Genomic DNA, 57,671 nt, shown 5'->3' with positions numbered 1-57,671 from the left:
AACAACTTCGTAATACCACCCGGGACGATCGTAGGTTTCCCGATTGATTCCGTGCAGGCGCATGAGTTTGATTCTTTCGGCAAAATGAGAATGGTTGGTTGTTACCATCCCTCCTTCTCCGGTTGTGATTCCTTTGGTCGCATAAAAACTGAAAACGGTAAAATCGCCGAAAGTTCCGATCTTTCTTCCTTTATGAACGGCAGGGAAAGCGTGAGCCGCATCCTCTATCACATAAAGATGATATTCTTTAGCGATTTCTAATATACCTTCCATGTCGCAGATAACTCCCGCGAGATGTACAGGAAGAATGGCTCTTACTGTTTTACCGGTTTTTTTGTGAAATAGGGTTCCATTTTGATAAATACATTCTCTTTCTATGGTGGTGCGAAGGGTTGTGGGAGTCATCAAATTGAAAATCGGATCCACATCCGTAAGAATAGGTTCCGCATCGAAGTAGCAGATTACTTCAGCGGTTGCGGTGAACGTCACCGCAGGACAGATGGCGGCATCTTCACGACTCATTCCGATCGCTTCCAAAGCCAAGTGAAGCCCGGCGGTCGCTGAATTGAGAGCGAGAGCGTAATCGGCTCCGGTGTAACGCGCAAATTCTTCCTCGAATTCCTTTACTTTTGGCCCCGAAGTAATCCATCCGGAGCGGAGGACCGCGGAAACCTCTTCGATGGCCCTTTCGGAAATACAAGGAAGAGCAAATGGTAGAAAGGTTTTGCGTGCTGTAATCATATATCGGACATAACCTCCGGTGCTTTTTTAACTTCGGCAGATTAGCGGTTTTCCTGAGTTGGAAATAGATCCGTGAAAGTGAAAAATGTGGGAACTCCACAATCTCCAATTTGAAATGAAATCATGATTGCAAAGTCGTTAATAATAAAATGTGAACGCATTATATTCCGAGTAATGCTCTTTTTTAAAAAAGATTTTTAGACGAAATTGAAATTGGGAAACGCGTTCAGAATCGTTTACTATGAAATTCGCAGGAGATTCGCTCATCTCCCTATATCCAATTCACTTTCTTGAATCCTACACCTAAAACCCAATTTTGAATCAGAATTGAAATCTTTTCCCAGAAAATATATTTTGCCTTAGTGGCCTTAACTTTTGGGGAAATTCTAGACAGAATTCGGATCATCGACCGGGATGTTACCGAACTGAGTCGCCTAAAATCCAGGCTTCCCGCAGATCGACCTTATTCGTCTTCTTTACAAATTTCTTTCGATAAACAGATCAATGAACTCTTAAACGAAAGGGTCGGGCTCATGGAACTCGAAGTTCTGGATCCACCTTCTTGGATTCTAGGAGTTCCCACAATCGGGGTTCCACAGGAAACACCGGTTCCGATCAAAGGGCTTTTTCCATCCGGAGATTTATCCAAGGAAAAACCGGACGATCAAGACGTAATAAACTTCCTTCGGGAACTTCCCAAGACGGAAATCCATCTCCATCTTGAGGCTTGTGTCAACAAAGACACCATGAAACGGTTGATGGCAAAGAATGGAATCAGCGTAACGGACGAAGAGTTCGAAGCTAAATTCAACTTCAAAGATCTCAATGGATTTATTCAGGTATTTTTTTTCATCCAATCCCTTGTAAAAGAACCTGCCGATTTTTCATTTTTCGTGGAAAGTCTCTCAGAATATATGAGAGCCAACAACATCGTATATACGGAGGTATTTTTTGCTCCGTCTAAGTTCATCCAGAACGGGCTTGATTTTGAAGAGATGGTAAACTTTCTCATAAATCGCATCCGAGAGGAAAAAGAAAACGACGGGATCACCATACGATTGTTAGTCGACGTATCTCGTTCTTTCGGACCGGAAAACGCGATGAACAATTTGAACCGAGTTTTGAAACTCAGACATCCCGAGGTGATCGGAATCGGACTAGGTGGCGCGGAGCTTATGGGACCTGCGAGAGACTACCAAGCCGTTTTCCAAAAAGCAAGAGAAGCAGGTCTGAGAGTGGTAGCACATTCTGGAGAAGACGACGGCCCTTGGGCGATTTGGGAAGCAGTGGAACTGCTCAAAGCTGAAAGGATAGGGCACGGAACCTCTGCTATCCAAGATCCCGAACTGGTAAAATATCTGAGAGAGAATCATATCCCTATCGAAATTTGTGTGACGTCTAATGTCTTCACCGGAAAATACGTCCGAAAGGAACAGAATCACCCCGTTCGTTATTATTATGATCAGGGACTTCCTCTCAGCATCAACACGGACGATCCAGAAATATTCAATGTAAATCTTACATACGAATATTATAAACTATGGAGATTCTTGGATTTCTCTTTGGATGAAATTGTGGATCTAATCCGCCAGGGAGTTTTCGCCTCTTTTCATCCGAACAAAGAATCACTTTGGTCGGAAATGGAAAAAAAGATTTATCTCGTAAAAGCAAGATACGGTCTGAAACGATAAGATTTATCTTATTCCTTCTCGGATAAATTCGAATCCCATTCAAGTCACTTTCGCTCAGGCATTTATTGGAACAATTGTTTGTTCTAAAATCCAAGTATTTTTCACAAAAGGCATGAAACTACAAAGTACAACTTATCCCTACAAAAATAACTCCAACTCCCAGCGCTTTTAAGTGCACCTTTCCAATAAGTCTGCTCCAAATCAACTCCCACTTTCAGCAATAAAGTCCGTTCCAAAGCACAAAAAAACGTAATTTGTGGGAACTCCTACGTTTTTATTACTGGCTCACTGAATGATTATAACTGATTTCTTTTAAAGTCTTGGGACATTCTATTTAGAATCTTGTTTTTTTCCTGTTAGGCGAAGTGCTGTACTATATTATTTTAGAAAATTTGGATACTTTTCTTAAGCATGATACGATTCTTACTCATGCCTATATGATAGAATGAATTTGAAATAAATCTTCGTTCAAAAGCGGAATTTTTATATAGTTCTAGGTTATAACGAAGTTATATCGAAATCATCTATCTCTAAAATAAAAATAATTTATAATACCCGGAAACGACGTTCCAAGCTAAAACTGTAAGCTTTTAAAAACAAGTTCTGACTATATCGTTTCAAGTATTTTCTCGACAACAATAGAAATTCTGCTTATAAATGGATGTTTCTCTTCTAAATCCATTGGCCTTTTGAATCTTTTTTCCCTTTTGGCCCAATCAGACCGACCTACTTTTTAACACTAGTTAACTTTGAAAGCCCTTTTATTTCCAAAACCACTCGAATTTGCCAGTTTTGCGCCTTGTTTATAGATTAAAAGCCCCAAAAGAAGGAATTCGAATGAACCAAACATCCTATTCTTGTAATTATATAAAAATTAAGAAAGGTTTGAATTAATATTGTAATGTGACATAATTATATAATGATAAAAACTTTAGAAACCTCCTCAGAAAATCAAAAAATCAAATCAAGATTAAATGGATTCCAATTGCACATTTGGGATAGTACACAAAACAAAGAATTATTAAAACCGGTAAAAGAATTCAGTAAACAAATCTACAAAGATGCAGGCTACTCGGAATATGAAACCATTGACTTAGACAACTGGTCAACATGGTTTTTTGTAACCTTCGATGGACATCTTCAAGCCGCGACTAGAATTGTAGAAAAAACACAAGAAAACTTGATTCCTTTGGAGATCGTCAAAAGATTTCCATCCGGAGAACACTATAATCTCAAAGATATTAACGTAGCCGATTGGAACTCGGTTAGTTTTAAACAAACAATTATTGGATTTCAAGCTTTCAAAATTGCCGCAACTGAATTGGCCCAGTACTGCCTGATTCGAAAATTTAGCATAGTTTACGGTATGATTAATCCAGCATGGAAAGGATTACAGCGAGTGTATTTTGATAATGGAGCAATTCCCTCCGAAGAACATTCAGAAATGGTTTACTACCCCGGATGTTTTCTAAATGGTGAACTAGCTCTCTTTCAGTTGATAGAAATCAAAGAAAACGCTTTACAAAATATCGCGTCAAAATTGTAGTATTTCTGTTGTAAATAGACATGAATTTTTCGAATTATCTTTGTATTAGTGTTTCGCTATATATTTTCTTTTTGGGAATGTATATTTTTAGATTTCCGGATCGTAAAAAGATACAAAGATATTTTCTGATTCTATCTGGTTTTTTTTCGATTTGGATTTCGGCTTTTGTAATACGCCAATTTATAAGCTATGAGTATCGCCATTATGCCTTTGATTGGATGTTAATCCCTACGATTTTCTTTCCAATTCTTTTTGATCGGATTGTTTCTCTTATTTCTAACCCAGATCATAAATCACCGAAGTGGCAATTAGTAATTATTTCAATTTTTGTAATGTATTTTTTATGGGCATCAATTTCCTGCTCGTTTAGCATTCTGGACGACAAAGACGGATTTAAATATACTTCCACGATTCATTATCATATCTTTATCGGATACCAAATAGGATTTGTGGGATATAACATTCTAAAATTAATCAGATCCATCTTTTTATTTTCCGGGGAACAAAGAGTTCGGTTAACTTTGATGGTAATCGGAGTTTTTATTATTTTAATTTTTACGCTTATCTTTATATATATACTTCCTCTATTAGGAATTTTTTATGGGTTCTTATCTTCGATAGGTGCATTGATATTTTTCACATTTTGGGCAGTTGCTATTTTACAATACAATGCTTTTGAAATCAAAGCCGCCGTTCTTTCCGGTCAAAAGGTTTCTTTTTTCAATCGGGTAGTTTTAATTCCATTTCTAATTCTTTTTCGTTATTTAGATCCGAACGAATTTAGAGATAAATCCATTGCGTTCAAGACAGCTCTCACAACAGATATGCTTTATACTGATATGAATCTTTTATTTAATACGGATTTCGAATTAGATAGACGGGCTGAAGTATTAGCAAGAAAATATTACCGATATATTAAGTAATCTTTCTATTTTTTCCAATCTTGAAAACCTTATTTCTCTGAAAGCCGTGCTACAATTAAATTAACCGTGTCTCGATCTTTTTCTATTAAATTTATATATTTTTCGATAATTGACTTTGCGTTTGGAATCTTTTCAGCCCGACGGATTAAACGACTCCATTCTTCTATTTTAATTGTAAGATCCTCGCGAAATTTGACAACATTCGTTATCCTCGGTCCCACTCCATTAAGAACCCAATCTTTTTTATAATTAAAAACTACTTCAATAATAAAAGCGGTTTGTTCTGTTACCTCAATATCATCCGATTCAATTCTACTCAAAAGTGCCTGAGAAATAAAAATCGCAGAAGCAAATTGATTTTGCGTTATTTTTTCCCCGGTCCCTTCGGTTCTAATGAATTTGATCCTTTGCCCTGGTGTTTTTAGTTCCATCTAATTGCATTATTAAATAATATTTTTTTCTTGATTTTTATGCGTGGAGCATAAAATGCAGTCAATCGGTATGCAGAAGGAATATTCCAGTTCATTCATAGTATTGGATAGAATCGCTCGAATTACGCAATCCAAATTCCTTCAAGGAGCACTTCTATTTAATAACAAAACCCTACTCTTTCTTTTGAAGAAAGATTTTGGAAAATTATGGAGACATTTTAATTCACAAAATGAGATTCCTCGATAACTCTATGTTATTGCTACTTTCGTATTAAATCTTTGTGTTTGGACGAAAATCTCATTCGTACAAATATCTTTTCGCATCCAATCGGCTTAAGACTAAGCCGATATTTTATTTTGCGCACGGAGAAAGACACATATGACTCCAGTTATGTATTAGATACAGAGTTTAAAATTAAATTATAATCCGAGAAATTACTCCATTGAGAATTCGATTCATACAAAGACATTTTAAGTTAAGGCCAAGCAAGTTGCTAGTATTTATTCCATTTTTTTTTGTCGGACAAATTATCCTCGCTGGATGGGAGACACATTCGATGATTTCTTATAACAAAATAAAAAATAAGACACCTCTCAGTTTTAATGATATTGATTTCGAAGAATTGGAAAAAACTCTGAAAATTCAGATCGACGATTTCTCAAGAGAATCAATTCGTCGAAGCGATAATCTTAGACGAATTTTAGCTTTTAGAAAATTCGATAGTTTTCACAAGAATACAAACCTTATGCCACTGGAATTTTTCGAAGAAAAATGAATTAAACTTATTAATATAATATCAATTATAAAACACAACCCATACAGAACCACCAAAGATCAAGTACCTAAATTAATTTTATCACCACGACCCAATATATTAAAGGTTATAACGCCGCTGTTTGTGATTTTCAGAAGTATAATTGATGATCTTCGACTAAAATTTTTCCAGATCTGAAAAAAGAACTGAACACTTTCGAGCCGAGGATCCTTGGCAAAATTTTTCTAAAAAATAAAATCTATCTTTAATTTCTAAAGTTTCAGGAAGTCGAGGTGAAACACCGAGGAATAAAAACAAAAAGAAAGTTTGGTTTTACTCCCTTGGATCTCTAATATTGTGATATTGCCGGTTTTAATCGAGTTTTCCAAGGGCCTTCAACCAAATCTATTCCTAGAAATCTAATTTTTTACTTTCCGAACCATTCAATTGTCCGAACCTCAGTCCCATGCAACCAAGAATCAATATTATTACTCTCGGTGTAAAAGACTTCGAAAAGGCGGTTCGTTTTTACGAGGAAGGTCTCGGATTCCCCAAAATGAAATTTGAGGGAAATGTCGCCTTTTTTACGTTAAACGGAACTTGGTTTGCTTTGTACCCTCTGGAAGAACTCGCCGCAGATGTAGGCGTTTCCGCGGAAGGAAACGGTTTCAGGGGATTTACCCTCGCCTACAACGGACAATCCAAGGAAGAAGTGAACCAAGTAATTGTAAAAGCGGAACGGGCCGGAGCAAAAATCGTTAAACAACCTCAAGACGTTTTTTGGGGCGGTTATTCCGGTTACTTCGAAGATCCGGAGGGATATTATTGGGAAGTAGCCTGGAATCCCACTTTTTACCCTGGCCCTAAAGACTTCTGACCGGCCATATCTTTTTTGCAAAATATTTGTATGGTTCTTTGAGTATAAATTCCACCAATCGTCCAATGGATGACGGTGTCCCAAAAACTTCTTAGAATCAGAATCTCCGGCTTCCCTTCAGCGCATTGAATCTTCGGAGTCTCAAATGCATTGATTATACCGAATAAATATCCTCCTTGTTTGAAAGTTTGTTCTGGCTCGGGTTTCAAAGGAAGAGAACTCGATGTATTATAAACTCTTAATGTAGTATTGTAACAAACCTCGGTAGTCAAAGTTACAAAAATAAAGAATATTATTTTAAATAGTTTCATGGCTCAACTCAATTATAACAAATCAGATTTAAGGTTCTCGGGGAATAAATCCCGAGTGTCAATTGCTCGTAGATAAAATCCAAAAACGTGGAATATTGACGCACCTCTTTGATTCCGTTCGGACAATAACCCGTCGCATCAATCTGATACTTTCTAGGAACTATTCCCCAGAAGTAAAAGGATTGGGAGACTTCGTATACCTTAGGCGGTTGCGCGTTGAGTCTGGCTCTTTCTTCCAAATCGTTTTTACATTGCCTTCGAAGAACAGGCGGTACACAAGACTTAAGTGGTTTTTGAGGAAAACTCATTTGTACGTTTTGACAGTTTGCGTATAAACTCAAAATCAAAAATATTATCGAGATCCTAATGATTAGCCGCCGCTTTGACATTGACATAACCCTTCCCAAATATTCCCACAAAAAGATTAAAATCAGTTTCATTCACATTGGTATTTTTATAAACAGTTAGATGGTATTGACCCTTTTCCAATAATGGAATTTCGATCTTACAGGAATACGTGTTCCCTAAGTTCGTATTCGTACATTCCCTCTTAGAATCAAAAAGAAATCCCTTTTTTAGAAGTCGAACCCTCAAGTCCGAATCCGTGGAATCGACTTGAAAAATTCCTAATACGTTTTCGGACTGATTGAGGGTAAATTCATAATTTTGAATACTCTTTTCGGGATATATTTTTCCGTGGACGAACGACTGAAGGCGGACGATTCCGTTTTGCTCGTTTTGAATAAAAACGAGCCGTTCGGAACCTCCATTTGCTTGACAGTAGATAACCACACAAGCTGTCATCGTCACAATGATTCTTAACGAATTTCGCATATTATCTGTTTTGTTGTCTGTAAACTTTAACCGGTCGATTACTTTGTCCGGTACTTACGTAGACGTATTTTAAACTTAATTTTGGTACGGTAATTCCCGAATAAATCTGGCGATTGGTAACGTCTCCCAAGCCGTCTCCTCCCACTTGCTCCCAGCCACTGGAAGAACTTCCCGGATTTTGAAGATTCGTTCTCCAAATTTGAATCCCGTTTTCGTTGTCAAAACCCACATAGAGATACGATCCATTGGCTACCACCATCGTCATACTATGATTGAAAACGTTTCCAAAATTCGTAAAACCAGTTCCGTCGTCTCCGACTACCGACCAATCTCCCGAATCACAAGTGGATTTGTTTCCGCTCAGAGTCGGATCGCATTTCCAAAGTTGAGGTCTTCGATTCGTATAACTTCCATCCGTACAACCTTTCACAGTTTGCAAACTTTTTCTGGGCCCGGAGCGGTCTTCCGAAGTTACACAGATCGTTCTTGTAGCATACATCCTTCCGTTAAATTCGGCGAACTGGGAGAACGCCTTATCCGCTGGAATCAAATCCCGATTCTTTACAAGTTCGAGAGAGTACCAGTTATTGTTAGGAGAGTTATGCCATTTCGGATTGGATCTGGGGGCTACATCTTCCCAACCGGAACAACGATTTTTTCCTTCACAAGGGGCGGGGTTAGCGCTTGTGGAACGTATAATACTTCCGTTATGTAAGGAATTCGGAAATCCCCCGTTTGCGGCATAAAGTTTTCCCTTAAAAACGAAAAGAAAATCGATTCCCACATAATAACCCCAATTGGTCGTCGAGTCGCCAAACTGATTCAGTTTGTTATCATTATTTTTAGCCGCAAGGGTTCGAACAGAACGAACCGTTGAACCTATGCCGTCATCTAAACTCTCTCCACCGAAATAAGGCATTCTATCGATTCTAAAACGACTTCCACGTTGTCCATCAGTCGCATCACAATCGTTTCCAATTACACATCGAGTTGAATCGGAAGCATTAAAGGTGATTTTACCGAAATCGGGCGCGTTTGAACGGTTATTTTTTTTAGCGAAACCAACATAAACCCGATTATCAAAAACAGCAATAGACGAAGCTCCTGCAGTCAATTCTCCGGTAATCGTTCCCATATCAACATACTTAAAACCAAGATTAGCGGCCATGTTCGAAGAGTAGTAGAGATAGTCTAAACCACCTAACGATTTCGAACCCGCTATGAACATATGAGGTCTTCCGCCTAACAATCCTGTCGCGAAAACTCCTCTTCCGTCCTCATTATCTGGACCACATCCAGCGACAATGTCCGCGCTGTTACGAGTGCAACCTGCATGACCTATCGTAACGTAATTAGAGGAAATTCCCGACAAAGCAGTGTTACCCGATTGTTCCCCGACCGTATCCTTTTTGAAGGAAAAGAAAATCGACTCCGGAGAAGTTCCGTCGTAATGAAAACGAACAGCTTGATTTCCTTTCATATTCGGGCCGAGATAAACTTGATAATTATAATTGGTAAGAGAACCGAAAGACGAACCATCTCCGAACGGATCCGAAATAACGGGACCATCCGCAAAATTTACGGGAGAACTTCCGCAACCTACAAAGCTCGCCCTATCTTTCGGAGAAGATTGTAAATTCTCTTGACCGGATGAGTCACTGATCGCTCCCCAAATATCGTTATCAAATCCGTCTCCGTCCAACCGATTTGCCGCGATCACCGTGTAGTGACCGCCAGATTGAAGAAAGGTATGCGTTAGACATACTTTGGAAGGATCCGCAGGTGCTCCGCCGCAAGCCTTACCATTTAAAACTTTCGCACTCGTAACATCTCCTAAAGAGGAAACGCCTACGAATTTATACCTCGATTTACACTGAGACGAATTCGAACATTCCGCTGACTTTGCGGTATCGTTTCCAGTATATAAAGGTTTGGAAAAAGAAACGATCACCCGGTTTACGGAATTACAAACCGCATTCGTTAGTCTTAATTGCTCTTTTCCCATAAAATCAACGTTATTCGGACAACCTAAGGATTTGGGAGCAAAAGAGCGATCGTGAATCCCCGGCTTGTTTACTATGAGCGTATATGCTTTGTTCGAATTTTGCGAACCAGAAAGCGTGATCGTAAACGTATCCTCAGCTCCACTGATATTTTTCAAGGAGAAATCTCCGGTTTGAGAATTTCTTTTGAAATCCGCGTTATCGAAACAGGTTCCGACAAAAGTAGAACTGTCTACGACCTTGTAATTGGACAGTTTCAACGCTTCCTTATTGTTTACAAATTCGGAATATACGATTCGAATCTTGGTAGGCGACAAGGACGTAACCGATTTAACGGTAGGAACCGCTTTATTATATCTATTTACCGTAAGAATCGTGCTTCCGGATATAGAACCGTAAGTCGCCGTGATTGTAAAATATCCCGACTCAGATCCTGCAACAACCAATCCTTTCGATTTAAGCGCGTTACTCACACTTGCATTGCGCGTATTCGAACTGAACCAAGTAACCGTAGAAGTCAAATCCCTTTTGGTTCCGTCCGAGTACATTCCCACTGCAAAGAACTTTGTCTTTGAAGTTGATTCTACGTTCGGCTTGGTGGGAGATACCACGATCGAAGAAAGAGTCGCCACACTGACGTTTAGATTGGTAGTTCCCGAAACGGAACGGTAAGTAGCAGTGATTTTACTTGTTCCGACTTGCAAAGCGGTCGCCTTTCCCTTGGTTCCGACCGCATTGGAAATGTTAACCAATGAATCATTGGAACTAAACCAAGAAACAGAATCGGAAATATCTTGCAAACTGCCATCCGAATAAACGCCGAGCGCAGTATATTGCTGGCTAAGTCCTTTAGCAATATCACTGTTTTCCGGACTGATTTGAATCGAAACCAATTCGGACGGAGTCACATTGAAATTTACCGAATTGCTTTTTATGGAACCGTAATACGCGTAAATTTCAGTGGAACCTACCGAATGTGCGACTGATAATCCCCGATTCTCGTTAGCGTTAATAGTATAAGCCACTAACGGTTTGGAGGAAAACCAAGTCACAAGATTCGTAACATCCCGTTCGGAACCGTCCGTAAAAGTTCCTTTTGCTTCAAACTGTTGAGTCAGCCCCAGGGCTTTCGATGTGGACTCTGGACTAACGGTAATACTTACCAATTCTGCATCCTTAACAGTCATCGAAATCGGAGAACTTTGAATGGAATTGTAAGTTGCTGTAATATTCGAACTTCCTAAAGTAGAAGCGAGCGCAAGACCTTTTTTATCGGCGGTGTTTTCAATCGCAACACGGGAAGAATTAGAGGAAATCCAAGTCACAACCCGAGTCAAATCCTGGGTAGATTTGTCCGAATAGATTCCCGTCGCTGTAAATTGTTCCGTAAGACCTTTAGCAACGGAGGAAAAAATCGGTGTCACTTCTATAGAGGTAAGAGTCGCAGGGGTGACATTTAAAGTAGAAGAGCCCGATAAGTTTTCGTATCTCGCAGTGATCTTTGAGCTTCCAGTGGCAATTGCGGTAGCCAAACCTCCCGAAAGTATATCGTTGCCGACCAATGCTTTATTCGAATCGGAAGAGGACCAAGAAACCATACTTGTAACATCTTCCGTGGAGTTATCCGTATATGTTGCCGTCGCTTTAAATTGGCACGTTAGTCCCTTTGCAATGGACGGATTGCTAGGCGTCACCGCAACCGAAACGATAGCTGGCGAAGTCACCATAACCAACTTGGAAGAGCTTAAAACCGAACCTAAAGTAGCGGTAATATTACTGTCTCCCCGCTTGAGCATATGCGCCAACCCTTTGCTTCCGGCAGCGTTCTCAATGCTTACAATTTCCGTATCCGAAGATTTCCAAGTGACTTGTTCCGTAATATCCTGCGTAGAATAATCCGTAAAAGTACCTGTGGCTTTAAACTTTCTCGTAAGTCCCTTGGCAACGACAGCAAAATAGGGAGAAATTTCGATAGAAACGAGTTCCGCTGCAGTCACGGATAATGCGACAGTAGGACTGCTAACATTTCCCAATGCCGCTTTAATATTCGTAGTTCCGATCTTTTCTCCACGAACTTCTCCTTTGTATGACGGGACATTATCAACCACGGCAACTGAAGGATCGGACGAAAACCAGGTAACGGAAGAAGTGATGTCGGAACTAGAATTGTCCGAGTAAATTCCTCTAGCGGAAAAGTTTTTCCTTAAACCCTTTGCGAGAGTGGTAGTATTCATCGGACTGATTTGAATCGAAGCGAGAACGGCAGGAGCAACCTTAATGGTAGTTTTCCCGGACGTCGTTCCTAATTTGGCCGTAATAGTCGCGCTTCCGACCGCAACAGCTTGTCCCATTCCTTCTCCACCTGATACGTTAGACACACTTAAAGCTTTCGAAGAAGAAGTCCAAGTGACCGAGGAAGTGAGATCCTGCTTGGAGTTATCCGTAAAAATACCGGTCGCTTTAAATTGCTGAGTCAAACCTTTCGGCATCGAAGGAAGAATCGGAGAAACCGAGATCGAAACCAATGCCGCCTGAGTAACCGTAAAGTCCGTAGAACCTTCGACTCCGCCAATGGAAGCAATAACTTTAACAACGCCTTGATTCAAAGCAGAACCCAAACCGTGACTACCACTCGCATTGGAAACAGTAAGAATGTTCGCATCCGAAGAACTCCAGGTAACCTGATTCGTGATATCCAAATTTGAGTTGTCCGAAAAAATACCAGTCGCGATAAAATTTTCCTTAAGACCTTTGGCCTTGGAAGAATTTACGGAGGAAACGGAAATGGAAACCAAAGACGCTGGCACAACGTTCAACGTCGTAGAACCGACCGAAGAACCGATGGAAGCTAAAACGGTAGTGGAACCAGTACTAACAGTATCCACCACACCCTTTGGCTGAATTGTGGCGATCGTATTATCCAAAACATCCCAAGTGACCAAAGAAGAAATATCCTTATTCGAGTTATCCGAATAAATTCCGGTCGCGGTCAATCGTTGTTTCTTTCCCAAGGGGAGATTCGAATTTACGGGAGTTACTTCAATCGAAGAAAGAGTCGCCGATCCGACGGTCATAGTTGCAGAACCACTTTTGGATCCAAAGGATGCATGAATATGAGCAGTTCCTAAATTAACGCCGGAAGCCAGACCGGAATCGTTCACACGAACTAAAGACGAATCGCTGGAAGACCAAATCGTCAATGGATCGTTGGAAAGATCCTGATGGGATCCGTCCGAAAAAATACCGATTGCAGAAAACTGACGATTCAAACCTTTCGGCAAGGAATCCCGATCTAAACTCGTAACTTGGATCGAATCTAAAGTCGCGGACGTTACTGCGATTCGGAGCTGAGAATGCAAACCATTGTATTCGGCTTGAAGCGTGGAAGCCCCTAACGAAATCCCTCGAGATCGATTCCCTTGGACCTCTACGACGGCTTGAGAATCGGAAACGATGGAAGTGGAATCCGTAATATCCATGTTCGTTCCATCATCAAAGATCGCGGTAACTTGAAGAGCCGTACTCATTCCTTTAGCAATTGAGGAATCTTGAGCACTAAGTTCGATTCGAGTGATAACCGGATCCGAAGCGATCCCAAGGAGGAAAAGGAAAGGGTTGCTACCGCCTCCCTTACCGGCAGACAAACCCATGGCCCCAACCACGAGAGGCCAAACCATACAACCTTGAAAAAACAAGGAAAGAAAGATAGAAATAGAAAAGATTTTCTTCATCGACTTGCCTTATACTATTTATTTTTTTTGAAGTATTCGTTTTCGTATTTCAGGCATTTTGCTTACTTTGAAAGTTTTAGCTTCTTTTGAAGGAGACTTGAAATTGATGAGAAAGAAAACGATTTTAAAGAAAAATATTTCCAATCTGGAAAAAACAAAATATATCAAATAAATCTAATACTTAAGTGATCTATCAAGAGCATCGATTTTCGAATTTCATTGTCTTAAGTATTAAATCAAACGATTGGAAACGAAATAATTTTTAAAATACGCATAACTTAAGAAGTTATGCGTTCTTCTTCAAAAATTTTTCACCGTCCAAATTCCCGCAAAAGCGAATCCTTTGAAAAAAAGTCGACCTCATAGAATTCTCTAAGATCAAAACGAAATATGTTTCGGAATCGAACCGATATACATTCGACAACGTTTATAAATTCGAGTCAGAGGGTATTACGTCCAAAATTTTTAAAGAATGAGGACCGACCAATTTCAAGACGATTCATAGTGATTAACATCAAAACAAAAGAAAAAATTTTGAAACTTTTTACTCAAAAGGGGCGCCTCTTAAACCGTTGAAGGTTGTCGAAAAAGCAAACTCTTCGAATCAATAGGCCGGAAGAATGTTCAAGAATAGACCTGAGTTATTTTTGGATTTTTATATCTCGCATAGACTTTCTAAAACAGTCCAAAAGTAAAATTAGAGTTAATTGTGATAACAGACACTGAAAGATTCAAAACATACGAAAAAGATTTTTCGTTTCTTTTTGGATTTATCTATTCAAGAATCCATACCGATCAGTAGGAACCGCTCCGTTTCATTACAAATTTACCAAAATGATTATGGCCGATTTATTTTGAATTTTGGGGCAAGTTTGGGATCAAAATAGGTCGATAAAAGGGAGGGACATTTACGTAATTTATGTAAGAATTTGTCCCAAAACCTAAGAATTTTAGGAATTCTTACGGGAGTGTTTCAACAACAAAGTCTATTCGAAAACCAATAAATTTGCCGAAGGAACATAATCTGTGAGAACTCCTTCGTTCTGTAAAAAATTCACGATGATATTTCCATAGAGGTTTTGGGACAAGTTCTAAATACAACCATCAAAAACGGAATAAAGTCGCTTATTCGGTAGTATAAGAATGGCGGGAAAAAGCTCAATACTGGTCTCCCCTCCTCATAGAATTCCCGCAAAAAGAATTGCAAACTCCCTGGCTTCTCAAAAATAGAAACCGGAATACCCAAAATCACTAAACAGCTGTTCAATTTAATCTTAAGAAAAGAATCGGCAGCGAGGTAATACAATGTCAAACGCCTATGTAATCGACGCGGTCAGAACCCCGAGAGGAAAAGGAAAAAAAAGAGGGACCCTGGCAAGCATTCACCCGCAGGAACTCTCTGCCGCAACCTTAAATGCGATCCAAGAAAGAAACGGAATCAAACCTGAAATTGTTGAAGAGGTCGTTATGGGATGCGTATCTCAAGTGGACGATCAAGCGGCTTGCATTGCACGTTATGCGGTCATGTCTGCACTCTGGCCGAACTCAGTCCCTGGTTATACCGTAAACCGTTTCTGCGGTTCCGGACTTCAAGCAGTCAACAACGCCGCTAATCACGTTCAATCCGGTTCCATGCAAATCGCCCTCGGCGGTGGAGTTGAATCAATGTCCCGTGTAAAAATGGGAGCCGATATGAACGGAAGAGACTTTAATATCGGAAATCCGAATATTCAAAAACACTATAATTTGGTGCCTCAAGGGATTTCTGCGGATTTGATCGCAACTAAGTTCGGAATTTCCCGTGAGGAAGCGGATCGTTTTGCGGAATCGTCTCAAATCAAAGCGGACAAAGCGATCAAAGAAGGTTACTTCAAAAAATCCATCATTCCAGTAAAAACCGAAGACGGCGCCATAGTCGATACGGATGAAAATCCGAGAATCGAATCCACTTTCGAATGGCTCTCCGATTTGGCTCCGGTTTTCAAAACGATCGGCGAGAAAGAATTGGATGCGATTGCGCTAAAATCCTACCCAGAAATTCAGAAGATCCATCACATACACACGTTAGGCAACTCTTCTGGAATAGTAGATGGTGCGGCTTCGGTTCTTCTTGCTTCGGACGAAGGGATCAAAAAATACGGACTCAAACCTCGAGCCAAAATCGTTGCAATGGCTTCCACAGGTGAAGACCCTACAATCATGTTAACAGGCCCGGTTTCCGCTTCTAAAAAAGCGTTAGCGATAGCTGGACTCAAGGCCGACGATATTGATCTTTGGGAAATCAACGAAGCGTTCGCTTCCGTGGTTCTTTACACTCAGAAATCTCTCAATATTCCTCTGGAAAAAATCAACGTCAACGGGGGTTCCATTTCTCTCGGGCATCCTCTTGGAGCAACTGGTGCGATTCTTCTCGGAACCGCATTAGACGAACTTGAAAGAAGGCAAAAGCGTTATGCGCTGATTACCCTTTGTATTGGAGGAGGAATGGGAATCGCGACAATCATAGAAAGAGTATAGATTTTTTCTTTTTCATCCGGGTCGACTTTCACTTTCGGCCCGAATCTTTCCCGTTCTTACTTTTTTTTATTCCCCACCTTTTTAGAGAAACAGAGCAATAGGTCCTTCGAAAATTAAATCGCCGATCTCACATTTATCAATAAAAATAGTCTTTAAAATTTCCTATGGCAATTTCATTAGAAACTTATTTCGCTCAGTTCGAACGAAAGTTTTTCGTTTTTAATTGTCATAGCGTGAGTTTGGTGCAATAAAACCGAAATCCGACTAAGATGCAAAAATTCCCGCAAAATCAGAAGCGCTTACCTTACAAGTTTGACTGTCGTCAGTCAATGTGAATTATTAAATCGTTTATTACGGAAACGTATAAATAAAATGCCAAAAATCAAAGTTACTACTTGGATGCACAAAGATAGTACCCAAAATTAAAGGTCGGTTTTGTAAAGATGTAAGAGTTTTCAAAAATTGCATTTAACCCAGAATTGTAGGTTTTTTGAATGAGATTCATTCTGATTTTTGAAATAAGCTTATCTATTGTTTTTCATACATTTGAGTAGTAGACTCAAAACAAATACTGGAGTCCTCATATTTTGTTTTTACGAAAAGATGAATACGTGAAAAAATTACCTAAGCTCGAACTTATGTTACCATATTTAGATTCTTCGAAAAATAATCTGAATCACACGACACAAGATATGTGGAAAATTCCATTACTTCTCCTTTTAAAATCAAAATATAAAATAGGATTTTTCAGAATCACTTAAAAGATTGGTAAAAAATTTTTCGTCACAACAAAAACTCATAAATCTCAGGCCAGCGCATAACAGTCGTTATAAAATGAGAGACATTTTTTACCCCGTTTTAAGAATTTTAGGAACTTTTCAGCCTTTTTAGGAAATCCTGTTTGACACTAATCCATGAACTTCTAAAGTTTCATCCTGTGTCCGGGATTCGGAAACCGAATACAAAAGCTTCCGGAAACACAATTAAATTCTAACTGAATCGTGAGTTAAGGAGTTATCAATGATTCGTAACATGAGTAAGGTGTTGTTTGCCCTAGCTGTGGTGTTTTCTTCGGCTGCGAGTCTTAGTGCAAAATCATATGCAATTGTAGGATTCGGGTTACAATTAGACCTGGGTCAATTAGGTGGAACAATTACTAAGGATGGTTTGGATGCTGCGACCTACTATGGTCCAGTTAGATCAACCAACACTTGTACAGTAAACGCAAATGATCCTACCTGTGTGCAAAACCCTTCTAAACCTGCGGGCGAAGGAAATTACGTAGGGGTCGGAACAAGAAGAGCAATTGCCGCTGAAAACCGACTGATTACCCTTGATAGAACAACAGGCGGTATTATCAATGCAAGATCTACCAAAGGTGCAATGGTCGGAGGAAACCTAATGGTGGGTTATGAATCCGATTTTGGGAAGTATTTCTTTTGGAGAGTTGCCGCAGAATATACACAGAAGATCACAGGTGGTATCACAAAAGCTGATATTGCAGGTTTCAATATTGTCGACATTACTTGGGGATTCAGTGCCATTGTAATTCCTGCTACCGTGGGTATCAAATTGAATGTTACCGAAGATGCCGCGGTTTATATGGGTGCCGGTTTGAACTACTTCAACGGTGGATGGTCCTTAAATGGAATGAACAATATCAAAGGTGGTCATGATATTTTAGCCGCTGCCGGAGTTACAAGCGTTGCAAACTTATTAGCCGATGGAACCGATCCAATTACTACTCGAGAACATATTCGATTCAGAGCCACTGGAATCGCTCCGAACTTTTTAATCGGAACTCAAGCAAGAGTAACTGATAAAGGTCACGTATTCTTAGAACTGGAAACGATAATGTCTGCTGCTTATTCAGTCGGTAAAACGCAATCCATAGGAGGAGCTTCTACTCTTGCTCCTTTTCCCACTTATCCGATCGTCGTCGGTGGACAAATTTATAGATTTGGCTATAAACACGAACTCTAAAAAATAGAATTTATAAGGATTCTATTTGCAAAAGGCTCTCTTCTTTGAGAGCCTTTTGTATTTCTCACATACTTCTTTTTCTTACTTAAACCACAACAATGTAGGAACTACTACAATTTTAAACGCACAAAAGCGGCAATACAACGTAATCTGTAGCCCTTCCGGCGGTTTTTTATTACGAACTTATTGAATCATTGTAACTGATTTCTTTTAAGGTTTTTAAGACAGGCTTTTAATTGATCGAAGCTGGTTTTCTACTAAGGCTTTGGACGGGATGATTCAGTTTTAAACTCGATGGTATTCTCAATTATACTCAGGTTTAAGACTAAAAGTAAACAAGAGAAAATTTATCAGCTCAAAAGTCTGTTAAGTTTACAACGAACGGAAATCCTCTTAAGCCCTTGGTATTTTAGGCATTTCTAATGGATGAGATTCCCCTTCGAGGGATTTCAGAAATTCTATCAGATCCTTTCTCTCTTCTTCCGTAATCGTCATAGGTTTTAAAAGCGGGTCTTCAATTGAATCCTTCGCCCCCCCATTTACGAAATGATCTACTACGTCTTCCAACTTCGTAAATCCTCCGTTATGCATAAATTCGCCTTTCCTACTCACATCTCTAAGACTCGGAGTTCTTACTTTTTGAGTGACTCCGCTAAGACCACTGGTATGTTTTTCAGAATCCGAAAAATTCGGCCCCTTATGACATTGAGAGCATTTGGCCTTGTTCATAAACACGTCTAAGCCCCGTTTCTGAGCGGGGGAAAGCGCAGACTCTTCCCCCATCACATAACGATCGAATCTAGAATTCTTGGATATGATCGTTCTTTCAAACGCGGAAATCGCTTTTACGATCCGATCCATCGTAATTCCAGGAGAACCGAATGCCTTTTCGAAAAGTTCCCTGTATTTCGAAATCTGATTGAGCCTCGCTACGACAGTCTTCTCGTCTTTGAGCATTACCGCCGTATAAATTCTTTCTTTTACAATTTCTTCCAAATCTTTCGCCTGGGGATCGATAAACACATCCTTATACAAACCTACATTTGTAAGAGAAGAGGCCGGGGAATGGTGAATTTTATTTCTAGGTAAAGAATTTTTTTCCGAGTTCTGTATTTCCACCGAATGACAAATCGCACAATTTGTATCCCCATTGAATGAAAGTCGTTTATCAAAGTAGAGCAGTTTTCCCAACTCCACTTTATCCTTGTTATAAGGGTTGTTATTGGGATGAATGATGTTCTTTATAACAAAACTTTCCAGTTCCGCTTTTTGAACCGGTTCTTTACAGTTATAAGAAACGAGCAGAAAAAAAATAAAGAACAAAACGGACACAATCCTATACATATATGGACCATCCTGGGTCAATGGTTCGAATGAGAGATCACACTGTCAATTCGAATTGAAAACAATTTTAATTACATATTCAGGCGCGAACTCCAAAAATAAACCTGGCGTTTTCTAACGAAAACGGAGATAAGCATCAAATTTACAAAAAAGGATAATTATACAATCACACAAACAAATAAAAAATACATTGAGTAAGCTTCAAAACTCTTGAAATTAGGAAAAAGATTTTTCAAAAACGAACCGTCAAATCTCGGCTTAGATTTTACTTGTTTTAAAGGTTCTATAATCAAATAAACTTTTGTAAAGGACCGTTTCGGTTTATATGTAAAAAGTTAAACAAGATAAAAAATCGATTCCTCTAAAATAAAAGGTTCATAGAAATCGCTTGAAAATTTTGCATGCGAATATTAAAAGCCTGTCTTAAAACCTCAGAATATAGGAACCTCGACGAGAACTTAACTGTAATAGCTATAAAATATGCTTGAAAGCTCGTAAACTACCAAAGGGGCATAACTAGTAAGAACTTCTATATTTTATTACGAACTTACTGAATCATTGTAACTAAGGTTTTGGGGCAAGCTCTTATAACTTTCGCTTCAAAAACCAAAAATCGTAATAAAAAAGGCGCCGACCAAATGCCGAACGCCTTTTAACTTACTCGCGGTTTTCGAAAGCTTTTTTCTAATCCCCGTAATTTTTCAAACGCGCCCCATCATGTAAGAACGCATTTTTGAAAATTCTAATATTCTTATTTAGCAGATGCCGCTTCACGAATCACGTAAGCCGCAATCTCATTTTTCTGGATCTGAGTGGTTCCTTCGAAAATACAAAGGATTTTCGCATCTCTCATCAGTTTTTCGACAGGATATTCTTTTGTATAACCGTATCCGCCGAAAATTTGAACCGCATCCAGAGCACATTTCATCGCGGTCTCGGAAGCGTGAGCTTTTGCAATTGCAGAATACTTGGGAAGTCTCGGATCATCTGCGTCGGCCATCCTCGCCGCAAGATACGTAACTTGACGGGAAGTTTCCAAACCGATGGACATATCCGCAAGCATGTGCTGAACAGCTTGAAAGCTGGAGATCTTGGATCCAAATTGCTCTCTTTGCCTTGCATATTTGGAAGCATAGTCGAGGGCCGCTTGAGCGACACCTACTCCCATCGCCGCAACATACGGGCGAGAAGCGTTTAGAGTTTGAAGCGCATAAATAAAGCCTAAGTTTTCTCTTCCGATCATGTTCGCTTCTTCCACGGCACAATCTTCAAAAATAATCTGACGAGTATCGGAAGCACGGATTCCGAGCTTGTCTTCTTTTTTACCGACGGTCAGACCCGGAGTATCTCTCTTCACATAGAAACAACTCACTCCCCTGGTCCCTCTTCCCTTATCGGTATAGGCAAATACGGTATAAGCACCGGCACTACCACCGCCAGTGATCCATTGTTTCGTCCCGTTGATGACCCACTTGTCGCCTTTTTTAACTGCAGTCGTACTCATACCTGGAACGTCGGATCCCGCACCAGGCTCGGAAAGACAGAAAGAAATTCCATACTCTCCGTCTATGACCGGTTGTAACCACTTCTTCTTTTGCTCGTGAGAAGCCCCTTTCAAGATAGGAAGAATTCCAAGACCTGTATAACCAAAACAAAGAGAAATTCCGAGGCATCCTCTGGAAAGTTCTTCGGTGACAAGACACTGTTCCACAGAACCAAGTCCCCAACCGCCGTATTCTTCGGGGATGGTCAAACCGTTGACTCCCAATTCTTTTCTCATACGATTAATGAGTTCTTCGGGATGTTTATTTTCTTCGTCCCAGTGACTTGCAACTTCATGTGTGATTTCTTTTTTCACGAAATTACGGATCTGGTCTCTGATTTCAAGCTGTTGTTCGGTAAATTCCTGGTACATCGGTTTTTCCCTTCTTACGAGAGTGTTCTGATTCCTACTTTTTTTTTCTCCGTGATTAGATCAAACCAAAATACAGGGGGAAAAATCGGCGCTACACCCGTTTTTTTCTTTTTTATTTATTTTATGTTTAAAGCTTTTTATCCAAAATCCACTCTCTTCAAAAATTGGCTTAAAATGTGCCATTCTTTTAAATTCTAAAGAACGAACGTTCTGTTTCAGTGTTTAGAGATTCGAATTCAAAAAACACTTCAGTGTTTTAAAATATTTCAAAACAAAATCAGATCACTTTCTCTCTTTTCATTGTTTCGATTTCTTCCAAAGTATATCCTAAAGATTGGTAAATCGACGTATTATGTTCCCCATGATTCGGAGGATCCAACCGATATGTAATTGGGGTTGCAGAAAATGGAAAAGGAGCTCCAAATTGAAAGTAATCGCCATATTCGGGATGTTTTTTATCTAGAATCATTCCCCTGTCCCTCAAGACCGGATCCTTACTGACTTCTTCCATCGTCTTAACGGGAGTCAGACAAGAATCCTCGTTTTCAAATAGAAAGTTTAAATCTTCAAACGTCTTAGATGCAAAATAAGCTGTAAGAATTTCTTTCCACTTGGAAAAGTTTTTCTCTTCTGCTGGTAATTCTTCCAAATATCTATCTAATCCCGACTGACGTAAAAAGGTCTTAAAAAACATATCCTCAAGTGCGCCTAACGCAACCCAGCGCCCTTCCTTGGTTTGATATACATTATAATTCGGTAATTTACCGGATAGAAGTTCGTTTCCCCCTTCCGGATTTTTTCCAGTAGCCGCGAATATTCCCCCATACAAAGATAAAAACGGTAGGGAAGAATCCATCATAGAAATAGCGATTTTCTGTCCTTTTCCCGTCTTTTCCCTCGCATACAAAGCAGCCAAGATCGAAGCAAGAGCCGTCATCGTTCCTCCCCCTATATCCGCAAGCTGATAACCAGGAATCTGGGGAGTTTTACCGGTTTGCGAAAGAACTCCCGAAAGTGAAAGATAGTTCACATCGTGTCCGGCAAAATCCCTATATTTTCCTTCCGCTCCGTATCCGTAGATGCCGCAGTAAATCAAACGCGGGAAACGCTCTTTCAGATCCTCGTAACCGAGTCCCATCTTGGCAAGTCCGTCTGGTCGAAAACCTTCCAAAAGTATATCAGCGTCTTCTAATAGTTTAAAAAATATTTCCCTCGACTTTTCCTTTTTCAAGTTGAGAGTGATCGCTTGCTTATTTCGATTGAGCATCAAAAATAAGGAAGGAGCTCCATTCGCTTTTTTAAACATAACCCGAGTGGCATCCATCGCTCTCGGATTTTCAACCTTAATGACGTCCGCTCCCATATCTCCCAAATACATGGAGCAAAGCGGACCCGGAAGTAATAAACTTAAATCGATTACCTTTACTCCGGAAAGTGGACCTTTGTTCATCGAATTAAAACCTCTTCAAAAAGAATCTTTTCCCATAGAGAAAAAAAGAATAAATTGAGATACCTTTTTTTATCTCCATTTTTGAGAATCTCAAGAGTTTATAGCCTAGAGTTTTTGAGTCTCAATTTTATTTTTTGAAAATTTCATTTTGGTTTTTGGAATTTTTTATCGGATTTTTGTTCGTCTTTTCATTTAGAAACGCATATTGTTATTCTAAGAAAAGGATCGCCGTATGTTTTATCGAGTTATAATTTTCATCCTGGTCGTTTCTTGTTCCCCCTCTTCCGTTTATAACCCGAGTATTTTTATGGGCCGGGCTTGGGTGGAAAACACGATTCTAGATTGCATCCTTAAAGAATGCCATCTTTGTAAACTTAAGGTTACAAACAACCCTGTGATAAGTCTATTTGCAGGAACGGGAATTAAAGAGAGTATCGACGGAACGACTCAAACCGCTTCTTTCAATACTCCTTTCGGTTTGGAATTAGATACCTTTGGAAATATTTTCGTGAGCGACCAAACGGCAAATCTGATTCGTAAGATAGATCGCTTTGGTAATGTGACCACTCTTTCTACAAGCTTAGTTTTCCAAAACCCTTCCGGAATCAAATTCGATCCGATCACCGGAGATAAATATGTTTCTTGCAAAGATAGTGCCCAAATACTCAAGATTGATCATCTGGACCAATTCTCCTTATATGCGGGGAGTTCTTCGGGTGTAGACGGATTCCAAAACGGGGATAGGTTGAATTCTTTATTCAAAAGTCCGTTCTTTATGGACTTGGATCGGGAAAGGAATTTGTATGTGGGAGAGCTGAGCAACCACGCAATCCGAAAAATAAACTTAAATTCCGGAACTGTGAGCACACTTTCAGGCGGAGTTTTGGGTTATTTAGACGGGGATTTGGCTTCGGCACAATTTAAATCTCCATTAGGGATTACTTATGATCAAAAAACCGATAGTTTATTAGTCGCAGATATTCAAAACCACAATATTCGTAAGATAGATCTTAAAGCTTCAACAGTTTCCACTCTTTTAGGGAACGGAATCGGAACAGACATTGATGGAAAAGGCTTAAACGCATCCTTTAACGGTCCCGCTTTTATTTCTCTCGACAATAGCGGCTATATGTTCGTGTCGGATGCAAACTCCAATAAAATCCGAATCGTCGATTCAGATCTCAACGTTTCCACGATTCCTCATACGTTTGCCGGAATCGGTGTGGTCAAGATAGATTGTCTCAATCAAAGACTTCTTACCGCGGATTTTATAGCAAATCAAATCTTTCAAATTAAGTTTGAATGAATCATGATCACGAGAAATCCTAGCCATCAACCTAAGGAACTCAAAAAATCAGATTAAGATTTTGTTTCGAACATATTTGCGGCACAAAGCCAAACACCCGCAAGAATAAGAACGATTCCCACCCACTGAGGCCAGGTTAATCTTTCTTTAAACACGATGGAAGATACGATCAATACGATAATAAAACCCGCACTCGTAAAAACCGGATATGCAAGAGAAAGCTTTAATCCCTTCCCTAAAACGAAACGATATCCCAAAAGTGCCAAACCGAAAGAAACCAATCCTCCGATAAAAATCGGATTGAAGACAACTTGCAGAATTGCTCGCAATCCCACCATTTTTTCAGAAACGTCATTTAAAGAACTAGCCTTAATGAGAATATTGGCAAGTGCATTAAACGCAAGAGCGACGGTAAAAACGATAAGAACTTGTATCTGCATAGGGGCCCCGGTTTCAGCTTTACAAAACCAGTCCACCGAAAGAGTTAGAAAGATCAAGGTCAAATCTTTCCATTATGTTCAGAAAAATATTTTCCTTTCAAAGACTCAATCTTTCTTATATCGATACAGGTTCGAATTCCAATTCAAAACAGACGATCGTTCTCTGTCATGCAAACGGATACAGCGCTTTTACCTACAAATTTTACATTGAAGCTCTTTCTAAAACGCACCGCGTAATCGCTCTCGATTTTGCGGGTCATGGAGAATCCGATTCCACTCTCGAATTTAAAGACTGGTATTTTTTTAGAGATCAAATTCTTAAGTTGATAGAAACGGAAAATCTACAAAATATCATTGGCATCGGCCATTCCCTGGGAGGAGCCAGCCTTTTACTTTCATCCTATCATTCTCCCGAAAAGTTCGATAAGGTGATCGCACACGATCCGGTCATATTAGATTTTTTGAAAGTAACCTACTCCCGACTTTTTCATAATCCTCTTGCCAAAGTCGCCATCAAAAGAAGAAGGGAATTTAAAAATCTAGAAACCGTATCCAAACTCTACAAAAGAACTCCTTCTTTTTTCAAGATGGATCCTGAAATTTACGACGACTACATCCGAAGTTGTTTTCGAATCGGAGAAAACGGAAAAGCCTTTTTACGTTGCCTGCCCGAAGTGGAAGCGAAAATTTTCGATTCGGTGAATTATCGAAGTTTGTTTCAATTTAGAAAAATCAAGACGGAAACCCATCTTACAATTCCTGATCCGCACGAAGTTTGTTCCCCAAAAAGCGCAAGAAGAATCAATTCGGGAAATAAAAAATCAACCTTAGAGATTTGGCCGGGAACCTCCCATTTTTTTCCGTTTGAAGAAAAAGAAAGAACCTTAAAAAGAATTCTAAGCGTTCTTTGAATGAGAAACGCGGAGGAAAACCTCTTTGTAAACAAACCTGAAAAAAGCGGTCTACGGACAAATCATCGTTTTCGATTCAAGACCAACCAAACTTTTTATTGGCCGCTGAAATAAATTTTATAGTTAATCCATGTTTTTCCCTTCGATAACCTCGTTACTTTTACGCGCGCTTAATAACTCCTTTGAATTTCATTTCCGATCCGATTCCGACTTTTTCATATGAATTTTATCGCTTCGATCCTATGGACCAAGTCGTTTTTGATGAGAATGATGACATCAACTTGAATTTCTCCGAAAAAAACAAAGTGCTTTTCTCAAAACCCGAAAGGAATTTGCAGGAGTTCCTACATTGGACGGTTTTGAGACAAGCTCAAAGATAAAATCAAAACGTGTGCATTACAAACGTTCCGATAATTTTTTGCCAATCCTCAAGTATCAAGCGTTCAAATTCGGCCTTCAATGTTCTGAATTTGTCCGTAAATTCTCGTAAGTTTTCCGCATAAGACTCAAAGGAGTTCGATTTCAAACTCATCCAATCGGTGCACGGAACTACATTCCTAAAATTGAATATTTGATATGAATAATGTATTACGAATTTACTCGCAGATTTCTTCCAGGGAAAGCGAAATCCTGAAAGTATTCCATCCTATCTTTCTTAAGGAGAATTGCGAAAATTATTTTTATGGAAGTCAGATGTTTCTTTAGGATCTCAGGTTCCCTTTCACACTTGCGGGATAACGCTTCAAATTATTCGAATCCTGAAAAAATTGCCATCACAATTCAAAAATTATGGACTGCTTCCCGTCTGTGCATGAAAAGTTTCCGGTCGGAAGATTTTTAAAAATGAAAAATCCTTATCAAAATTATCGTTTTACATTCTACTTACCCTTAATTAGTATTGGTTTATCATTAGCGATAATAAGAAATGGTTCGCAATTTTTTCAAATCCGGATTTCTTGCTCTTGTTCTTTTTGTGGGAACGGGATTTCATGTTCACGCAGAAAAAGAGACTCGAACCCTTTCTCAACCATCTTACTCCACATATCAGGATTCCAAACAGCTCCCCGCTTGTCCGATCTGTCAGTTCCAAAGAGAAACACATTCTATCTGGAATCCGGATTTCCTAACTCAGAATTCTTTTTCGATTTTTCAAAAAGAAAAATTAGTTCCTTCTAAAGTTCTTATCCCTCTTTCTAATTTCGTTCAAATCCAGCTCGGTCGAGCGCCTCCTTTTTCAATCCCTATCTCTTAAATCATTCTTTTTTGATTTTATTTGATTGAATGGGCTTTTTGTCCAGGAGGTTCAGCTTGAAAGAGCAAGTACATTTGTATTTTAGAATATTCATATTTTCAATTTTTATCTCTCCAGTTTCCATTTTCGCTTTAGACGTTGTATTAACCGGCGTCATTAAAAACAAAAACGGAAAACCGATTTCGAACGCGAAGGTCCTTATCCAAGAGTCCAGAAGAAGTGCGGTTACGGACGAAAAGGGCGAGTTCGTTTTAGACCATGTCCCTCCGGGAAAATACGTTCTGATCGCGAGCGCAAGAGGTTATCAATCCGAAACTCTTTCAGTTACGATCGGAGAAAAAGACCAAAAAGCCCAATTTATTCTCCTTGAAAGTTCTTTGGATAACTCCGCGATCAATGTCACCGCAAAATCTACAATTTCGGACTTTTTAACCTCTCCGCAACCGATTACGGTTTTGTCGGGCAGGCAACTCGATCGTCAAAGAGGAGAAACAGCAATGTCGGCGATCAACAACACTCCCGGAGTTTCCAATTTAACCACAGGAGCCGGAACTTCAAAACCGATCATCCGAGGTTTAACAGGGCAAAGAGTCCTCGTAATGACTGACGGAATCCGCCAGGAAGAACAACAATTCGGAGACGACCACACAGTAGAATTAGATTCTTTTAATATTCAAAAAATTGAAATAATTAGAGGCCCGGGAAGTTTACTCTACGGTTCGGACGCTCTCGCCGGAGTAGTCAACGTGATCCGAGACAAAGCTCCCCGTTCGGGAGAAGGCGTCCCCAAAATGGCAGGATTTTTCAATTCCAACAGCTATTCGAACAATAAGCAAGACGCGGAAAATTTTGCGGTATATGGCAACATGGATGGGTTCGGCTACCGTGCCAGTGCAAATACGAGGAAAGCGGGAAGAATTACGACTCCGAACGGAACGATGCCCAACACGGGTATGATTGAAAAAAATCAAAATGCATCGATCGGCTTAGACGGAAAATGGGGAAATTTTTATCTGGATTCTTCCCGAAGAGAACAAACTCAGGATCTATTGGACAATCCGAACGAAAATCCGGGTTCAACGGTTTATCAAAAACTTCTTCACGAGAAATCTCATTTTCATTCTTTCCTGATTTTTCCTGCAGGAAATCTAGAACTCGATTTGTCCTACCAAAGGAATAATCGAAGAGAAATCGAATCCAAAAATAAACTCCTTCCTATCAAAGACGTTCTTCAGAACGAGAACGTAAACATCTTCGACAAATCATTTCAGTTCTATCAAGCTACTTCAAAGGCGAAATACCAAGGTCTAAATCTTTTCTTAGATACGGCAATTGCAGACGTAAAGTTTCATCACAAACCTATATTCAGTCTTTTGCAAGGAACCGTAGGCGTTTCTGGTTCGGAACAAAGAAACAGAACAATCGGAACAGAACCTCTGATTCCTTCCTATGGAATTGTAAACATAGCCGGTTATTTTTTGGAAGAACTCAAACTCGGCTCCTTGACTCTGAGCGCGGGAGTCCGGGGCGATAAAAGGTCCGCAGACATCAAAAACAATATGACTTTGGGCATCGCGGAACAAACCAAAAATTATTATGCGACAACGAACTCGACGGGTCTCGTTTGGAGAATCGATAAATCTTTTTCCACGATTTTAAACTATGGACGCGGATTCAGGGCGCCTACTCCATTCGAACTTTTTTCCAACGGAGTTCACGAAGGTACAGGAAAATTCGAAATAGGAAAAGACACTCTTAAACCAGAATATTCGAACAACCTGGACTTTTCCATTAGATACGCTTCCTCTCGGATTCAAATGGAGGTCAGCGTATTTCAAAATCACATTCAAAACTTCATATATTCCTCAAGCATCGCGGAAATCGATCCCAACTCTGGTCTACCGAAGTACAGATACAAACAGGGAAACGCCGTTTTAAAAGGAGGAGAATTTTCGATCCAAGCCGAACTTACCAGCAGACTAATATTTTCCGGCGGAATCGATATTGTTTATGCAAGAAATCAGAACGATACCAATCCCCTTCCACGAACAACTCCGAATCGGGCACGCGCAGGTCTTCGATGGACGGAAAGTTCTATTCTGGGACTAAAGGATTTCTATTTTTCCATCAACGGAAGATTTTACGATTCTCAGTATAGAGTCGATCCTAAGGAGACCCCAACCAAAGGCTACAATCTTACGGACATCGGACTCGGTTTTGAGCTTCCCTACTTAGGAGATGGAACATCTCAACCCTCAGTGGACCTGAGCGTCCAAAACGTATTCAATGTTTCTTATGTGGATCATCTCAGCAGATACAAGGACTACGCTCTCAATCCGGGTTTAAATGTGGTTCTCAAAATCTCATTCCCGTTTACGGTCGTTCCATAGGAGGTCGCATGAAAAAGTATATTCTCATTTTATTAATAATTCCGATTCTGTTCTGCCAAAAGGACAAACAAGAACATGATAAGGACCAGTTTATTCGTTTACTTGCCGGTGCGTTTAACGAAACTCTTTCGGATTGTATCTATTGCACCGACACTCAGGCCTTTCATGGAAACTGTTCTTGTTTTACGAACATTCCGGTTTGGAGTTGCCAAGGTTATTCCGCAGGACGTCAAAAATCAAATTCGGTGAAAATATCCTGCGAGGATTTGACTTCGGAAGGAATTTGGTCCGAAGATCCGGAAAACAAGGGAGCTAAGTCTTGTTCTTACTTAGATCCGGTCTCAAAACTATCTATTAAAGAAATTGAAAACAATAATAGTGCTCGCGAGGTAAAGAGAAGCCATATAATTTTCAGATTTTCTTTCCCACCGGATAAGGATAGCCCTGAATCGATTGTGCCAACTGTTCGTTCTTTCAACGACCCATCTTCGAGGCTTTCCTTTATATTTACCGATCAATGGTTTCTCGCCTCTTCTTCGAATGTGAGGCCGGATATTTCTTCTTCTAATTAATTTTTCCGTATCTTTAAAGTCATATCCTTTATCAAGACAGAGATGTTTTGGTTTCTTTTTTCTTCTACCGGAAAAAATCAGGATTGAATTTAAAGTCTCTTTTACGTTATGCTTGTCATGAACATTGGCTCCACTCAATGTTATGGCCAATGGAATTCCATTTCCATCCGTAAGAATATGCCGTTTAACCCCTAATTTGGCGCGGTCTGTAGGGTTTTTGCCGGTTAAACTCCCCCTTTGGGAGCTTTAACAATTGCGGAATCCATCGAGGCCCAGTCCCATGCTATCTTATTCTTCACATCATAATATTTTAAAATAGATTTATAAACCTTTTTGAATACTCCCGCTCGCTCCCATTCTTGGAATCTTCTGTGACAAGTTTGACCAGATCCGAAGTTACTCGGAATTGCCCGCCACTGACAGCCTGTTTTCATTCGATAGATGATCCCCGCCATTACCACTCTTGTAGGTAATCGATTGCGACCTCCTTGGAGATTTGCCCTAACTTTTGGGATTAATGGTTCTATTTTTTCCCAAAGTGCATCGGGGATCTCTGAATAATATTTGTCCATTTCACAAGTAAATAATTACGATTCAAAAGTACAACCAGTTTTGAGACCGGCTCTTAACCTGTCCACCAAAAGCATATAGAGCCGCATTCACTCCGGACGGTATTTGATCAATGCAACTTTTCAAGAAGATCTTATATTCTGCATCTTTGGATTGTTTTCAAAAAACGACATTTGAAAAAACAATCCAAGACGTATGTCTACCAAAACTTTGGGCTCGATTGACAGATCCTTCTGGGAGATCTTTGATGTTCATATTCAAATGAAAACCGATTTACAATTTCAATTTTGATGAAGTTTAGAATTTCAAATTCTAAACAAAACCGAGCCGTCCAAATTTTATGCCATACGTAAATTTATAAGTCGTTTCCCCTCTCATTTAAAAACAAAAAGAAGACTCGACTTTTAAGACCAATCATAATTTTTAAATTTAATCATAGTGTTTGCTTTGAACACTCAACTTTGTCTTAAAAAATAAGGAGAACGGAATTTCCAATCCGATAACACATGTCCACGATTTTATTTTCGATTTCAAAACTTGCGACTCTTATCTTATTTCCTTTACCCTTAGTTCTTCTCTTACTTTTATTTGCTGGTGCAAAGCTCAAAAAATGGAAAGAAAAATTTTCCGTTTGGGTACCAGTTTTAATCCTTTGGCTTTTATCCACGAGTAATGTTTCTCAAAAATTGATTCAATCTTTGGAAATCTACTACCCACCACTCCCGCTCGAACAAGTTCCTCAGGCAGATGTCATACTTGTATTAGGCGGAATGGTCTCGACCTTAAGCATTCATAACGAACCGGTCGATCTCTTCAACAGCGCGGAAAGACTTACGGAAACGGTAAGACTTTATAGAGCCAAAAAGGCACCTAAAATTTTATTCTCCGGAGGTTCTGGAAATCTTTTGTATCAGACAGTTCCGGAATCCGAACCTGCAGGAAGGTTCTTAAGACAAATGGGCATACCCGATTCTTCCCTGATCTTAGAATCAAAAAGTAGAAACACTGTAGAAAACAAAAACTTCGCAGTCGAGCTACTAAAGGAACACGGCTGGACTTCGGTGATTTTAGTAACTTCTTCTTTTCACATGAAAAGATCCGTTGAGATTTTTCAAGAAAAAGGGATCACGATCATTCCTTTTCCTACAGACTTCCGTACTCAAAAATCTGTCTTGACCTTAGACAATTTTTTTCCTTCCACAGGATGCCTCGAAAATTCTACAATCTCGATCAAAGAATGGATCGGAATACTCGTTCATAAGATCCGAAATTCATAAACTCCAATTGGAACGGAAGAAAACGAAGATATTTCCACTTTTCTCTGTCCGTCCGTTCCGATTTTATGGTCTAAAACGAAAACAATCGGAATTTTTACGATGAACATCAAATTTACGGTCCTCGCAGGGATCATTCTTCTGTCCCTCGGCTCCATCGCTTACTTTTCCTCCAAGGAAACATCCTATACCCTTCTCGACGCTTCAGAACTCGCAGCATCCCCAGCCAAATACCAGGACGATCTTTTAAGAGTCAGAGGTTTTGTGAAATTAGGTTCCGTGGTTCGCGAAGGCAAAACCGCGAAGTTCATATTAGAATTCAACGAAAAACAAATTCCTGTTTTTTTTACGGGAGAAACTCTTCTTCCGGACGCTTTTAAAGAAGGTACTCGTGCCAGAGTAGACGGTTATATAAAAGACGGAGTGTTAGTCTCGGATCACGTAGAAGCAAAATGCGCTTCCAAATACGAAGCCGATTACTCGGAAGAAAACAAATAAAAGGATTACGTTTTTTTAATATGAATGATTTCGGCGCACTTTGTATCATCACTTCTTTCGCGATTCTTCTTTTTTCGATCGTTCAGACTTCTTACGGGATTTGGAAACAAGACAAACAAGCAATCGAATTAGGAAGATACACCCTAACGGCAAACACCGCGGTTATTCTTCTTGCCTTTACCGTTCTGCTCGTTCAACTCTTCAGAACCGATCTCTCAAACTATTACGTGGTGATGCATTCGAACGAACACCTTCCTTTATTTTACAGACTTACCGGAATCTGGTCCGGATCTTCAGGTTCTCTTCTCTTTTGGAATCTTTTACTTTCCGTTTTTACGTTCATCGTCCTTTGGCAAACTAGAGAACTGGTTCAGGATCGAATCCCAATCATGAATCTAACGTTAGCTGTCATTTCCGCCTTTTTTTCCTATCTCGCTGTATTCTATCCGGACGCACAACCATTTCGAGAATTTCAACCGGCCGCCGTCGCGGGAAGAGGCCTAAATCCGCTTCTGCAACACTGGGCGATGGTGATTCACCCTCCGATCCTTTATGCGGGTTATGTGAGTTTTGCAATTCCTTTTGCGATCGCCGCCTCCGCTTTGATCACGGGACATCTTTCCGAAAACTGGTTTCGTTTTGTAAGAAGATGGACGATCTTCTCTTGGTTTTTTTTAGGAACCGGAATTCTCCTCGGATCCAAATGGGCCTACGAGGAATTGGGTTGGGGAGGTTATTGGGCTTGGGATCCGGTGGAAAACGCGTCTTTGATGCCTTGGCTTTTATCGACCGCATTTCTTCATTCCATGATCATCCAGGAAAGAAGAGGAATGTTAAAATTTTGGAATATGCTTTTGATCATCCTCGCTTTCCATTTTTGCTTATTGGGAACCTGGATCACTCGAAGCGGTGTTCTCGAAGGTCCTCATAGTTTTTCAAAGTCCACAATCGGAACCCCCTTTATCGTTTTTATCGGAATAAGCTTTGTATTTTTTCTCGGGTTTTTGATTTATAGAAGAAACTTTCTCAAACCCGAACACAATCTTGAAGCGATGACTTCCAAAGAAGGAAGTTTTCTTTTTAACAACTTTCTTCTCGTAATTGCAACTCTTGCGATTCTCCTCGGAGTTTTTTCGCCTCTTCTTTACGGAAGAGAATTCAAAGCACCCTGGTTCAACTCCTGGGGAGTCCCTGCGGGAATCCTTTTAATGCTTTTGATGGGTTCGGCGCCTCTCCTGGCCTGGAGAAAAGGGGCGGATAAGATTTTCTTTTCCACTCTCATTAAACCGCTGTTAGTCGGATTTGCTGGAGCAGGTGTTTATATCCTTTTCTATAGGCAGAATTTTTCAATCAGCGATTACAGTCTTGGAGACGTTTTAGGAGAAGTGTATTCTGTGATCGCAGTCGGTCTCGGAATTTTTACGATCTCTGGAATCCTCCAAGAATATCACAGAGGTATCCTCGCTCGAAAGACTTCCTATCTCGGAGAAAATTATTTCTTTGCCGGTTTCAGAATGCTTTTGAAAAACAAAAGAAGATACGGCGGTTATCTTGTTCACTTGGCGATGGTGATCCTTTTTATCGGTTACGCAGGGAATGCGTTCAAACAAAACACTTCTATTAAATTTTTTTATTTTTTAAACGCTCCCGAAAATAACGAAATCGTCTATTCTAGCCAGGATACCGGAATTTTAGGAAACTATCAGATCTCTGCGGACACCCTCAAAATCAAACCCCTTGTAAACGGAGACGCAAAAAACGGATTGAACATACAGAACGTAATCGTTTCTCACGAGGCGACTTTTCAGGTTAAACGTCATCTGAAAGAATTTTCCACGATGGTGACTGAAAGAAGATTTTATCCTCAAATCTCGCACTTAAGCGGAGAATTCGAAACTCATATTCCGACAAGCGAGCCCTCGATCACTTCCACCCCGAAAGAGGATTTATACATTCAGTTGGGTGCCGTTGAACATTCCGATCTTTCAGATGAAAATCCAGACCTCCCTCTTCTTTTTATGAACTATTTATTTACGAACGAAAATCAACCGGTTCGCAAATTGGAGAACTTCAATCGATTTCCGAGACAAATCGTCGCCAATCTCGAAGTCTGGATAAATCCACTCGTGAAATTTATCTGGGCGGGATCATTACTCTTTTTCTTTTCGGGGCTTTTGATTCTTCTTCCAATCGGAGAATCCAGATCATGAAAAAAGAATTTTACAAAATTCTAATTCCCTTAACGTTTTTATTCGCTTACGTTCTTGGTTCGTCTTTGTCTGCCGATTCCACTTTCACGAATCTGACGGAACCAGATCAAATCCGTATTTTCCACGAGGTTACGTCCAAAATCAGATGTATTTGTATTCCCTCGATTACGATCAAAAGTTGTTCCTTTAACAATTGTACAGTTTCCGCAAAACTGAAACTTTTCATAGAAAACCGGATTCAAAAAGGAGAAAGTGCAGAAGTTATCGTGAACAAAATGGTTCACGGCTTTGGAGAGGAAGCTCTAAACGATCCCGTGATTCAAAAGTTCGTAGAATCGGGTAACACGGGTATGGCGAACTCGGTCGTTTTCGGATTTGGAAAAAATATTTTGGCAGATCCCGATTCTACGTGGATCAATCTCAGCCTCGCACTTGCGGGTCTTTTAGGGATTCTATTTATCTATCTTTATGTTAAACGTAAAAGTCCGGACATTTCTAAACGGACGTCCGATAAGACCATCAAACAAAACGAAGATTCTTTCCGTAGATATCTTTCCGAAATACAGGAAAAACAGAAATAATGGACCTTTTGCTCATTCCATTTTATATCATTCTCCTCGGGATCGTAGTTTCCCCATTTCTATATATTCGATTTGCAATTCACGCAAAAACTTCCGAAACGGAATCTGAAAAGTTGGAACTGCTCAACCGAAGGGAAATAATCTTGGAAAATCTAAGAGACATTAAAATCGAATTCGATACGGGAAAACTTACCGAAACCGAATTTCAAACCATCTCCTCAGGAATTGTAAAGGATCTGGAAGATTTCGACGAAAAGATTGCTCAAAATATTCCGAAACAACTTCAGACTCAAACTCCACCTTCCACCCTTCCAAAATACTGTCATGAATGCGGCTTTAAAATCGAAATTTATGGAGCGAAATTTTGTCCTTCGTGCGGAACCAAATTGATCGTATAACAAACGTTTGTCGAAAAGAATATTCAAAGTTACCAATATACTTATGTTTTTTTTCGATTCTCTTCCTACCTACTTGCGCAGGAAAAGACTTAAAGCTCCAAGGTGAACCGAATCGCCTTTCCGAATTGCCCTATTACGGAGCCGGATTTCAAGTTTCCGCGTCCAAAATCGAAAAAGAAGATTTCGAAGAAATTAGAAAGGATCTTAAAAACGAATTAGCGTCGAGAATTCCGAAGGATAGAATCGAAAAATGGAAAGAAGTAAGCTCGATCAACGATTCGGAAGGTATTTATATTCTATTTCAGATCATTCCAGAAACGAGAGTTCTTCCAGAGTTTTTGGAATTTCAATTTTCTTTAAACGACAAACCTTCAGAAAAAATCTGGAATTACTACATTCAGACGTTCACCGCCAGAGTTCGAAACTACCGTTTTTCAGCTCTTCCTTTTTATGGAACCTTCGGTTATCAAACTGTTCCTCCCGGAGTTTACCCTTCAGGAACGATCCTTTACGATTCGGATGTGATCACCACGACAGAACATATTTATCGTTTTTTGGTTCGTTTTCCCAAAAATGCACTGATTGCGAACTCTTCAAATAAGAATTTTTTCCAAGTAGTAACTCCGACAAAATCCATTCTGCGTTTTGAATATTATGCAAAATAATAAGACATCTTTTTCATCTCGTTTGTAATCCAACACAAAACTCGTATTGGAACAGAAGAATTACGCGATAAAAATAAAAATCTGTCTTAAAAACCTTAAAAGAAATAGTTACAATCATTCAGTAAGTTCGTAATAAAATATAGAAGCTACCACAAATTACGTCCCTTGGGTATGGTAGCTTATGAGCTTTCGAGCATATTTTATAACTGTTAAGTTCTCGTCGAGGCTCCTATATTCCAAAAAGTGTGGAAACCTACGAGAAGTTATCTCAAAAATAATTTATCTTTATTTAAAATTGTAGTAATTCCTACGTTGGACGGTTTTGAGATGGGTTCTTACTCAAACGAAGTGTAAAACGGATACAAAGAGTAGGAGATATAAATTCAAAAGCCCCAGCTAATACCGGGGCTTTTAAACTCATATTCCTTCCTTAGACAGACAGGAAACTAATCTTTATTTTAGAAAAACTTAAAATTCTAATTAATCTTTAAATCTTTCGATTAGCATAGAGCCTGCAATACCACCGTGAGCACAAGCTGTAATCACGACCTTGTTAGCGGAAGAATCTTCCTTTAGGTCCATGATCGCATTTGCAATCAAACGAATCCCAGTCGCGCCGAACGGGTGACCAATCGCAATAGAGCCGCCATTCGGGTTGATCTTCTTAGCGTCGAAAGATTTTTCCCAATCCCAACCGGTGTCCATTTTGATTTGTTCGAGAGCTCCCACGGCAGTTGCGGCAAATGCCTCGTGGATCTCTACGTAATCGATGTCTTGAATTTTAAGACCTACATCGGCTAACAACGCTTTGGTAGCCTCTGCTTGTCCGATTCCCATATTATTCGGATGAACGCCTTTCATGTGCCATCCGGATATAACGGCTTCAATTGTCAGGCCGAGTTCTTTCGCCTTTTCAACGGTTGTAACAATCACACCCGCAGCGCCGTCGGAACGAGGACTTGCATTAAAGATGGAAACCGTCGGGCCGTGGGATTTTTTAAGATCCTTCGCGTATTTTGTTTTGAACTCTTCGAATTTCATTCCGGGATTGTCGAACATAAGCATAGCACGTCCCATACGAGTTGGGTTTTCCACCAAACCTTCGCGTAGACCCACCGCTTCGTCGATAGCAAGTTCGTTTCCTTCATCGTCTTTCATCGGAATAATGTAAGGAGCGTATCTACCCGCTTTAGAAGCTTCTAATGCCCTTTTGAAAGATTCGAAAGCGATTTTGTCCTGGATTTCGCGGGAAAGAGCGTAGTTCTGAGCTACGATTTCCGCGGTTACTTGCATTCCGTACGAGGTTTCTCCATCTCCGAGTCCGTCTTCCAGAGTGTCCCTTAGCTCAACACCTTCAGGAAGGTTATCCGGAAGAAGTTTTTTGAGTTTATCGAGAGATCCCGCTTTCTTATTCAAACGAGCATTTTTAACGATAAAAGGCATGGAAGTTTGAGATTCTTCGCCGATTGCGAGGAATACTTCCCCTTCACCGAGTATAATTCTGCGGGCTGCTTCTGCAACTGCTTCCATTCCGGAAACACAATTATTCGCAACCGTGATACAAGCGATTTCGTCCCTCATTCCGACCAAGTTAGCGATCACTCTTGCAGAGTTAGGCGCATTACTAAATCCCTCTCCAACCACAACTCCGTCGATTTGAGACGGCTTCAGTTTGCTTTTAGCGAGAATGTCTTCGGCGACTATTTTCCCCAGATGATGTCCAGGGTATGGTCCCAGAGCTTTCGCGATCTGAGCAAAAGGAGTTCTTCTTGGCGTACAGAGTGCCAAAGGTTTTGCTAATTTCATTTTTTTTCTCCAAACTTCAAATTCTTAACAATCAATACTATATTCATTTTTTAGAATATTCAAAATTCTCCACATATTCACCTACAAGCCTTTGAAACTCCTCGGGAGCTTTTTTAGGGCGAACCTTGGTGAAAGAAACCACCAATTGTTCATCTTGAACCGCAAAGTATCTCAGATTTGTTTCCGCATCCGTAACTTCGTGTCTCATATAACTTCGGATTTTTTCAAAAGAATGAATCCACGTACTAACTTTGATTCTCCGCCCCGCCGGTACGGGATGAAAAAACTTAAAAACACCACCCATAAAAAACATCGTGGTGTCCATTTCCACAAAACGATTAAGTGTCAGCCCAGTCTCGGTGGAAAAAAACCATCTGGAATCCTCGATGATTCTCCAGAGGTAAGCTGGATTATATTCTCCGAATATATTTCTCTCACTATAGAGAGTAATCATTTCAGTATCCACCGTTTTACAAGTTCCTCTAAAATCGGGGATCTGCGGAAATTGATCGAATCCGCTCATCTCCGTTTTTTCCAAAGGAAGAAGATCAATTGAGCTTCCGCCTTTATCTGAAAACGTGAGCGTTTTAATCTCCGCTGCAGGAGTTCCCACATCCGATAAAACTTTTTGATCCCAAAAAATCTTACCGTCTCCCAATGGAAATGCTTTAGTTTCCGTTCTTAAATTAGTCCTTTCCATTTGCTGAGCGAGAAATCGAATCTGAGACTCTAAAGGATGGATCGCTATCCCTTGAGACAAAATTTCTCTTAGAGAAAATCCGCTCTCTTCCAAGATTCGAAATCTGCCTTCCAGACAGAAATTCTCATAAGTCCTGCTAGTCACATGCCTTTGAGTGTCGAGATCGGATATCCGAGTCACGAGTTGAATTTCATTCGCGATCATATCGGCCTCCGCGTATTAGGGAGATTCTAACCCTAGTTTAGACTGAGCTAAATTTAGATCAAACAAAAAACAGAACGAACGTTCTGTTTTTTGTTCTTATTTTTCAAATTCATTGACAGAAGTTCTTTCCAATTGAAGACTGAACCTTATAGAATCACGACATGAAAACTCAACCTCGCAAAAAGAAAGAATCAGGCACCGGTGTTCGAGAAAGGATTTTAGATACGGCCACTTCTCTCTTTTACAAACAAGGTTTTTCCAACACCGGAATGAGGCAGATCATTCAAGAGTCTAATTCCGTAGCGGCAAGCTTATACGATCATTATCCTTCCAAAAAAGAATTGGGACTTGCTTATCTATCACGTCAGGAAGAAAAAACTCTCAGCGACTTACAAGATTTGATGGATCGTTATCTCGATCTCGGTGAATTTTTAAGGGCCTGGGTAATTCTCAAAGAAAAACAAATCCGCCACGGAGAATTCGTGGGATGTCCTTTTGCAGGTTTTGCAAGTCAAGTAATGGATTCCGATCCCGAATACACCGAGTTCCTCAAAGACATCGTAGCCAAATGGATCCGGATGATCAGCGATTATCTTCAAAAAGCGATCGGTTCCGGCCAACTTAAAAGAAACATGGATATTCAATACGTCGCGAGAAGAATTTTGATGGCCTATCACGGTTCGGTTACAATGTGGAGAATGACCAGGGAACTTCGTTTTATCCGTGAAATGGATCATTCTCTCCGAGAGATTGTGGAAGAATACAGAATTTTTTGAGGTAGAAATCATCTCATAACGTAGAATACCGATTTTCAATCCGAGACGAAGAGCCTGCCTCAAAAATATCTTAGAATAATTCGAATCGGCGTTTTAAGTAAAGATAAAGTATTTTTGAGATAGCTTCTAAGAGCCCAAACTTTTTTATATCGAATTCATATTAGAGTTGTTGAAAAATTCCATAACTCAGTTTAGAACTTGTCCCAAAACCTTGGAATCGTAAGAACTCCGACAAGAGTGCACGAACAATAAAATCTGTTCGAAAGCCCGTAAATTATCAAAGAGTCATATCCGTGGGAACTCCTACGTTTTCGCTTTATTACGAACTTTTGGAACCGATTTCTTTTCTCAGCTTTTAGGACAAGTTCTTAACAAAACTATTTAATCGACCGTTTTCATAAAACAAAAACAGATGAAGAATTAATTTTTCAACAACTCTACTGATTCAGATCACTTCAGTTCCGATTTGAAACCCAATTCGTCGAGTAATTCGATTGTCCATCTATCCAAACAAAATAACAGTGTTCTGAATGAAAAAATATTTAATTTATCAAGATGAAGGTTCTCATAAATTTTGGAGCATCGAAGTTTCCGGAAGTACATTTACCGTAACCTTCGGAAAAATCGGATCCTCCGGTCAGAGTTCCACCAAAACGTTTTCTGACGAAAAAGAATGTTTACAAGAAGCGGAAAAGCTACTCCGTGAAAAGTTGAAAAAAGGGTATGTCGAAGCTGGGTTGACGGAACAAAATTCGGAGTCAATTCAAAAATTATTAAGTGATTCGTTCCATCAATTTTTGAAAGTAAAAGTTAAGGATTTCGAGGAATCGAAATACGCAAAAACCTTCCAAAAAATCAACTGGGAAAAGGAAGCGGAGAAAGTATTTCAATCCATTTGTTCTTATTGGAAGAAACTTAAGGAGAAAGACATAGAACCGATCGGAATTTTCGATATCCGATGGGACGACGCCGCAACACAGTATTCGATCGAATTTGACTACGATACGGAAAGTAACGATCCTAAAAATGCAATGGAAGAAGGGGCCGTAGATAACGAATCGGTGATCGACTTTTCGGATCTGATTCGTAAAAATCTTAAAGAAGAACCCGACGACATTTGGGAAACCATGGGAGAGGATTATATCGTAATGCAGAATATCCTTTGCAAAATGTCGAGGGAAATCATATTACAAACCTTGAAAGAGGATTCATTCTTACAAATCGAAAAACAAACTCCTTATTATCTGATGTTCGCTTATCACCACGACGACGAGGAATCGGAGGTAATCTTCGATAGCTCCGGTAAAATTAAGAATTCTCCCTATCAGGAACTTACAAAAAAAGGAATAGATTTAAGTAAACTATATAACTCTAAAGATAAATCCATGCTTATAGATGATCGAAATCTTGAAGAAATACCGGACGAGATCGGAGACTATCAAGACTTAGAACATTGTCCTGCTGGAACACGAAAATCGCAAAACTTCCGAATACGATAACGGCCCTGCAAAATCTCAAGGACTTATCCATCATTTCCAAAAAATTAACCGAATTTCCAATTGAGATATGTAAATTGAGTAATTTAAAATATCTTTATATTCGAACGGAAAAAATCAATAAACTTCCGGAAGACGTAGGGGCTCTTGTCAATCTGAATCATTTGAATCTTTGCGGAAACAAACTCAAAGATTTACCGAAAAGCCTCCAGAAGTTGACTTTATTGAAACGATTGAATTTGGGAGAAAATAAATTCGAAAAAATACCCACAGCTTTGTATGGTATAAATTCCATTGAAGAATTGGATCTTCGTCATAATCCTTTCAAAAGTTTGGACGGTATCGGAAAAATCACAGGATTGATAACTATCCATACTTACGCGGTCGGAATCAAAGAATTAACTCCTGAAATCGGTCAACTCAAGAATTGCAAGTATTTCCATTTGAGCGACGTGGATATTGAGGAAATTCCGAAGGAAATCGGAGATATGGATTCCATGTACACACTTGAAATCTCCAAAACGAAAATCCGGTTTTTGCCCGACACGATCGAAAAACTCAAAAATTGTAAATCGCTCGATATCCAAAAAAATCAAATCGAGTTTTTACCGGAAACGATCGGCACTATGGAAAACTTGGAGGAATTATCAGCGGGTAATAACAAATTGACCGACCTGCCTGAAAGTATCTATCAGCTCAAAAAACTGAAAGAAATCGGTTTGTGGGGAAACTCGTTTTCACCGGATCAAAAGACAAAGATCGTTTCTCGTCTCAAAGAAAACATTCCGGGGAGTAAGATCAATATCGACAAGTAAAAACGTAAATACGCTCGAGAGCACATGAGAACGTTCCTCGTGCGCCTCACGGAACCGTACATAAAACTCTCGCTCCCAACGGCTCTTGTCAAACCGATCGTGGCATGATTCCATTCTCCAGTGTATGAATAAGGGTGCTATCGCGAGCTACTCGACCATGTCAAAACAACGCCCTCGTATTTAAAAAATATGCTTTTGTTTTTGATCCGTTTTTCCAGTAACCTATTTCCGACCGAAAACGAATCTTTACTTATGAAAAACATGTTTTTATTCCCGGTTATGGCAGTATCTTTAATACTTTCAGATTGCTGTAAAATCAAGAACAATTCAAACCCGAAAGGAGGAAGTATGAGTTACGAAATCAATAAATCCGAAGACGAATGGAAAAAAGAACTTACTCCGGAACAATATAAAATTTTAAGACAAAAGGGAACCGAAATGGCATTTACCGGAGACCTTTATAAAAATCATGATAAAGGGACCTACGTTTGCGCCGCTTGTGGTGCCGTTTTATTTTCTTCCGACACCAAGTACGAATCCGGGTCCGGTTGGCCTTCTTTCTATCAACCCACAAAAGAAGGTGCTATCGACAAACAAAAAGATAGTAACTATGGGATGGTGAGGACTGAAGTTCTTTGCGCTAAATGTGGAGGACATTTAGGTCATGTATTTAACGATGGGCCGAGGCCTACCGGGCTACGCTATTGTATCAATTCCGCTTCTTTAAAGTTTCGGAAAGAATAAATTTCAAGAGATATTTTTGATTTTGTGGAAAAGTTTCTACTTTCTTTTTTTGATTTTCAAGCCGTGACAATCAGGAAAATCATGCTTAAATCCGGATTCAACCGGGAGCAACTCCATGAATGATCATCTCGCCTACGTATCTGACAATCGTTCCGTTCGAAATCCGATTCTACAATTTTTAGCGGAAAAATGGTACACGATTCTTTATATCTGGCATATGATGATCGGAATTTTTATCGAATTGGAAAATTCTCCAGAAGGTGATAAACGTCCTGTAGTCTTGGTTTCGGGATTTTTAGGTAGAACTCTTTCCTGGGAACCAATGTTAAAACATCTTTCCACAAACGGACATCCGGTTTATACAGTTCCTCTCGGATTTCAATTGGGAAACATTCGAAAAAAAAGCAAAATTTTAGAAACGTTTCTTATCGAAAAGGATATCAAAGATTGTTATATTGTAGGCCATTCAATGGGCGGTTTGATAGCTTCCGGTCTTACTTATAAAGGAAGAGATCGTGTTAAAAAAATTTTCATCGCAGGAACTCCCGTAAAAGGAACATATCTTTCATATTTCCTACCCATGTTTGTCTGCAGTTGGCAGATGATGCCGAATTCCAAGTTCATCCGAGAAGCCGGTGAAATATTCGGAAAGTTGCCTAATGTACAATCCGTTTTTACGAAAAAAGATCAAATTATTCTTCCCTCCGAAAATTCTCGTTTAGGTCATTTCGACGACGTGGAACTCCCGGAAGCAGGTCATTTGAATTTATTTATGGGCCCTCTTGGTATCGAATGTCTGTTCGATCTGATCACTGCGGAAGAAAAGAAAGACCCAAAACCAATTATTAGAAAATTAGAATCTACTAAACAACAACCCGAAAGACTGTCCACTTCCCCTAAATCTTCCATATCGACCTACAAAAAAAAGACTACCCCTAAAACACCTTCTTCCTCTTTAAGATCTACAAAATCAAAACAGGTCTCTAAGAAAAAAAGAACTTCAGCAAAGAAAAAGAAATAATCTATTTTTCAGAAAATAGTCTACCGATACAGGCAAATTGGGAAAGTTTTTCTCCCATTAAATTTAAAAAGTTGTAGTTTCCACATTGGAGTCCAATTCTCTAGATTGGAAATACTACGGGAACTCCTACATTTTAGCCTAACCTACTATTGAACTTGGACCAATCTCTAAATTGACAAATGAAGGAAATTTTCTTCGTAAAAACTTCATAGTGTGTTTTCTATCACCTGAAAGATACTTCGCAGGAAACGCTTCACTTAAATTAACGGCAATCCCTATCTTACAATTGTAGGAACTCACACAAGCTCCAATTGAACTGATTCAAAGTAAATTCGATATAAAAAAGTTTGGGTGAATGGCTCGTAAACTGAAACGCTTTTTACGAAAGCGTTTTAGTTGAATTTTTCAAATTAAAAACCTTAAAAGAAATCAGTTACAATCATTCAGTAAAGTTCGTAATAAAATATAGAAGTTCCCACAAATTACGTCCCTTTGGTAGTTTACAAACTTCCAAGCATATTTATAACTACTAAGTTTTCGTCGAGGCCAATGTTCCGAAGTTTTTAAGACAGGACAGGCTATAGTACTGCTTTCTATGAATCGGGTTCTTACCCCAAGAGAGCGACCCATGGGAAAGCTCTGCGACCTTCAGTTCAGAAGGCGGACTTACAAGTTGAGAGGAATTTTGAAATAGTAAGAATCCAAAACACATATTTTTTCAAGTGTTCCGACAAGAACGAGGCTTTTTACTTGCAAAAAGTATGATTTTCTGATAGTGAAAAATCACCGGAGTCTTCCCGCCACCCAAACGCGGGTGGGGCGCGCACGTTTCACAGAGGATTGTCGGAAGAGATCCAAGTAATTGTGAGAAATAGAGAGCGTTATACTTCGAGTTCAGGAGCGAGATGTCTTAACCCCTTCGAACGACTGACAGAGCGATCAATCTGCCACCGGCCTTCTTGACTCCGTCGATTCAAGAATATCATACTCGGAACTGCCTTATGTTCAAGAATCATACTAATCTATGGACGCAGCATAATGTTTCGACGGAATTTCCACTACAATCGCTTTCGCATTTGTTGTGCCGAACTCACGTTAATTCACAAATATTTAAAATGAATCTTTTACTTGAAAAGGTTCAACAAAGGACTGGAACTCATCGAAAGTCCGACGTACGCCGCTGCAACGGCGTCCCAAGAATCGTCATGTCCTTTTAGCAGATCGATATTGAGCAAGAGTTTCAAGGCTTGACGGATCTGTTTTTTGTCCGCAGTTCCGCTTCCGGTAGTTCCTTTTTTAATCTGAGAAACTGTAGGTTCCAAAATCTGAATATTCATTTCTGCTAAAGTAACTAAAAGAACTCCCCTTGACTCAAATACTCTCGATGCAGTCTTTTTATTTTTCGAAAAAAACATTTCCTCAACCGAAGCAACAGAAGGTTTGAACTCTCTCAAAATTTCCGTAAGCCCCTTCCGCAATACCAAAAGATTATTCGGACTCGGAGTTCCCGAAGGAACCTCCACGGTTCCATAGGCCAAAATGCGGATTTTAGAAGCGGTTTTTTCCAAAACCGCATAACCGGCCCTATGCGAACCCGGATCGATTCCGATAATTCTCAATCCTACTCCCAAACAGAGATGGAAATTTTTAAGAGGTTACTCAAATTCTTTTTCGAGTGAAGTTGCCAATTCGAAATTAGAAGTGACTGAGGTAACATCGTCGTGTCCATCAAGTTGTTCGATCAACTTCATCACTTTTTCTGCAATTTCTTTATCCGCGATTTCGGAATCAATCAAAGGAATATAACGAATTTCCGACTCTTCCGACTTAAGCCCTTTTTCGTTCAGTGCCTGAAGTACAGTCTCGTAATCTTCCGGGGTGGTGATGATTCGATAAACTTCTCCCTCGTTAATTACGTCTTCCGCACCCCCGCCCACCGCAAGATCCACGAGTTCGTCTTCCCCGATTTGAGAAGATTCTAAAACGATCACTCCTTTCTTTTCAAAAAGCCTACTTACGGAACCGGAAGTCGCAAGTGAACCTCCTAGTTTTGTAAGGATACTTTTAATCTCTGGAGTCGTTCTGGACTTTTTGTCGGTCACCGCAGAAACCATGATTGCAATTCCAGCCGGCCCGAAACATTCATAAAGACATTCTTCGTAAACGACTCCTTCCAGTTCTCCTGTCCCTTTTCTGATCGCCCTTTCTATATTATCCTTGGGCATGTTTACCGATTTGGCTTTTAATATTGCAAGTCTGAGTCTAGGATTTCCTTCCGGCTCTCCTCCTCCCATCTTTGCCGCCACCGTGATTTCCTTCGCGACTCTTGTAAAAATAGCCCCACGTTTGGAATCGATCGCGTCTTTCTTACGTTTGATCGTCGCCCATTTGGAATGTCCGGACATGATTTATTATCCCCTACGAATTGCTTTTGATAATCGAATCAAGCTTGAGTTGATTCTGGATGATACTTTCCAGAAATCAAAAAAAAGACATTCTGTCCATTCTTTTCAAAGGAAGAATGAACAAGCTGCTTCGAATTCCTTCATTCATGGATTTAAAGTAGAGAAGAATTTTAAAATCCTTTTCCATTGTAAAGGGAAAGGTTAGAATGGATTCGATGAACGCTTTTTCCAAATTTTCTCAAAAACAATTTCGCGTTTTTTTCTCATATAAAAACAATCCAGTAAAGTTATTGTCTTTCTTGCTTTTCATTCAGTTTTTTGCGGTCTGCGATTCGGGACAGAATCCGGAGAAGAAAGAAATTTTACTTCGGCTAATCTCAGAATTTCAAATCGATTTACAAAAGAATTTAGAATCCGCAATTCGAACTAAAGGAATCGTAGGCGCAATCAATGTCTGTCGAACAATTTCTCCTAAAAAGGAGGCCGATCTCAAGGCAGAATTTCCCGGAGTTCTTATAAAAAGAATTTCCGAAAAACCGAGAAACCCCAGTCATCGACCCGAGGTCTGGGAAACCGAAATTTTCAATCAATGGAAAGAATCTCAAAAGACCGGAATGGCTCCCTACACGATCGTTTTATCCAAAGACAAAGAAGTTCGGATTTTACAACCCATCATTCTTCAGAATGCGACCTGTTTACAATGCCACGGTGGTCCTCAAGATATAAACCCGGCGGTATCCAAAAAAATTGCCGAACTTTATCCTAACGACCAAGCAAAGGGTTACAAATTAGGAGAATTGAGAGGAGCCTTTTCTGCGACTTGGTAATATTTTATGAAATACTTATTCTTATATTTTCTTTCTTTGTTAATTCTTTCTATCGGACTAAAACGCCCAGTGCCAACAGATAGATAAAATCTTTTGAGTTTAAAGACCTTAATAACGATAGTTATAAAGAGATTTTTTTTGGAATGGTCTTATCTTTTTGTAAACGATGTGAGGAGTCTTTATTTGTTTATTCCATCTAACGGAAAAATGAGAAAAATAAAAGACTTTTTATTCCAGCTCCAATTCCAATCAAAGGAACAAAATACTTTTATTCTTATCACCAAGCGGGCCGCGCAAACTACGACTGGAAAAGCGTTATTCGCCATCGAAAACTACAGAGCCGTAGAAATTGGAACCATCAAAGGCATGGTAGCGAAATTCAAAACGGTAGTATCGACATTTATAAAATAAAAGCGAACCAAAAAGTGTTCATTCAATTATTGCCATTGGATATAATTGAAACCTATCAAGACAATAGTTTGGATTCATAAAAGAATATTGGGCAAAAAATTATAGAAATTTCAAATAGAATCAAAACAATTTTCCCGACATTACAAAGAAGTGACCTCAAAAGCCAACATAGGATACGTACGAATCGATATTTTAGTTGTACTGTAATAAAAAGAAAATTTTTTGAAAGCATGGATTGACCAACGAGCAATGGAAAATACGAGACCCCTTATGATCGAACCTAAGCGTCATGAAAACGGAAAAGATCATCTTCGTAGGCGTCCTGTTCCATCTTAAACGACATTCTTTGGATATTACGAACAAGTGCTCAATGGAAGGATTGCCGAATCGTTATCCGTCCTATTAAACTTGTCATCGCCGTTTTCAAGCGCCTTTTTGCTTCTTCAAAACTTTAGAAGGCTCTACGTAGTTCGTTATGAAATTACGATTTCAATTTCGATGGCTTTATTACTCTTGGATGCGCCATGATCCTTTTAAGGTAAAAAGGCCTCCATTGGTACTTTAAAAATTGAGAGAGGAAATGGAAATGAATGTAATATATCTATACGTAAATGATGAGGAATAAAAAGAATTCGACTGTCAGATAAAGAAGAATTATATAAACGGAATATTAAAATTTCACAAAACTCAAAGATCGGATACAATGTAAGAAACGGAGGTAGTGTGACATTCGGATTCAACGCAAAGATTGGATATGGCGCAATTGTAAAATCGATTATCTTTTCAGGGTCGAATCATATTGTCTCGTATTGGGGATAAGATCGTATTGATATAGGTTGTATACTTAAATCAATTGAAGAGTGGATAGAAAGCTATGAGTTAGTTTTAGATGAAAAAGGTTATACCGAGGAACAAATGGAGGAATATTGCCCAATACATCAAGTTGATCAAAGCGCTTTATATCCATAAAAAGCTCAGAGCTTTCTCAAAAGAAACGCCGGGAACTCAACACAAATAGAGATTAAATTTTCTTGAATATTCAAAAACAGGAAAGTTTTTTAGTCGGCCCCGTTATTGCCAAATCCCTTTTTCCAATAAACAAACCCAAAAAGAATAAAGCCTATTAAACAAAATGTTCCCTGAAAAAACTTCAAAAGAAAAAAATATCCCAAAGAAAACATTCCGAAAAACAACGAAACGGTTCCCAAAGCCCAAAGTACGATTTTTTCCCAAAAATCCTCAAGTCTCTTTTTACTACCCTGCCCTTTCCAAAATCCGAAAGGATCAGCCCTTTTTACAAACGCATCTAACGTTTCTTCCGGAACAGGAGGGGTCAATAAGGTAACGAGAATCGAAACCACGACGGAACCGATCGCCACCCAAAACAAAAGATATTCCGATCGAACCTCTGGAAAAAAAGGATATAAAATCATCGACAGAATCAAAGCCGTGATCATACCGGAAAGCTCCGTCCAAGCATTGGTTCTCCACCAAATCCATCGTAAAATCTGGGGCAATCCCATACCCGATGCAAACGCCAACAAAAATTTCCAGGCACTCGCAATGGATTGAATCTGAGTTGCCACGAGAATGGCTACGATCGCCATTAGAATAACCGCAATTCGACTCACTCTTACCAAAGTTTTATCGTCCGCACTCGGATGAAGAAATCTCAGATAAAAATCGTTTACTAAATAACTCGCACCCCAATTGATATGAGTGTCCGCCGTGGACATAAACGCCGCCATCAAACTCGCAAATACGATTCCCAAAACTCCGCTCGGCAAAATGAGTTTCATCAAAACGGGATATCCCATCTCACGATCCGCCGCAACGAGCTGACCTTCTGAAAAATATCTTGTCGGATCGTGCAAAGGAAATACGACTAATGTTACTAGCGCAGTCAAAACCCAAGGCCAGGTTCGAACGATAAAGTTCGCCACATTAAACCAAAGAGAACCCTTCTCCGCCTCTTTGAGATTTTTTGCGGTATGAATTCTCTGCGCCAAATATCCCGAACCGTCCGAATAATACTGAGCCCACCATTGCACAGATATAAATATCAGAAAAACGTTAAATGGAAGGGAGGCGCCTTGAAAATCCGGCCAAAAACTCAGGATAGATTCGTGTTTTTCCGGATAGATTTCTTTCATCCCCATAAGCAGACCGGAAATCCCCCCTTGGCTATAAACGGCGTACACCGCAAAAAGAATTGCTCCACCCATTCCTAAAGCAAACTGAACGAGATCGGTCAGAATCACACCTTGGATTCCTCCCATACTGCTATAGACGATCACGATCAAAAACAGAATCAAAACGGTGATCGTATTATTCAAAGAATCAAATATTAGAAAAGAAGGCCAAAGATTTTGAACGATCGCAAATCCGTCCACGCCGAGTATGTCTTTCCAATCCAAAAAAGGACCGGTAATCTTGGACATCGCTTTGAACACCCATCCAAGTACAATCGAATTTACTAATATACTTAAATAGAACGCTTTGACCATTCTCAGGACCGTCGCGGATTTTCCACCGTAACGGAGTTCGACAAACTCGACATCGGTAAGGACTTCCATCCTTCTCCATTTCCCCGCAAAAAAAACGGTCATCGCCATATAACCGATCGCCCAACTCCACCAAAACCAGTTAGCCGAAATTCCGTCCGCCGCTACAAAACCAGTGATCACAAGAGGAGTATCCGCTGCAAACGTAGTCGCAACCATCGAAGTTCCGAGCCACCACCAAGGAAGTTTGCGATCCGCAACAAAGTAAGAAACGAGGCTTTTGCCCGCTTTGGGAGAAAGCAGAATTCCCGCAGCAAACGCAAATAATAAATATGACAAAATGAAAAACCAATCGAGAATACTGAACATACTTTCTTCTTTAAAGGATTCGTTCGAAAACGAAATTCTACGGTATTGATAAAACTTTCGTCAGTTTTAAAACCTTTCCTGAGAACAAAACTCTCTTTCCAAAATCGAAGAATCAAAATCGAATTCTCTTGATCCCTCGTCTTGAAAGAAAAATATGACTGTTAAGGTTATGGCAAACATCATCGTTCAAAAATACGGTGGAACTTCCGTGGGAACCCCGGAAAGAATCCAGAACGTTGCAAGAAGAATCAAATCCTATCATGACAAGGGACAACAAATCGCCGTCGTGGTTTCCGCTATGGGACATACAACGGACGATCTCGTAGAACTCGCCGCAAAAATTTCCACGAATCCCCCCAAACGGGAAATGGACATGCTCCTCTCCACTGGTGAGCAGATCTCCACAGCACTACTCGCTATGGCACTTTGGGAAATCGGAGTTCCTGCAACTTCTTTTACCGGTTCTCAAATCAAACTTTTAACCGACGGAAATTTTTCTAATGCGAAGATCAAAATGATCGATCGATCTCGAATCGATGTAGCTTTGAACGAAGGCAAGGTAGCCATCATCGCGGGTTTCCAAGGAATCGACGAGGAAGAAAACATCACCACTCTGGGAAGAGGCGGTTCCGATACATCCGCGGTAGCGGTAGCGGCAGTTCTAGGTGCAAAAGAATGCGAAATTTACACAGATGTTGACGGAGTTTATACGGCCGATCCTAGAATCGTTCCAAACGCAAAAAAACATACACAAATCACTTATGAAGAGATGCTTGAACTTGCAAGTTTAGGTGCGGGAGTCCTTCATTCTAGAAGCGTAGAATTAGGAATGAACTACGATGTAGTCATACACGTCCGCTCCAGTTTCAACGAAAACCAAGGAACGCTTGTGATGAGCGAGGATAAAATTATGGAAAAATTAAAAGTCAGCGGAGTCACCGCAAAAAGTGATCAAGCAAGAATCACCATCGCGGAAGTTCCCGACAAACCCGGTTTAGCGGCGAGACTTTTTGGAGAATTGAATTCCAAGCATATTCTCGTAGATATGATCGTGCAATCCTCGCCGCATAACGGAATCAATACGATCTCATTTACGATCCCCAAAAAGGACGTTCTTCAAGCAAAACCGATTCTTCAGGGATTTTCAAAGACACATAACGCAAAGGAACCCGAAATCAACGAAAGTATTGCGATCGTTTCCGCGGTCGGAGTGGGGATGAAATCTCACGTTGGAGTTGCAGCCGGAATGTTTCAGGCGCTCGCGGACAATGGAATCAACATAGAAATGATTTCCACCTCCGAGATCAAAATCTCTTGTGTAATCCCCGAAGATCAGGCAAAGATTGCGATCAACAAAATTCATGACGTATTTGGACTCTCGGCATAAAGTCTTCGATTTCCAGCACCATCGAAAGACAAAATTTCTAAGCTCGTAGAGAGATCTGGATATTCCGCCAAATCACCCGCCGAGTTAAGAAAATCGGTATTCTTTGATGCGGGAACCTCAGAGACATTTTTGATTTCGAAGATGCAACAACTTTCACAGATTCTATATTTTAGAAAAATCTAAATCGATATTCAACACCCACAAAGATCTCACTGGGAAATCGAATTCAATCTTCTTTCGTAGAATAGAAGACGGCAAGCAATTGAAAAAATACAAAAATCCAGTGCATCGCTGTAGTTCCGTAGCCCATCAGCAGACTGTTTACAGCGATAAAAATCCCCCACATAAGAATATTCGCAGTTCCTAATAAAACGTGAATCGCAACGGCGACGATATGCCAGGATCGTCTCGGTTCCGCACGAAAAAGAAGAACCCCAAGTATAAAAGCGAGCCCGTGCGCCTCAAAAAAGCCAATTCCTACGAATTCCTGTCCCTCGAAAATAAAACGCGCCGGACCTTTTCCAAAAAAGATCCCCAAAATATCCAAAGCAAAAAACGCGACCGTAGACGCAATAATCAACGCGATACCATTGATCTGCAAAAGTAATTTACGTGCCGAAAGCGACATGGTTTAAAAATCTCATATTATATTTTTAGAAGGGAACTCAATGATAACGATTTTAAAATCAAACGTCTGTACGGAATAATCATTCTAAGACCATAATCCAATGAAAAGTTGATTTTGAACTCGTCCCTATACCTCCGATAGAGTTTAACAGTGAAAAGGTGATTTCAAGAATTCCCCCATCTGTGGGAACTACTACATTATGTTATTGGCAACTTGACAATCATAATCGTGGATCCTTCTTCAGGCTTTGGGAAAAGTTTAACAAAGAACCCCTTTGATAATGTCTTTCATTCTTCTAATATATCAAAGAATTCGAATCTACCAAGTCCTAATCTTAAAAAATCGGTAAGCACCAACACCCATGAATGCGACATAGGCCGAATTTTTTGCTTTTCCCGAGATAAAATAATGATTTTTTTATAAATTAGCAATTTTTTGCTCGAGCTTTTCGTCCCATCCTTCGTTAATCATTTTTAATTACTTAACAGACAAGTTGCGGGAGGACGCAATGAGCATTCGATTTCGCATTTCTTTGTATCTTTCGATCGTATTGTTTATCGGTTTTGGAATTCTTGCAACAATCAACTCATATACAGCCTATAAAAAACTAGAACAAGAAGTGGTCAACAGTTCCGAAGTAACTGCGGAACGTTGGACCTTGGAAATAAAAGATTATTTAGATACAGGTATGGGTATAATCCGGGGTTTCCGATTCCCGCTTTTATTCGATTCCCCTCCCCGAGGCAAAGTTATCTTAGCCTTGCAGGAAATACTGAAGGCGAACGAGAATTATTTCGGTGCCCGAGTAGCCTACGAACCGAACGGTTTCGACGGACAAGATGATCAATTTGAAAATACTACCGGGCATGATGCCACCGGAAGATTCATTCCTTATCTTCACCGTGGAAAAACGGATGAAGAAATCGTATTGGAAGCCGCTAAGTATTATGACAGCCAGGGTTTGGAAGGAGAATGGTATCAAATCCCTAAAAAAACGAATCTTCAATTTGTAACTGACCCGTATTATTATGAACTCGATGGAAAGATAAAAATCCTTATGATATCTCTGATCGTTCCGTTCCGTGTAGGGAATCAATTTTACGGGGTAGGTGGTCTCGATTATCGATTGGAGGAATTACAAAAACTGATCGGAAGTAAAAAACCGTTCCAAGATCAAGGTTACTTAACCCTTATCTCTCCAAGGGGAATTTATGCCGTGAATAGTTTTGACGGTAATCTAGTGGGAAAACAAATTCCAGACGCCCAAGAATTGGAATTTTATCTTAAAGAAAGTCAGGAAGAGACCGGAAAAAAATTTACCACCGACTCGAACGGATATACGCATTATTTCTTTCCATTTCATATCGGCAAAGACAAACGTTTTTGGGCGTTGCAGGTAAGTATTCCCAATTCGATTTATCGAACCGCGATCATTTCCATTCTCTTTCAAAGTTTCGTTGCCACCATACTCATACTGGTCTCCGTTCTTCTTTGTGTAAATTTTATATTCCAAAGATTGATCTCAGCCGGACTTCTCAAAGCCGTCGGATTCTCCGAAGAAATTGCAAACGGAAATTTAATCGCACAAAGTTCCCACGACAAAAAGGATGAGATCGGAACACTTCTCGGCTCCATGAATCAGATGCGGGAAAATCTTCTCAAAGTTCTACGAGAAATCGGTGGTTCCGCATACACTCTCAGAGATACTTCCGAGAAAATGGCGGATTCTTCCAGAAATTTCTCCGACGTCGCACAAACACAAGCTTCCGCTGCAGAAGAATCTTCAGCTGCCGTCGAAGAACTTGCTGCTTCTGCTCAAAACGTTGGCAAGTCTATGGAGAAGGCCGTATTCAGCATGAAGGAAATCGACGGGAACGTAGTGAGACTCAAAGAACAAATTGTTAATATAAACAGAGAGATGCAGGACTTAGTCGAACTCGCTGCTCTATCCAAAGAACAAGGAGTCACCGGGGAAAACGCAATGGCCGCATCCACAAGTGCAATGGCCGCTATCGGCGACAGCGCTTCCAGAATCACGGAAATCTTATCAATCATCACCGAAATCTCCGAAAAAACAAATTTACTTGCACTCAACGCCGCTATCGAAGCTGCAAGAGCAGGGGAAGCAGGAAAAGGTTTTGCAGTCGTTGCTGAAGAAATCGGAAAATTGGCATCACAGACTTCTTCAAGCGTTCAAGAAATCGGGTCCCTTGTAAATTCCACAAACACCGCTGTATTAAACGGAAATACTAAAGTCGCAGAAGCATCTAACGTTCTCAAGAAGCTGAGGGAACAAGTTGAAGAATTTGATCGATACGCCAAGAACGTTCTTGCATCCGTTAAAAACCAGGAAGAAAATACGAAAGAAATTTCTCAGAGTGCAAACGAACTTATGACCTTCAGTTTACAAATCGAAGAAGCAGTCTTAGAACAAAAACGTGCCACCGACGAAATTACAAAGACCATCATGAGTATTTCCGACGGAACTCAGGAAATCGCGTCAGGTGCAGACGATCTTACTTCTTTCTCCGGAAACATACATGGACAAGCGCAAAATCTGGGGCAATTGATAGGAAAATTTAAGACAAATTGAAATGAAAATTTATATTATAACGAAATCGAAAAAGGAAATAGATCTTTAGCCTCAATTTATAAATTTCATCGTGATTTATAATTCTTGCCCAAGTCGAATTTCAAATATAAATATTTGAATTGATGAATTCTCTTTTTTCGATACGATGACTCTTTTCGATTTGAAAACAAAAAGGTTGGAGAACCATGAGTATTCGATTTCGTATTTCCCTTTATTTATCCATAGTTCTATTTATCGGATTCAGCATCCTCGCCGCAATCAACTCAATTACCACTTATAGAAATCTGAAATCGGAAGTGGAAAACAATTCAACGATTACTTCTGAACGCTGGTCCTTGGAAGTGAAAGACATTCTGGACTCCGCCATGTTCTATGCGAGAGGATTTCGCTCTCCTCTCATCTTCACTTCCCCGCCAAGAGAAGCCGTTATCACTTCGATCAAAGAAGTCATAGAAAGAAACCCGAATTTTTTCGCTCTCTGGCTGGTCTATGAGCCAAACCTCTATGACGGCAAAGACGCTCAATATCGAAATACTTTCGGACACGATTCTACTGGAAGATTCGTTCCTTATGCATTTCAATCCGGTGAAAAAGGAAAAGCCCGAATCAGACCCAACGTTGGTTATGAGAATCTAGACGGAACGGGCGACTTCTATCAGATTCCCAAAAGGAACGATACTTATTACGTTTCAGAACCGTACCGCTACAAATCCGATAGTGTAGATACGATGATGATTTCCATCGTTGCTCCAATCAGCAAGGACGGTTTCTTTAGAGGAGCCTGCGGGATCGATTTAAAAGCGGAAGAATTACAAAAAAAATTCGGGGAAGTCAAACCGTTTCGCAATCAGGGATATATGACTTTGCTTTCTCCAAGCGGACTTTATACGGTAAACGGAAAAAACCCTTCCTTAATCGGAAATAAAATTCCAGACGCCCAAGAATTGGAATTTTATCTTAAAAAAAGCCAGGAAGGAAAAAACTTCACTTACAGTTCCGAAGCACACACACACTATTTCTTTCCGTTTCATGTCGGTAAAGACAAACGTTTTTGGACGTTGCAGGTAAGTATTCCCGATTCGATCTATACGGACGAAATGTTCAATACGATTTTCTCAAGAGCTTTAACGGCTATCCTTATACTGGTCTCCGTTCTTCTTTGTGTAAATTTTATATTCCAAAGATTGATCTCAGCCGGACTTCTCAAAGCCGTCGGATTCTCCGAAGAAATTGCAAACGGAAATTTAATCGCACAAAGTTCCCACGACAAAAAGGACGAGATCGGAACACTTCTCGGCTCCATGAATCAGATGCGGGAAAGTCTTCTCAAAGTTCTACGAGAAATCGGTGGTTCCGCAAAAATGCTCAAAGATACTTCCGAGAAAATGGCGAATTCTTCCAGAAATTTCTCCGACGTCGCACAAACACAAGCTTCCGCTGCAGAAGAATCTTCAGCTGCCGTCGAAGAACTTGCTGCTTCTGCTCAAAACGTTGGCAAGTCTATGGAGAAGGCCGTATTCAGCATGAAGGAAATCGACGGGAACGTCGTGAGACTCAAAGAACAAATTGTTAATATAAACAGAGAGATGCAGGACTTAGTCGAACTCGCTGCTCTATCCAAAGAACAAGGAGTCACCGGGGAAAACGCAATGGCCGCATCCACAAGTGCAATGGCCGCTATCGGCGACAGCGCTTCCAGGATCACGGAAATCTTATCAATCATCACCGAAATCTCCGAAAAAACAAATTTACTTGCACTCAACGCCGCTATCGAAGCGGCAAGAGCAGGGGAAGCAGGAAAAGGTTTTGCAGTCGTCGCTGAAGAAATCGGAAAACTAGCATCACAGACTTCTTCAAGCGTTCAAGAAATCGGGTCCCTTGTAAATTCCACGAACACCGCTGTATTAAACGGAAATACTAAAGTCGCAGAAGCATCCAACATGCTCCAGAAGCTGAGGGAACAAGTTGAAGAATTTGATCGATACGCCAAGAACGTTCTTGCATCCGTTAAAAACCAGGAAGAAAATACGAAAGAAATTTCTCAGAGTGCAAACGAACTTATGACCTTCAGTTTACAAATCGAAGAAGCAGTCTTAGAACAAAAACGTGCCACCGACGAAATTACAAAGACCATCATGAGTATTTCCGACGGAACTCAGGAAATCGCGTCAGGTGCGGAAGATCTTACTTCTTTCTCCGGAAACATGTACGGACAAGCGCAAAATCTGGGGCAATTGATAGGAAAATTTAAGACCGACTAAAACTTAGAAAAACGGTTGAACCTACTTAAGATCTTACAGATCAAGGGCATTAGGACCGCAGATGAATTCAAAGCAAACTTACGCAAAAAACTTTTTCTTTACGGGAACGTTTGTATTTCTGTTTTTACAAAATCCGATTCAAACGGCGGAGTCCCTCAACCGAGTCATCGCGACCGTCGGAACGATTTCTATCTCGGAGCTCGATCTTGACGACGCAAGCGAGAAATATAACAAACTCCAAAAACACTTAAAACATGAAGACTTTCGTAAATCCCTCAGAACGAGAATTATAGACTTTCTGATCGACCGCGCCATCGTGGACGTCGTCGCCGAAGAAGAATCGATTCAAGTCAACGAACAAAGAGTCGATTCCGAAATCGAAAAAAGAATGGAAGTAATGGGAATTACAAATCGTAAACAATTCGAAAAAGCAATGGAAACTTCTTCAGGTATGCCTTTCGAACTCTGGGTCACAGAACTTCCGTACCAAATCAAAAAAGGACAACTTCTTCAGTTAAAAATCGCAGTCCCTCCTCCGAATGAACAGGAAATCAAGAACTGGTACAACCAGAACAGAGACAAGGTCGGGTTTGAAATTCGATATA

44 protein-coding genes and 2 pseudogenes (2 of these 46 only partly in view) are annotated in these 57,671 nt (G+C 40.0%); 28 read left to right on the top strand and 18 right to left on the bottom strand.

Annotated features, from left to right (window positions below; translation table 11 throughout):
- Nucleotides 1-741, bottom strand: the 5' portion of a protein-coding gene (locus LEP1GSC190_RS03300; protein ID WP_002761418.1) for a DegT/DnrJ/EryC1/StrS family aminotransferase. Its footprint begins 459 nt before the window's first position; only the first 741 of its 1,200 coding nucleotides appear in the window; it begins with the start codon at nt 739-741; its stop codon lies beyond the left edge, outside the window.
- Nucleotides 742-1,103: 362 nt separating this feature from the next.
- Here LEP1GSC190_RS03300 and add point away from each other — a divergent pair, with 362 nt between their 5' ends.
- The 3 genes from add to LEP1GSC190_RS03285 all read left to right on the top strand — a co-directional run bounded on the left by add (nt 1,104) and on the right by LEP1GSC190_RS03285 (nt 4,901).
- Nucleotides 1,104-2,432 (top strand): adenosine deaminase, encoded by a 1,329-nt coding sequence (add, locus tag LEP1GSC190_RS03295; protein ID WP_002761502.1) that lies wholly within the window; start codon nt 1,104-1,106, stop codon nt 2,430-2,432.
- A gap of 919 nt (nt 2,433-3,351) precedes the next feature.
- Complete coding sequence (locus tag LEP1GSC190_RS03290) at nt 3,352-3,978, top strand: LBL_2463 family protein (protein WP_002761572.1); 627 nt, start codon at nt 3,352-3,354, stop codon at nt 3,976-3,978.
- A gap of 20 nt (nt 3,979-3,998) precedes the next feature.
- A complete protein-coding gene (locus LEP1GSC190_RS03285) occupies nt 3,999-4,901 on the top strand; it encodes an LIC10906 family membrane protein (RefSeq protein ID WP_004281207.1) in 903 nt (300 codons plus the stop codon).
- Nucleotides 4,902-4,930: 29 nt separating this feature from the next.
- Here the strand turns inward: LEP1GSC190_RS03285 and LEP1GSC190_RS03280 are convergent, their stop codons facing one another.
- Complete coding sequence (locus LEP1GSC190_RS03280; RefSeq protein WP_002761578.1) at nt 4,931-5,332, bottom strand: helix-turn-helix domain-containing protein; 402 nt, start codon at nt 5,330-5,332, stop codon at nt 4,931-4,933.
- A gap of 557 nt (nt 5,333-5,889) precedes the next feature.
- Between LEP1GSC190_RS03280 and LEP1GSC190_RS03270 the strand changes: the two genes are divergently transcribed.
- Complete coding sequence (locus LEP1GSC190_RS03270) at nt 5,890-6,108, top strand: B9T54_RS14040 family protein (protein ID WP_002761537.1); 219 nt, start codon at nt 5,890-5,892, stop codon at nt 6,106-6,108.
- Between the two features lie 445 nt (nt 6,109-6,553).
- Nucleotides 6,554-6,964, top strand: coding sequence for a VOC family protein (locus LEP1GSC190_RS03265; RefSeq protein ID WP_002761600.1), 411 nt, complete (start codon nt 6,554-6,556; stop codon nt 6,962-6,964).
- Here LEP1GSC190_RS03265 and LEP1GSC190_RS03260 read toward each other — a convergent pair.
- The 4 genes from LEP1GSC190_RS03260 to LEP1GSC190_RS03245 are packed head-to-tail and all read right to left on the bottom strand — an operon-like array spanning nt 6,940 to nt 13,843.
- Nucleotides 6,940-7,275: an LA_3781 family PerA/PerB upregulated protein gene (locus LEP1GSC190_RS03260; protein WP_036048520.1), complete on the bottom strand. Its 336-nt coding sequence runs from the start codon at nt 7,273-7,275 to the stop codon at nt 6,940-6,942. The genes LEP1GSC190_RS03265 and LEP1GSC190_RS03260 overlap by 25 nt on opposite strands.
- A gap of 8 nt (nt 7,276-7,283) precedes the next feature.
- Complete coding sequence (locus tag LEP1GSC190_RS03255; RefSeq protein ID WP_117339094.1) at nt 7,284-7,664, bottom strand: Bor/Iss family lipoprotein; 381 nt, start codon at nt 7,662-7,664, stop codon at nt 7,284-7,286.
- Entirely contained in the window at nt 7,639-8,109 is a 471-nt protein-coding gene (locus LEP1GSC190_RS03250) for an LIC_10463 family lipoprotein (RefSeq protein ID WP_036035447.1), read from the bottom strand. The genes LEP1GSC190_RS03255 and LEP1GSC190_RS03250 overlap by 26 nt, the downstream gene beginning before the upstream one ends.
- A gap of 1 nt (nt 8,110) precedes the next feature.
- Nucleotides 8,111-13,843 (bottom strand): Ig-like domain-containing protein, encoded by a 5,733-nt coding sequence (locus LEP1GSC190_RS03245; protein ID WP_004281109.1) that lies wholly within the window; start codon nt 13,841-13,843, stop codon nt 8,111-8,113.
- 1,305 nt (nt 13,844-15,148) lie between these two features.
- Here LEP1GSC190_RS03245 and LEP1GSC190_RS03235 point away from each other — a divergent pair.
- A complete protein-coding gene (locus LEP1GSC190_RS03235; protein ID WP_002761628.1) occupies nt 15,149-16,360 on the top strand; it encodes an acetyl-CoA C-acetyltransferase in 1,212 nt (403 codons plus the stop codon).
- 1,020 nt (nt 16,361-17,380) lie between these two features.
- Nucleotides 17,381-18,343: a porin OmpL1 gene (locus LEP1GSC190_RS03230; RefSeq protein ID WP_036035444.1), complete on the top strand. Its 963-nt coding sequence runs from the start codon at nt 17,381-17,383 to the stop codon at nt 18,341-18,343.
- 393 nt (nt 18,344-18,736) lie between these two features.
- Here LEP1GSC190_RS03230 and LEP1GSC190_RS03225 read toward each other — a convergent pair whose 3' ends face one another.
- From LEP1GSC190_RS03225 to LEP1GSC190_RS03210, 3 genes are all read right to left on the bottom strand, one after another.
- On the bottom strand, nt 18,737-19,687 hold the full coding sequence (locus LEP1GSC190_RS03225; RefSeq protein WP_004281084.1) for a cytochrome-c peroxidase: 951 nt from the start codon (nt 19,685-19,687) through the stop codon (nt 18,737-18,739).
- A gap of 751 nt (nt 19,688-20,438) precedes the next feature.
- On the bottom strand, nt 20,439-21,602 hold the full coding sequence (locus tag LEP1GSC190_RS03220; protein ID WP_002618604.1) for an acyl-CoA dehydrogenase family protein: 1,164 nt from the start codon (nt 21,600-21,602) through the stop codon (nt 20,439-20,441).
- Between the two features lie 277 nt (nt 21,603-21,879).
- On the bottom strand, nt 21,880-22,980 hold the full coding sequence (locus LEP1GSC190_RS03210) for a CaiB/BaiF CoA transferase family protein (protein WP_002761619.1): 1,101 nt from the start codon (nt 22,978-22,980) through the stop codon (nt 21,880-21,882).
- A 304-nt stretch (nt 22,981-23,284) separates the two neighbouring features.
- On the opposite strand from LEP1GSC190_RS03210, the gene LEP1GSC190_RS03205 reads away from it, so the two are divergent.
- Nucleotides 23,285-24,358, top strand: a complete 1,074-nt coding sequence (locus LEP1GSC190_RS03205; protein WP_002761614.1) for an NHL repeat-containing protein — start codon at nt 23,285-23,287, stop codon at nt 24,356-24,358.
- A 53-nt stretch (nt 24,359-24,411) separates the two neighbouring features.
- Here LEP1GSC190_RS03205 and LEP1GSC190_RS03200 read toward each other — a convergent pair whose 3' ends face one another.
- Nucleotides 24,412-24,798 carry a DMT family transporter gene (locus LEP1GSC190_RS03200; RefSeq protein ID WP_004281212.1) on the bottom strand — a complete coding sequence of 129 codons (387 nt, stop codon included), beginning with the start codon at nt 24,796-24,798 and terminating at the stop codon, nt 24,412-24,414.
- A 74-nt stretch (nt 24,799-24,872) separates the two neighbouring features.
- Here LEP1GSC190_RS03200 and LEP1GSC190_RS03195 point away from each other — a divergent pair, with 74 nt between their 5' ends.
- From LEP1GSC190_RS03195 to LEP1GSC190_RS03170, 4 genes and pseudogenes are all read left to right on the top strand, one after another.
- Entirely contained in the window at nt 24,873-25,709 is an 837-nt protein-coding gene (locus LEP1GSC190_RS03195) for an alpha/beta fold hydrolase (protein ID WP_002761647.1), read from the top strand.
- Between the two features lie 925 nt (nt 25,710-26,634).
- The gene (locus LEP1GSC190_RS03180; RefSeq protein ID WP_004281165.1) at nt 26,635-26,961 is read left to right on the top strand and encodes an LIC10965 family protein; all 327 of its coding nucleotides are present in this window, start codon (nt 26,635-26,637) and stop codon (nt 26,959-26,961) included.
- Between the two features lie 56 nt (nt 26,962-27,017).
- Entirely contained in the window at nt 27,018-29,351 is a 2,334-nt protein-coding gene (locus LEP1GSC190_RS03175) for a TonB-dependent receptor (protein WP_004281161.1), read from the top strand.
- 8 nt (nt 29,352-29,359) lie between these two features.
- Nucleotides 29,360-29,683: pseudogene (locus LEP1GSC190_RS03170) on the top strand (hypothetical protein); the annotation flags it as partial.
- A 15-nt stretch (nt 29,684-29,698) separates the two neighbouring features.
- Here LEP1GSC190_RS03170 and LEP1GSC190_RS20550 read toward each other — a convergent pair.
- Nucleotides 29,699-30,100: an IS5 family transposase gene (locus tag LEP1GSC190_RS20550; protein ID WP_036036267.1), complete on the bottom strand. Its 402-nt coding sequence runs from the start codon at nt 30,098-30,100 to the stop codon at nt 29,699-29,701.
- A gap of 47 nt (nt 30,101-30,147) precedes the next feature.
- Nucleotides 30,148-30,495, bottom strand: a complete 348-nt coding sequence (locus tag LEP1GSC190_RS20545; RefSeq protein ID WP_002724411.1) for an IS5 family transposase — start codon at nt 30,493-30,495, stop codon at nt 30,148-30,150.
- Between the two features lie 504 nt (nt 30,496-30,999).
- Here LEP1GSC190_RS20545 and LEP1GSC190_RS03160 point away from each other — a divergent pair.
- The 6 genes from LEP1GSC190_RS03160 (at nt 31,000) to LEP1GSC190_RS03135 (ending at nt 36,119) form a co-directional block, all read left to right on the top strand.
- Nucleotides 31,000-31,770, top strand: a complete 771-nt coding sequence (locus LEP1GSC190_RS03160; protein WP_002761527.1) for a YdcF family protein — start codon at nt 31,000-31,002, stop codon at nt 31,768-31,770.
- A 99-nt stretch (nt 31,771-31,869) separates the two neighbouring features.
- A complete protein-coding gene (locus LEP1GSC190_RS03155; protein ID WP_002761641.1) occupies nt 31,870-32,265 on the top strand; it encodes a cytochrome c maturation protein CcmE domain-containing protein in 396 nt (131 codons plus the stop codon).
- A gap of 20 nt (nt 32,266-32,285) precedes the next feature.
- A complete protein-coding gene (locus tag LEP1GSC190_RS03150; protein ID WP_002761611.1) occupies nt 32,286-34,475 on the top strand; it encodes a heme lyase CcmF/NrfE family subunit in 2,190 nt (729 codons plus the stop codon).
- On the top strand, nt 34,472-35,056 hold the full coding sequence (locus tag LEP1GSC190_RS03145; RefSeq protein WP_002761469.1) for a cytochrome c-type biogenesis protein: 585 nt from the start codon (nt 34,472-34,474) through the stop codon (nt 35,054-35,056). Before LEP1GSC190_RS03150 ends, LEP1GSC190_RS03145 begins: the two co-directional genes overlap by 4 nt.
- Nucleotides 35,056-35,454: a zinc ribbon domain-containing protein gene (locus tag LEP1GSC190_RS03140; RefSeq protein ID WP_002761523.1), complete on the top strand. Its 399-nt coding sequence runs from the start codon at nt 35,056-35,058 to the stop codon at nt 35,452-35,454. Before LEP1GSC190_RS03145 ends, LEP1GSC190_RS03140 begins: the two co-directional genes overlap by 1 nt.
- 35 nt (nt 35,455-35,489) lie before the next feature.
- Nucleotides 35,490-36,119, top strand: coding sequence for a hypothetical protein (locus tag LEP1GSC190_RS03135; RefSeq protein ID WP_237578354.1), 630 nt, complete (start codon nt 35,490-35,492; stop codon nt 36,117-36,119).
- Between the two features lie 480 nt (nt 36,120-36,599).
- Here LEP1GSC190_RS03135 and LEP1GSC190_RS03130 read toward each other — a convergent pair whose 3' ends face one another.
- On the bottom strand, nt 36,600-37,925 hold the full coding sequence (locus LEP1GSC190_RS03130; RefSeq protein ID WP_002761604.1) for a thiolase family protein: 1,326 nt from the start codon (nt 37,923-37,925) through the stop codon (nt 36,600-36,602).
- 43 nt (nt 37,926-37,968) lie between these two features.
- Nucleotides 37,969-38,829: an acyl-CoA thioesterase gene (locus tag LEP1GSC190_RS03125; RefSeq protein WP_002761613.1), complete on the bottom strand. Its 861-nt coding sequence runs from the start codon at nt 38,827-38,829 to the stop codon at nt 37,969-37,971.
- A 161-nt stretch (nt 38,830-38,990) separates the two neighbouring features.
- Between LEP1GSC190_RS03125 and LEP1GSC190_RS03120 the strand changes: the two genes are divergently transcribed.
- The 4 genes and pseudogenes from LEP1GSC190_RS03120 (at nt 38,991) to LEP1GSC190_RS03105 (ending at nt 43,681) form a co-directional block, all read left to right on the top strand.
- Complete coding sequence (locus LEP1GSC190_RS03120) at nt 38,991-39,605, top strand: TetR/AcrR family transcriptional regulator (protein WP_002761632.1); 615 nt, start codon at nt 38,991-38,993, stop codon at nt 39,603-39,605.
- 530 nt (nt 39,606-40,135) lie between these two features.
- Nucleotides 40,136-41,916, top strand: a pseudogene (locus LEP1GSC190_RS03115) (leucine-rich repeat domain-containing protein).
- 348 nt (nt 41,917-42,264) lie between these two features.
- Complete coding sequence (gene msrB / locus LEP1GSC190_RS03110) at nt 42,265-42,660, top strand: peptide-methionine (R)-S-oxide reductase MsrB (protein ID WP_193786431.1); 396 nt, start codon at nt 42,265-42,267, stop codon at nt 42,658-42,660.
- A 115-nt stretch (nt 42,661-42,775) separates the two neighbouring features.
- Nucleotides 42,776-43,681: an alpha/beta fold hydrolase gene (locus tag LEP1GSC190_RS03105; RefSeq protein WP_002764726.1), complete on the top strand. Its 906-nt coding sequence runs from the start codon at nt 42,776-42,778 to the stop codon at nt 43,679-43,681.
- Between the two features lie 1,124 nt (nt 43,682-44,805).
- Here the strand turns inward: LEP1GSC190_RS03105 and LEP1GSC190_RS03095 are convergent.
- On the bottom strand, nt 44,806-45,300 hold the full coding sequence (locus LEP1GSC190_RS03095) for a crossover junction endodeoxyribonuclease RuvC (RefSeq protein ID WP_002764718.1): 495 nt from the start codon (nt 45,298-45,300) through the stop codon (nt 44,806-44,808).
- A gap of 36 nt (nt 45,301-45,336) precedes the next feature.
- Nucleotides 45,337-46,086: a YebC/PmpR family DNA-binding transcriptional regulator gene (locus LEP1GSC190_RS03090; protein ID WP_002764661.1), complete on the bottom strand. Its 750-nt coding sequence runs from the start codon at nt 46,084-46,086 to the stop codon at nt 45,337-45,339.
- Between the two features lie 215 nt (nt 46,087-46,301).
- Between LEP1GSC190_RS03090 and LEP1GSC190_RS03080 the strand changes: the two genes are divergently transcribed.
- Both LEP1GSC190_RS03080 and LEP1GSC190_RS20070 read left to right on the top strand, forming a co-directional pair.
- Nucleotides 46,302-46,913, top strand: coding sequence for a Tll0287-like domain-containing protein (locus LEP1GSC190_RS03080; RefSeq protein ID WP_173380643.1), 612 nt, complete (start codon nt 46,302-46,304; stop codon nt 46,911-46,913).
- 207 nt (nt 46,914-47,120) lie between these two features.
- Entirely contained in the window at nt 47,121-47,324 is a 204-nt protein-coding gene (locus LEP1GSC190_RS20070; RefSeq protein WP_237578331.1) for a hypothetical protein, read from the top strand.
- A 1,058-nt stretch (nt 47,325-48,382) separates the two neighbouring features.
- On the opposite strand, the gene LEP1GSC190_RS03065 is transcribed toward LEP1GSC190_RS20070, so the two are convergent.
- On the bottom strand, nt 48,383-50,197 hold the full coding sequence (locus tag LEP1GSC190_RS03065) for a sodium:solute symporter family protein (protein ID WP_002764663.1): 1,815 nt from the start codon (nt 50,195-50,197) through the stop codon (nt 48,383-48,385).
- Between the two features lie 169 nt (nt 50,198-50,366).
- Between LEP1GSC190_RS03065 and LEP1GSC190_RS03060 the strand changes: the two genes are divergently transcribed.
- Nucleotides 50,367-51,584, top strand: coding sequence for an aspartate kinase (locus LEP1GSC190_RS03060; RefSeq protein WP_036037349.1), 1,218 nt, complete (start codon nt 50,367-50,369; stop codon nt 51,582-51,584).
- A 226-nt stretch (nt 51,585-51,810) separates the two neighbouring features.
- On the opposite strand, the gene LEP1GSC190_RS03055 is transcribed toward LEP1GSC190_RS03060, so the two are convergent.
- Entirely contained in the window at nt 51,811-52,212 is a 402-nt protein-coding gene (locus tag LEP1GSC190_RS03055) for a hypothetical protein (RefSeq protein ID WP_036037346.1), read from the bottom strand.
- 508 nt (nt 52,213-52,720) lie between these two features.
- Here LEP1GSC190_RS03055 and LEP1GSC190_RS03050 point away from each other — a divergent pair.
- The 3 genes from LEP1GSC190_RS03050 to LEP1GSC190_RS03040 form a co-directional block, all read left to right on the top strand.
- Complete coding sequence (locus LEP1GSC190_RS03050; protein WP_117344614.1) at nt 52,721-54,805, top strand: methyl-accepting chemotaxis protein; 2,085 nt, start codon at nt 52,721-52,723, stop codon at nt 54,803-54,805.
- A gap of 185 nt (nt 54,806-54,990) precedes the next feature.
- Entirely contained in the window at nt 54,991-57,066 is a 2,076-nt protein-coding gene (locus LEP1GSC190_RS03045; protein ID WP_117339113.1) for a methyl-accepting chemotaxis protein, read from the top strand.
- A 61-nt stretch (nt 57,067-57,127) separates the two neighbouring features.
- Nucleotides 57,128-57,671, top strand: partial view of a putative peptidyl-prolyl cis-trans isomerase gene (locus tag LEP1GSC190_RS03040; RefSeq protein WP_002746366.1) — the 5' portion only. 491 nt of this gene lie beyond the right edge of the window; the window shows 544 of its 1,035 coding nt (coding positions 1-544); its start codon is at nt 57,128-57,130; its stop codon lies beyond the right edge, outside the window.

Origin of the sequence: Leptospira mayottensis 200901116 (assembly GCF_000306675.2) — a bacterium.
Taxonomy (GTDB): Bacteria; Spirochaetota; Leptospiria; order Leptospirales; family Leptospiraceae; genus Leptospira; species Leptospira mayottensis.
This window is presented reverse-complemented; position numbering and strand designations above follow the sequence as displayed.

What these genes read in the sequence shown, in the direction of transcription:
- LEP1GSC190_RS03290 (WP_002761572.1), top strand. Translation starts at nt 3,352, where the DNA reads ATGATAAAAACTTTAGAAACCTCCTCAGAAAATCAAAAAATCAAATCA.
- LEP1GSC190_RS03285 (WP_004281207.1), top strand. Translation starts at nt 3,999, where the DNA reads ATGAATTTTTCGAATTATCTTTGTATTAGTGTTTCGCTATATATTTTC.
- LEP1GSC190_RS03280 (WP_002761578.1), bottom strand. Translation starts at nt 5,332, where the DNA reads ATGGAACTAAAAACACCAGGGCAAAGGATCAAATTCATTAGAACCGAA.
- LEP1GSC190_RS03270 (WP_002761537.1), top strand. Translation starts at nt 5,890, where the DNA reads ATGATTTCTTATAACAAAATAAAAAATAAGACACCTCTCAGTTTTAAT.
- LEP1GSC190_RS03265 (WP_002761600.1), top strand. Translation starts at nt 6,554, where the DNA reads ATGCAACCAAGAATCAATATTATTACTCTCGGTGTAAAAGACTTCGAA.
- LEP1GSC190_RS03260 (WP_036048520.1), bottom strand. Translation starts at nt 7,275, where the DNA reads ATGAAACTATTTAAAATAATATTCTTTATTTTTGTAACTTTGACTACC.
- LEP1GSC190_RS03255 (WP_117339094.1), bottom strand. Translation starts at nt 7,664, where the DNA reads ATGTCAAAGCGGCGGCTAATCATTAGGATCTCGATAATATTTTTGATT.
- LEP1GSC190_RS03250 (WP_036035447.1), bottom strand. Translation starts at nt 8,109, where the DNA reads ATGCGAAATTCGTTAAGAATCATTGTGACGATGACAGCTTGTGTGGTT.
- LEP1GSC190_RS03245 (WP_004281109.1), bottom strand. Translation starts at nt 13,843, where the DNA reads ATGAAGAAAATCTTTTCTATTTCTATCTTTCTTTCCTTGTTTTTTCAA.
- LEP1GSC190_RS03235 (WP_002761628.1), top strand. Translation starts at nt 15,149, where the DNA reads ATGTCAAACGCCTATGTAATCGACGCGGTCAGAACCCCGAGAGGAAAA.
- LEP1GSC190_RS03230 (WP_036035444.1), top strand. Translation starts at nt 17,381, where the DNA reads ATGATTCGTAACATGAGTAAGGTGTTGTTTGCCCTAGCTGTGGTGTTT.
- LEP1GSC190_RS03225 (WP_004281084.1), bottom strand. Translation starts at nt 19,687, where the DNA reads ATGTATAGGATTGTGTCCGTTTTGTTCTTTATTTTTTTTCTGCTCGTT.
- LEP1GSC190_RS03220 (WP_002618604.1), bottom strand. Translation starts at nt 21,602, where the DNA reads ATGTACCAGGAATTTACCGAACAACAGCTTGAAATCAGAGACCAGATC.
- LEP1GSC190_RS03210 (WP_002761619.1), bottom strand. Translation starts at nt 22,980, where the DNA reads ATGTATTTGGGAGATATGGGAGCGGACGTCATTAAGGTTGAAAATCCG.
- LEP1GSC190_RS03205 (WP_002761614.1), top strand. Translation starts at nt 23,285, where the DNA reads ATGTTTTATCGAGTTATAATTTTCATCCTGGTCGTTTCTTGTTCCCCC.
- LEP1GSC190_RS03200 (WP_004281212.1), bottom strand. Translation starts at nt 24,798, where the DNA reads ATGCAGATACAAGTTCTTATCGTTTTTACCGTCGCTCTTGCGTTTAAT.
- LEP1GSC190_RS03195 (WP_002761647.1), top strand. Translation starts at nt 24,873, where the DNA reads ATGTTCAGAAAAATATTTTCCTTTCAAAGACTCAATCTTTCTTATATC.
- LEP1GSC190_RS03180 (WP_004281165.1), top strand. Translation starts at nt 26,635, where the DNA reads ATGGTTCGCAATTTTTTCAAATCCGGATTTCTTGCTCTTGTTCTTTTT.
- LEP1GSC190_RS20545 (WP_002724411.1), bottom strand. Translation starts at nt 30,495, where the DNA reads ATGGACAAATATTATTCAGAGATCCCCGATGCACTTTGGGAAAAAATA.
- LEP1GSC190_RS03160 (WP_002761527.1), top strand. Translation starts at nt 31,000, where the DNA reads ATGTCCACGATTTTATTTTCGATTTCAAAACTTGCGACTCTTATCTTA.
- LEP1GSC190_RS03155 (WP_002761641.1), top strand. Translation starts at nt 31,870, where the DNA reads ATGAACATCAAATTTACGGTCCTCGCAGGGATCATTCTTCTGTCCCTC.
- LEP1GSC190_RS03150 (WP_002761611.1), top strand. Translation starts at nt 32,286, where the DNA reads ATGAATGATTTCGGCGCACTTTGTATCATCACTTCTTTCGCGATTCTT.
- LEP1GSC190_RS03145 (WP_002761469.1), top strand. Translation starts at nt 34,472, where the DNA reads ATGAAAAAAGAATTTTACAAAATTCTAATTCCCTTAACGTTTTTATTC.
- LEP1GSC190_RS03140 (WP_002761523.1), top strand. Translation starts at nt 35,056, where the DNA reads ATGGACCTTTTGCTCATTCCATTTTATATCATTCTCCTCGGGATCGTA.
- LEP1GSC190_RS03130 (WP_002761604.1), bottom strand. Translation starts at nt 37,925, where the DNA reads ATGAAATTAGCAAAACCTTTGGCACTCTGTACGCCAAGAAGAACTCCT.
- LEP1GSC190_RS03125 (WP_002761613.1), bottom strand. Translation starts at nt 38,829, where the DNA reads ATGATCGCGAATGAAATTCAACTCGTGACTCGGATATCCGATCTCGAC.
- LEP1GSC190_RS03120 (WP_002761632.1), top strand. Translation starts at nt 38,991, where the DNA reads ATGAAAACTCAACCTCGCAAAAAGAAAGAATCAGGCACCGGTGTTCGA.
- msrB (WP_193786431.1), top strand. Translation starts at nt 42,265, where the DNA reads ATGAGTTACGAAATCAATAAATCCGAAGACGAATGGAAAAAAGAACTT.
- LEP1GSC190_RS03105 (WP_002764726.1), top strand. Translation starts at nt 42,776, where the DNA reads ATGAATGATCATCTCGCCTACGTATCTGACAATCGTTCCGTTCGAAAT.
- LEP1GSC190_RS03090 (WP_002764661.1), bottom strand. Translation starts at nt 46,086, where the DNA reads ATGTCCGGACATTCCAAATGGGCGACGATCAAACGTAAGAAAGACGCG.
- LEP1GSC190_RS03080 (WP_173380643.1), top strand. Translation starts at nt 46,302, where the DNA reads ATGAACGCTTTTTCCAAATTTTCTCAAAAACAATTTCGCGTTTTTTTC.
- LEP1GSC190_RS20070 (WP_237578331.1), top strand. Translation starts at nt 47,121, where the DNA reads ATGAGAAAAATAAAAGACTTTTTATTCCAGCTCCAATTCCAATCAAAG.
- LEP1GSC190_RS03065 (WP_002764663.1), bottom strand. Translation starts at nt 50,197, where the DNA reads ATGTTCAGTATTCTCGATTGGTTTTTCATTTTGTCATATTTATTATTT.
- LEP1GSC190_RS03060 (WP_036037349.1), top strand. Translation starts at nt 50,367, where the DNA reads ATGGCAAACATCATCGTTCAAAAATACGGTGGAACTTCCGTGGGAACC.
- LEP1GSC190_RS03055 (WP_036037346.1), bottom strand. Translation starts at nt 52,212, where the DNA reads ATGTCGCTTTCGGCACGTAAATTACTTTTGCAGATCAATGGTATCGCG.
- LEP1GSC190_RS03050 (WP_117344614.1), top strand. Translation starts at nt 52,721, where the DNA reads ATGAGCATTCGATTTCGCATTTCTTTGTATCTTTCGATCGTATTGTTT.
- LEP1GSC190_RS03045 (WP_117339113.1), top strand. Translation starts at nt 54,991, where the DNA reads ATGAGTATTCGATTTCGTATTTCCCTTTATTTATCCATAGTTCTATTT.